Raw genomic sequence first — 57,671 nt, forward strand, 5'->3', positions numbered from 1 at the left:
GATCTTGCGATTACGGTCAATGACCAATTAGCCAGCACCACCAATCTTGCCCTAGCAATAACGGCTTACTCTTCCGTAGGAAATTCAGTCGCCACAGCGACCTCAACGCAAACGGTGACCGTTAATCCTGTTGCGGATGTTCCTATATTAGATGCGCAAGCGGTCTCTGGAGATGTAAATACCGCAATAGCTCTTGATATAAATGCAGCACTTTCATTGGGGAATACCACAGACTCGTTGTCAGTAACGATTGGCAATGTTCCTGATGGCGCGATTCTAAGTTCAGGTGGAACTGCTTTAGTAGCTAATACCGATGGTACTTATACCGTCAGTGCGAGCCAATTGCAGGATCTTGCCATAATGGTAAGTGGGAACTTAACTGTCTCAACCAACCTTGAATTAGCAATAAAAGCTTACTCCACCGTAGAGGAGTCAGTAGCTACAGCGACGGCAACTCAATTAGTTACTATTAATCCTGTTACTACAATTGATCCAGGATCACTCTCCTCTGCAAATGATGGTACAACTGCTGCAGGAACAGGTGGTTCAACTACGACAGTAGTAGACGGTTCGACTTTGACAGGAACAGATGGTTCAACTACGACAGTAGTAGACGGTTCGACTTTGACAGGAACAGATGGTTCAACTACGACAGTAGTAGACGGTTCGACTTTGACAGGAACAGATGGTTCAACTACGACAGTAGTAGACGGTTCGACTTTGACAGGAACAGATGGTTCAACTACGACAGTAGTAGACGGTTCGACTTTGACAGGAACAGATGGTTCAACTGCGACAGTAGTAGATAGTTCACTAGCTTATGCAGATGCTGGGTCGGGTCATGATGCGGTGTTGGTTGATCGCATTATTGAAACTGTAGATCCTACAAGCTATACATATGCAATTGATCCGGCATTGCAAGGTACTTTAACGGGGAGTTCTCTTGATTCCGCTGCATCTGTTCCCACAATTGACTTAACTCCACAAGATAGTATTTTAGATGTAAGCGCACAAAGTGTCTTAAGTGTAGTTGCTTCTGATAGCAGTTCAACTGTGGCAGCACTAGATAGTTCAACTGTGGCAGCACTAGATAGTTCAACTGTGGCAGCACTAGATAGTTCAACTGTGACAGCACTAGATAGTTCAACTGTGGCAGTAGCAGATAGTTCAACTGCGACAGTAGCAGATAGTTCAACTGCGACAGTAGCAGATAGTTTAACTGTGACTGCAGTGGATAGTACAACAACCTCAGCGATTAGTTCAATTGCGACTGCCGATAGTTCAATTGCAACAGTAGATAGTTCAACTGCAATAGTTTCAGGCCAAACAGATGCGACTCTATCATTACAAGCAACATTTACAGATCTAGGTATAGGTGGCGTAGAAGTAAATCAGACACTGATCTAAGAAACTATAGTTTGTGTTGAAACTTTAGCTTAAATCAGCAGTAACAGTTAGAAGGCCTAATCGGCCTTCTGTTTCTAAACATAGGTTTAAATATCTTTTGTTGTTAATGCTAAGCCCTGCTTATAGCTTCTACAAGCAAGCGCTTCTTCACCAAGCATTTCATGTAACTGTCCTTGAGTTTCATAAGCTAAAGAGGTAGGCTCTATTTCGTTTGATTTTTCGAGATAATATTTGGCTTTTCCCCACAATTTTCGTTTCATGCAGATTTGACCCAAGCATAAATAAAGTGCCGCTGAATGAGCATTTTTTTTCAGTAATCCTTCAGCAAAAGCCAGTTGTTTTTCATCTATTGGTAATAGGCCATAGAGGCCAATCAATTGGGGGCTAAGGTCTTTGCGTAGTGCACGACGTAATAGGTCGCTTGCAGTAGTATAATCCGCATTTTTTAATAAGAAACGCACATATTCGGCTATGATATTTGGCTCATTAGCTAAAGCTTTGGGTAATGAATTAAAGAAAATATTCACTGCCTCGTGTTGATTCTGCTTAACAAGATCAATAAGCCGCTGTAAATAGGCATTGTACTGTAATAAATCAAATTCTTGTGAATTAACAACCTGATATTTTTTTAAGTCAGGCAAAATGTGAATGAGCTGAGCCCAGTCTTTTACTTCTTGATAAAGTTGCATTATGAGCTTTAAAACATAAGGATGATGAGGGGCTATATCATGTAAATGTTTTAGTGTTGCCAGAGCTTGCTCCCATTGATGATTTGCTAGTTGCAATTCTGCTTGAGTTAATTCAACGGCAATTTTAGCCTCAGGCATCGATTGTTGTGCCTCACGCAGATAATCATCGCGTAATTGATTGTCTCCCATTTTTTGGGCGGCTCGAGCTGCCGTTAAATAATTCAGCAAAGGCGTATCCGTATTCGGTAAGGCTTGAATCAAATGATTTTTTGCTTTTAACCAATATCCTTCACTGTATTCAATTAATCCTTTTCGGGTAATTGCTTGCGCTTTTTGAGCGAGACGTTTCGAATGCCATTGGGTTAATGTGCTTGGGGTATGAGAAATTTTCTGACATAAGCGCAAAACAAGATACATGGCAATGAACAATATAATGATACCAAAGACAGCTACCCAGGCCGTAGTTTCAATGGTCCATTGGTTGATAGCAATTAATACATAGCCTGGGTCTTTATTGAGTTGAATTCCTAACGCTACGGAGCCTAGCAAGATCAAGAAAGCCAAGAGAATACGCATCATTTTTGATTTCCTCCTTGTTCGTCATTTAAAGACTGAGTCCCTGGAGTTTTTTTCGTTTCAATCAATTCATTGAGCATGGGGAGCGCAGAACCCATGGCTGGTTTTTTACGAGTTATATTTTTTTGTTGTAACTCGGTCAGTTTTTTGATTAAAGCGGCAGTGCTTGGTATGTTTTCATTAAAATTCATTTTAAGACTACTAATCGCTTGTTTTAGAGCCAGTTGATAAACAAAAGGCTCATTATTAAGAACAGCCCATTGTGCTTCCTGGAAATTGAGGCGTAGCTTCTCTTTAAGTAAGGCTTCAAATAAAGGAGACATCAGCGGTTCAATCCCTTGATCATGTCGTCGAATTACAACAAGTTTTTCCAGCACATTCATACTGCTTTGTAATCGAACTTTCCAGCTGGAAGAGTCATTTGATGAGGGTATTGTATTTTCTTTCGGTGGTGTATTTCCACTCATCGGTAAAGGGATGCTCAAATCATTAATGCTGTTTTGAGCTGCATCCAATTGACTAAGCAATCCAGCAATATCTACAGAGGGTAGCGTTTGTATCTGTGCTATATCTTTGGCTATTGCTTGTCGGATATTCAAAATTTTAGGGTCGTTTAACTGCTTTAAGAGCTGATCTGCCTGCTCCAACAATGCTATTGTTGAATCGGTTTCGTTGCTCCAATGTGCATTGATCTGAGCTAACTCAAGATAATAACGCGTCTTGAGGAGAAGCCAATCCTGATTTTGATAAAACTTTTGATTTACTGCATTTTGGATTTGTTTGCTTAAGTTTTCAAATTTGACTTGTAATTGTGTTTGTATCTCTTCAGTTGTGTTGGTTCTTGCATTCATTTGTTCTTGGACTTGCTCTTGACTTTGCTCCAATTGTTGTAGCTGGGTAGAAAAAATATTTTGCGCTTTACTTAATTGATTTTGCAATTGATTGTTCTTGGAAAGAGTATAGGCGGCAACACCTAACGCTCCTAAGGCAAATATAAAGGTGATGGTAGATATTAGGTATTTGTTTTTACACCCAGTAGAATTACTTTTAGGTTTTGTCTCTTCATTTTGCGCAGTACTGAGTGTTTTTTTTACTTTTTGTACTTGTTCTTCGTTGCCGATTGCCATAAGTTAATCCTTGTTCACGTAATCAAACAATGTATTCATCACCCGATTAGGGTTACAAACTCTGATATTTTTTATATTCATCGATGAAGCAAGTTGAGCCAGGCGCTCGCTGATCATGAGCCATTTTTTATTACGGAGCCACTCCTGGGCCTCTTTGTCAAACAGTTTCAAAAGGTTATGCAGAGACTGTTCGCTTGTTAACAGTATAATGTCCACTAAATCATTGCGCCATATCGACTCAATCATATTCCCGCTAATTTTAGGGAGCTCCCTTTTATACACCTTAAGAATAATCAGGTTAGCCCCTCTTTGTATTAATTGCTCCTCAATAAGTGGCCTGCCTCCTTCTCCCTTAAATAGTAGCACGTTTTGTTTGGCTGGTTGTTGTAATGTTTTTAATGCTAATAAATGTTCGCTATCAGGTCTATCGGGGATTGCGTTGACCTGTATGCCAAATTTTTGTAGTGCTGCAGCACTACCTTGGCCGATTGCAATGACTTGAATTGAAGATGGCCATTTAATATGTTGCCTATTTATTTGGGTAAAACAATAATGAACGGCATTAGCGCTAATGAAAATGGCTTGGTTTACTTTTTTTAAATCAGGTAATAAATTGATCCAATTATTATTGGTTGCTTTGATCTCTAGAGTTGGTAGTTCAATTACGAAGCCTCCTGCGTCGCGAATGCTTTGACTCAGTGGCTGTGCCTGGTCTTGTGGGCGAGTATTTAAAATGCGTAAACCGTGGAGGGAGCTGTTCATTTTGGTACTGATGCCAGAATGTTTGCGGCCCCTTGAGCTTGCAACGATTGGGCGCAAAGTTCAGCCAAGTGTGTTGCCTGCTCCAATGGGCCAATTTGCTCGCTCTTAATAATTTGCGAGCCATCAAGAGTTAGAACTTTCGCTTGCAAGGAAAGTTGATTGTTTTTTACTGGGACACAAAAAACTGCCAAAGGGACATGACAATTACCACCCAAGAGGGCATTGACCTTTCGCTCTGCATGCACACAAATAGAAGAAACTGGATCATTAAGTTCGGCAAGTAGTGCTCGCATTTCGTGATCGTCACTTCTGCATTCGATTGCTAAAGCACCTTGACCACACGCAGGCAGCATGATTTGAGCAGATAATTGTTCTGTTATTATATTGGTAAATCCCATACGCTCAAGACCTGCAGCAGCAAGAATAATTGCTTGAAATTCTCCTGCTTTCAGTTTCTCAAGTCGAGTATTGATATTTCCTCGTAAGGGCTTAACACGTAAATCCGGCCTGTACGCCAATAATTGTGATTGCCGTCTAAGACTTGAAGTCCCAACAATAGATTGTGGGGGCAGTGTCTGTAAATCGGTATGCTGGTAACTGACAAAGACATCAAAAGGATTATCTCTTTTACAAATTGCAGCCAAACCCAGGCCTTCAGGGAACTCTGCGGGCATGTCTTTTGAAGAGTGGACTGCAAAATCGGCCCTTTTGTCCATCAATGCTTCTTCGAGCTCTTTGACAAATAAACCCTTGCCGCCGACAGCAAGAAGTTTGTCCTTGAGGAATTTATCTCCGGATGTGCTCATGGGTAATAATTCAATCTGCAGATTCGGCCATTTCTCTAACAATAAATCCCGAACATGATTGGCTTGCCACAGAGCCAAAGGGCTTTGGCGAGTTGCTATGCGTAGAGTTCTTGAATACATTTGATACTGCATTTTGAAGAGTATGCAGTATCATACTATGTTCATTAAACAGATGCACGTACAGAAAGAGCGATAAAAATGTAAGTCCACCCATTTACAATCATATCAATAGCAATGAACATTCCTATAACCCATAAGCCACTAACTGGCCATTGCATGATGATTAATACACCAAGAATAATGGCAATAATTCCTGCAAATAATAACCAACCCCATCCTTTACTGTCTTTTAAAGAAAAGGCAAGAATTATTCGGGTGATGCCAATAACAATCAGTACACCAGCTAAGAGTGCAGTAATTAAAGTAGATGCTAAAAAGGGATCATACAGAACAACACCAGCCCCAATTAGGTATAAAACTGCAATTATTGTTTGCCAGAATATACCTTTCCAGTCTCGATGTTTGAAAATATCAATAAAATGGGATATCGCGGAAATAATTAATAAGGCAGCAAAAAAATACATGCTAACTAAGGTCAAGCCGATGACCATGCTCAAGCCGATACAACCCAGAAAAACAAGTAATATTCCTAACCCCAAAAGCCAACCCCAATTTCGCCTTAAAGTACTTGGGGTGTAAAGTTCATTTGTATTTGCCATATCCTTTCCTTATTGTTATACATCCATAATCAATCAATACCATTGAAATATAACCTAATTTTCAAAGAGTTGTCGAATGGAGTTGTTATTGGCTCCAAACTTGATTTTTCTGCTCGTGGCTTGGGTGAGTCTCAGCGCAAACCTCGGATTTTGAATTTGCACGAGCACCCAATTTATTGGGTTGCGAAAGGAGATTATTTATAGTTATCGTAACAGGCATAAGGTTGTTGTTTGTAATAGGCCCAATAACGATCTCCATAAGACCAATGCCAATATTCATTACGATAATTAACAAAACCTACAGTTTCTAAGACATGACACATGATTTTTCGATTTTGTTTTGCTTCGTCAGTAATAATTTCTGAGGCAGTTAATGAGAGAGAGCCGTCTAAATCCTCCATCCAATCTTTAGGATGAATTCCCATTTCAATGGCCTCGCCTTGATCATTGATTAAATAAACATCAATTGCAGCGCCGGTCGAATGAGGTGGAATATTGGGTGAACCATCCAGGTTGATCACGGGGGAGACCAGTCGGGTTGTTTCAGTAAAAATCTGCTCTGATGACCATTCGGGATGTTTATTCTTAACTTTTCCATAACGGGTATCAAAAAGAAATTTTTGTAATGCCAGACTACGGTAGCTTTCATACAAGCAAAAACGTAATCCTTTAGGTAACAAGGATTGGGCTTGGTTTAATTTTTCATAAACCGTTTTTCGCATTTTTGTGTAATCAGTATTATTCGGTATTTCTGGAGATGGACCATAGATAATTTCAGGATGATTCACTAAGTCAATTATTGGGTCGTGATTTTCAATCACCGGAATGGCAACTATTTTAGGATCGGCAATGAGCAAAATAGAATCTTGTATGGTGTTGTCTGACATTTCAAATCCTTATAGCTTATTTTTTTCCATAGCGGCGAATGCCTCTACTGCATTGAGCCTGATTTCTTCATCGGTTAGATCTTTGGTGTGTGTGGCGATCATCCACGAGTAGCCAAAAGGATCTTTAATTAGTCCGGCGCGATCGCCCCAAAACATGTCAGCTACAGGCATTGTTATTTGACCTCCAGCAGCTACAGCTTGTTGAAAGAACGAGTCTACGTCAGAAACATAGACAAAAAGTGTGATTGGTGATTTTCCAAGGGTTTCAGCACTTTTGGAACAACTTTCGCCCTCCATTTCATCACCCATCATGATAATGGAGTTACCAATTTGAATGTGAGCATGCATAATGCCTTCCCCATCCAAGGAAGGGAAAATATGGAGCGCTTTAGCATTAAATGCTTGTTTATAAAATTCAATTGCTTTCGCACAATCTTTGAAAGTAAAGGCTGGGGTTAAGGTATGAAAGCCTTCAGGAATTGCTTGGACCATGTTTTTGCTCCTTAGTTTTTTTAACAATCCATTATAGTTTGAAGATTGTTTCCTAGATACAAGATGCTTTTCCACTTATTTGATTTTAATCTTGCTGGAAAAAAAAATCACTTCTAGGTATTATCCTAAATTATTATCATGAGGTGTATGGGCATGAGGTTGCAGTTTTTAATATCATTGTTTTGTTTTTCATTTGTGGCATATGCAAGTGATGAATCGCAGCAACGAGAAATTCAATTAAGAATTCAACCTGTAGGAAAGGTCACTATACAAGGTCAGGCCCAGACAGATAATAAAGCAATTAGTAATGTAGAGACAAAAGAACCAGGACAAGAAACATACCAACAATATTGTATTGTTTGTCATCGAGACGGTCTCGCGGGAGCACCAAAATTCAGAAATGAACAGGATTGGAAACCGCGATTAACCAAGAGGGAATTAAATGATTTACTTGCTTCTTCAATAAAAGGTCTGAATGCTATGCCTGCAAAAGGAACGTGTATTAAATGCAGTGATGATGATCTTAAGGCTGCTATATCTTATATGTTGCCCAAATCATGAGAAAACTAACTTATAGAAAAATTCAAAACTTTAATGCAATACTGACATTGTTTGTATTATTTGCTTCGTTTTACTTTCAATACATTGTTGGCCTTATTCCTTGTCCCTTATGCCTCATGCAGCGCGTCTGTGTTTTTTTGTTGTTGGCCATCATGGGGTTAAGCTTACGAACTTTAAAAAAGGCGCATATTATCAGTTTGTTGCAGATCATTATTTCGTGTGCCGGCTTATTTTTTGCTTTACGTCAATTATGGTTACAGTCTTTACCGGCGGGCGAGGCACCGGCATGTATGCCTGGCCTCGACGTGTTAATCCGTTATTTTCCCTGGCAAACTGTGGTAAAAACTTTATTTTTGGGGAGCGGCGATTGTGCTGAGATAAGCTGGCGGATGTTGGGAATCTCAATGCCAGGATGGTGTGCTCTATATTTTTCATTCATGGCCCTAATGGGATGTTTCTTGTTTTGGCATACCCGACGAAGTGCGCTTCACGAAGATAATTTATAATCTTGATGCTTTGTAGCTTGGGAGTAGCGAAGCGGAACCCGGGATTGGGATGTTCGTTTAAGTGGTTTATGTCTTAAAACCCGTATTCGCTAAGTGCACTCACACCCAGGCTAAATGAGTATTTTGTTAAATTGTTTTTGAAGTATTGAATTGCAGATTTTTGCTCACAGTAGCTGGAGCGCATTCTGGCGTTATTGAGGATAAATAAGACGTGGGTTGATTTGTTTCCGGATGTGCGAAGCGAATCATCTGATTTTTAAAGTGAACAATACGAGCGGCTGATTCTGGTGATTGAGATAAATTAATTTTTTGCAATAACTCCAGCAATACTTGCCGTGGTTGGTGACAGACGATCAGCATATCACAACCTGCGTTAAGGGCTTCTTCTGTTCGGGTCATTAAATTGCCTATATCGGCACCGGTCATGCTCAAGCAATCGCTTAGAACCAAACCTGTAAAATCTAATTCATGGCGTAATATTTCTTGCAGCCAAATGGTTGAAAAGCCAGCAGGCTTATTTCCATCAACGTACTTATAAGTTACATGCGCCGGCATGACCGCGCTAAGTAGTCCTTTGTTGATTAGCTCGATAAATGGTTTTAAATCTTTGGTTTTCAACTCATCCATCGAGGAAAGAGAAATCGGCATTGTACTATGTGAATCGCCAGTGACCGAACCGTGTCCTGGAAAATGTTTGGCAACGGCTGGCATACCGGCTGCATTCATCCCTTCAATAAAAGCACCGGCTAAAGTGACAATCACCTCAGGATTATGGTGAAAAGCACGATCTAAACGAGCAATAATAAGACTTTTATCATGTAGGTCAAGGACTGGCGCAAGGCTTAAATCTACACCACAAGCCAATAGGTCTTTGGCCATAATTTCGCCGTATTGTCTGGCAAGTTTGATGCCGACTTCCGGGTTAAGATCATAGGTATCGCCATAAACGCGAGGAGCCGGCAAAGCACGAAATCCATGGCGCATAAAGCGTTGCACAAAACCACCTTCGTGATCAGTCGCTATAAAAATGTTAGGATTGATTTCGCGGATTTCACAAATTAAATGTTCTAACTGCTGTGGGCTCAAAAAGTTACGAGTGAAAAGAATCACGGAACCTACCAGAGGATGCTTAATGATTTCCCGTTCAATGTCTGAAAGTTCAGTACTTTCTAAATCGATCATGAATAAATTAGAATTTGAACTGGGCATATACATATATCCTTTTTCGAATTTGGATTAATAGGGCCATGCATCCATAGATTTTGCGCATGATATCATAGATTAGACTTCTTTCGAAACTCTACTTGAGTGACAAATTGCTTTGTTGATTCGGTGTGCTGATTCATATGCATGCGCGTGTGCATTCTGATACGTCACTCCATTTTTCATCGGCTTTTGCTCACTACAGTGTATTGCGAAATGCGCCTATTGATTAATTATTAACAGGGTTAATGCTGGTAATCTGAGTTTGACTTAGCTATTATCGGCATTTTTGAATTATTTCTAACCGATGAAAACCTTTTCTTGCGATGTGTTGCATAAACACTCATCTACTCAAGCGCGAGTGACGCGTGTCACTACGGCTCACGGTGAATTTATTACCCCAGTTTTTATGCCGGTTGGGACGCGTGCTGGTGTAAATAATATGACTCCCGCTGAATTGCATGACGCACACAGTCAAATCATTTTGGGTGGTAATACCTATCATATGCTATGTGCCCCGGGCATGGAGGTCATCGAAAAAGCAGGTGGGATGCATCCTTTTATGGGATGGCATGGACCGATGTTAACGGATAGTGGTGGCTTTCAGGTTTTTAGTTTATCCAAAAATAAAGAAATTTGTACGATTGATGAGGATGGCGCGCATTTTCGATTACCAGGAAGTCAGCGGTTAATTCATATGACACCGGAAATGTCCTTAGAAACCCAAAAGATTATTGGTGCGGATATTATTATGGCCTTTGATCAGTGCACGCCGGATAGTTGTACTAAGGATGAGGTCAGCCATATCATGACACGTACACATCGTTGGTTAAAACAATCAATACACTATCATCAACAATATCCCAACTCACGCTATGGTTATGTGCAAGCTCTTTTTGGTATTATTCAAGGAGGGACTTTTAAAGATTTACGCCGTGAAAGTGCGGATTTTGTATCTTCCATGGATACCGATGGGATTGCAATTGGTGGTGAAACCATTGGTTTTGATATGAAAACCACGGTGGAAGTTATTCGTTGGGTGCGCGATTATTTACCAGAAAATAAGCCACGATATACTATGGGTGTTGGAATGTCTCCTCAGGACCTTTTGGATGTAGTCGCTGAAGGAATAGATATGTTCGATTGTGTCGCTCCGACCCGTAATGCGCGACATGGGTCTTTATATTGTGGTGAATTGATTCGAGAAGGTAATTGGTTGCGTTTTGTCAGTGAGTATGAGAATGAACGAATTCAAATAAAAAAATCATGCTTTGCTGATGATATGTCGCCGATTATGGCCCGCTGTACATGTTACACTTGTCGTAACTATTCACGCTCTTATCTGCATCAGTTAACAAAACAAAAAGCAAATTTATTTACAGCATTGGCAAGCATTCATAATGTTCATGTAATGCATGATGTTTGTGATAAAATGCGTGAGTTGATAATTAACGAACGTGTGAATTAAAAGGCACTCATGCATTTACGTCATATTACGAATAATATCCTGTAAAAAGCATCGTCTTTTTACATATATTAAGATTTATCAATTAATTTAAAAAATGACAGGAGATATTAATGGTTGTAATTAGCACATCTAAAGGTGATATTCATCTACAGTTAGATACAGAAAATACTCCAGCTACTGCAGAAAATTTTCTTAATTATGTGCGCAGCGGTTTTTATAATAATACAATATTTCATCGTGTTATCGCAGGCTTTATGATTCAAGGTGGTGGACTTGACTCCGAGATGAAACAAAAAGCAACTCGCGAGCCTATTAAAAATGAAGCTAAGAACGCGAAGCCCAATAAACGAGGTTCTATTGCAATGGCAAGAACTATGGATCCTCATTCTGCAACAGCGCAATTTTTTATTAATGTTGCTGATAATGCATTTTTGAACTATAGCGGTGACCATATGCAAGGATATGGATATTGTGTATTTGGTGAGGTAGTTGAAGGCATGGATGTTGTAGACGCGATTGCTAAAGTAAAAACTGGGCAACGCATGGGGCACGCTGATGTACCCGATGAAGAAGTAAGCATTATCGAAATTAAAGAAGTCTAAGAGTGATTTGCAGCCTGGGTGAAGCGAAGCGGAACCCGGGTTAAGCTAGTGGTTTTTACCGTTTTTCGCTTCGCCCAAACTACATTTCTACAATTTTCTTTGCCCTACGGTTTTCGCTTCCGTTTTTTGATACTTTCTGAATAGTCAAATATTGGTATTTCAATGTGGAAAAAAATGGCTACCAGTCGTGCAGTAAAAATACTGATGAGTGTAATAATCACATTGAGATTTTCTGAAATCTCGAAATAGTGAAGGGTGGTGAATAGTACTGCACCAGCCAAAGCAATTACTGCATAAAGTTCTTTTCTTAATACCAAAGGAATGTCGTTGCATAGAATATCTCGTAACATACCACCACAAATACCGGTAATCATGCCACTAATGATGGCAATGCTGGGTGATAAACCATGGTTGAGTACTTTTTGAGTACCAATAATCACAAATGTAGACAATCCCAAAGCGTCGAGGATTAAAAATATTTTCATGATTCGAATCAATGAATGTGCAATAAATATAGTTAGGAATGCACATACTGATGTGTATAGTAAATATTCAGGATGAATAACCCAAGTTAGAGGGTACGTGTTAAATAGGACATCTCGTACAGCGCCACCACCTAATGCCGCAATGCTTGCAATCAACATAACACCAAAGAAATCCATTTTTTTACGACCAGCCGCTAAGGCGCCAGTGATTGCTTCAACACAAATACCAATGATGAAAAGACAATGGAGTAACATATAAACTCAGTGTGTTTTTAAAATGCAATGATATCACTATTGGGCCAAATGGAGAAATATATAGAAAGGAGTTCTTGTTCATGCGCATTATCAATGCAAATTTTGATTTTGGGTGCTCTATCAAGGCCACCAAAGAGTTGGTAAGTCAGGCTTGAATGGTCATTAATGGTTAAATCAACTTTATCTTTAAACATGAATTGTACACGACGTTCATTAGCTCGTTCTGGTCCTCATATAAAGAGCCATTTTATGATGTTCGGTGTGAATGACCAAAGTGTTTCAGCGAAGCCAAAGCTAAGTCAATAATTTTTTTAGACTGTTCGTCGTCTGCACTAATTAGGCTGACGTCATTGATTAGTTCAATTAAGAAATTGGGTATTTCTTGTTCTGGAAGTATATCGTTATAAAGACAGGAGGCTTTAGTTAAAATATAGTGAAGTAAATTTTTACTAATGGATACTTTTTCTTGGGCAACTCCTTGATCATTATGAAAGTCGCCAAATAACAACCACCCTGGTGAAACATGAAGTTTCATTGCGATTTCTACCAGTTTAACAGGATCAGGAATGGCTTCGCCACGAAGATACTTACGGCATATTTGTAACGAATAGCCGGTAATTTCCGACAACTTATGGATGCAAACTCCCGAAGTAGATCGTAGTGAATTAAATCCTGCTGCGATCATGGCATCACGGAGGCGATCAGCGAACTGTTTTGCCAGGTTTATTTTTTCCATGGTATATAGAACTCTAATTTATGAATAAATAAATTATAATCAATAGACACAAAACATGCAAAAATTTGCAAAATACGAAACTTTTAGTTTCTAATCGAAACCAATGGTTGACATGAAGAGCAAACGAAGTATAATGCTAAAGAAACCTACGGAAAGGTTCTATCAGCCCAATAAAGAACAGTGATGTACGATGGAACAAATATCACAGCACAGTCCAACGAGAAAAGGTGGTATGACTCATAGCAGTTAACCTCGCAATATTATGGCTTGAATGGCTCCCCTCCATTTGAGCCTATCTTTAAGAGATTCTGTGAATTGAGCTGAATTGGAACATATCTATAAATTTATAAGGTTGCCAGACATATAAAGATAAAAATGTAACTAGGAAAAAGCAATTGCACATTTTTAACGCGTTCACGATGGATTCATTTGTTTTTTCTAGGTAAATGATTGCTTTGTAATATCACCTTATTATATACTTCATCCCAATGTGTATGCAGGTCGTTTTATAGGCACGTAGCTCAGTGGTAGAGCACCACCTTGACATGGTGGTGGTCGGTGGTTCGATCCCACTCGTGCCTACCATGCAACTAAATCGTATTCCAGGAGCGCCCGCTTTCATTTGGGATGATGCTTAAGATTGACTCCTTTTAAATTGAGATTTAAGCCCTGCCATGCAGGGTTTTTTTTTGAAAAGAAGTGCTTACGGATAAAATTATGCCAAACATTAAATTGCCTGATGGAAGTATAAAACATTTTGAAGCGCCTTTAACTGTTTATGATGTAGCTCATAGTATAAGTCCAGGCTTAGCTAAAGCTGCTATAGCAGGCCGTATCAATGAGCGCTTAGTCGATACTTCTTTCCTTATTGAGAATGATTGTGCATTAGTCATCCTTACAGAAAAACAAGATGAAAGCCTTGAAGTGATTCGTCACTCTACAGCACACTTATTAGCACAAGCAGTTAAAAGTCTTTTTCCAACAGCACAGGTCACTATAGGCCCTGTTATCGAAGATGGCTTTTACTATGATTTCGCCTTCCAAAGACCTTTTACTCCAGAGGATTTAGAGTCAATTGAAGCGAAAATGATGGAGTTAGCTAAAGCGAATTACCCGGTGACACGTAGAGAACTACCCCGTGATGAAGCAATTAAATATTTCAAGGGTATTGGCGAAGAATACAAAGCCAAGATTATTGCTGATATTCCTAAAGATGAAGTATTGTCTTTATATAAGCAAGGCGATTTTGAAGACCTTTGTCGTGGTCCTCATGTTCCTTCCACAGGATTTTTGAAGGCATTTAAGCTGACTAAATTAGCGGGTGCTTACTGGCGCGGCGATTCCAATAACGAAATGTTACAACGAATTTATGGTACTGCCTGGGCTGACAAGAAATCCTTAACCGACTATTTATTCCGTCTTGAGGAAGCTGAAAAACGCGACCATCGTAAATTAGGTAAAAGCTTGGAGTTATTCCACTTCCAGGATATTGCTCCTGGAATGGTATTTTGGCATCCCAAAGGTTGGACAATTTATCAAGAGCTTGAGCGCTATATGCGTCATCGTTTGGTTGATTTTGGTTATCAAGAAATTAAGACGCCTCAATTGGTTGATAGGGTTCTTTGGGAAAAATCAGGTCATTGGGCTAACTTTAGAGATGAAATGTTTGTTACTGAAACTGAAAATCGTCACTACGCAGTTAAGCCAATGAATTGTCCATGCCATGTGCAAGTATTCAATCAAGGTTTAAAAAGTTATAGAGATTTGCCATTAAGATTGTCGGAATTTGGTAATTGTCATCGTTGTGAACCCTCTGGTGCATTACATGGCTTGATGCGTGTCCGTAATATGGTTCAAGACGATGCTCATATCTTTTGTACTGAAGATCAAATCCAATCAGAAGTTGCGATGATGCTCGAGTTGGTTCAGTCTGTATATGCTGACTTTGGTTTTAAAGAAATAAAATATCGATTGGCATTACGTCCTGAAAAACGAGTTGGAAGTGATGATGTATGGGATAAAGCTGAGGCGGCTTTAAAACAAGCAATGAAAGATCGCAATATAGAATGGGTTGATGCTCCAGGCGAGGGTGCTTTCTATGGACCTAAAATTGAGTGTTCCTTGGCTGATTGTTTAGGTAGAATTTGGCAGTGTGGAACCATACAAGTTGATTTTTCGATGCCGGGTCGTTTGGATGCTTCGTATGTTGCTGAAGATGGTAGCAAGCAAATTCCTGTGATGTTGCATCGTGCAATTTTGGGTTCTTTTGAGCGTTTCATGGGGATTTTGATAGAGCATTATGCAGGAAAGTTTCCTTTATGGTTGTCCCCAGTACAAGCAATCGTGCTCACAATTAGTGAAAAACAGAATGATTATGCCCAAAAGGTAACTCAAATTTTACAAAAAAGAGGTATTCGGGCCAACTATGACTTGAGAAATGAGAAAATTGGCTTTAAAATTCGTGAACATACTTTACAAAAAGTACCTTATCTCCTAGTGATAGGGGATAAAGAAGTTGAATCAAACCAAGTTGCAGTGCGCTCACGTGAGGGAACAGACTTGGGTGTGATGACAATAGATACAATTTGTGATACCTTGGCGCAAGAAATTGCTCGAAAAGGGTCAATACCTAATTAACAAGCAGGGGGGATTAAACCATTAGTGCACCAACTAAGCGTGAAAATGATCGCGCACGAATTAATGAACAGATCAATGTACCTGAGGTACGCTTAATTGATGTCGATGGTAACCAGGCAGGAATTGTCTCAACACGTGAAGCCCTGCGTGCAGCGGAAGAAGGTGGATTGGATCTGGTAGAAATATCGCCTACAGCCAAACCTCCAGTATGCCGTATCATGGATTATGGCAAGTTTCTCTTTGAACTGAGTAAAAAACAAGCTGAAGCAAAGAAAAAGCAAAAGCAAATTCAGGTCAAAGAATTGAAATTCCGTCCTACGACGGAAGATGGGGATTATCAGGTCAAGCTACGCAACCTGATCCGTTTCCTAAATCATGGTGATAAAGTTAAAATTACGCTGCGTTTTCGTGGTCGTGAAATGGCTCATCAAGAACTGGGTATGAAGATTCTTGAGCGTTTACAGCAAGATACAGCTGAATTTGCTGTTGTAGAACAGCATGCAAAGCGCGAAGGAAGACAATTACTGATGGTTTTATCACCCAAAAAAACCAAGTAGCTGAAAACAAATGCGGAGTACATTGTTATGCCGAAGTTAAAGTCACATCGCGGAGCGTCTAAACGCTTCCGTAAGACAGCAAGTGGCGCGATTAAACGTCGCGGCGCTTATAGAAATCATATCCTCACCAAAAAGTCTACTAAGGCAAAGCGTCATTTGCGTGTAGAGGCTGGTACTTTAAAGCCATGCGATGCACGTTTGGCTGAACGCATGTTGCACGGTAGTTAAGGGGGGAATGAAGAATGCCAAGAGTTAAACGTGGTGTGACAGCGAAAGCGCGTCACAAGAAAGTTTTAGACCAAGCAAAAGGTTATTACGGAGCTCGTAGCCGAACCTACCGCATGGCAAAACAAGCAGTAATCAAAGCGGGTCAATATGCTTATCGCGATCGACGTCAGAAAAAACGTCAATTTCGTGCACTGTGGATCACGCGTATTAATGCACAAGCTCGTGAGTGCGGATTATCATACAGCCGTTTAATTGATGGATTGAAAAAAGCATCAATTGATCTGGATAGAAAGGTATTGGCTGATCTAGCTGTTCATGACAAAATAGCTTTTGCTGCAATTGCTGAACAAGCTAAAGCTGCATTAGCAAAATAATCTTTATAAAGTATCGATAATTATTGCAGCCTGGTTCTGCTACACAGCGCCTAGGCTACAAATTAGTTAAGAACACTAGATAAAAGATGAAATTTATTCTAAGGAGGCTGCGGCCTCCTTTTTACTTGTGGGTATAATTATGCAGGATATCATCACCATACAAGAGCTGGCTTCTGAAGCAATTAAGAATGCACAAGATGTATCTGGATTAGAATCAATTCGCGTTGATTTTCTTGGCAAGAAAGGTAAGCTGACTGAAATTTTAAAAGGACTTGCTCACTTATCCGCCGAAGACAAACCTAAAGTAGGTCAATTAGTAAATCAGGCAAAACGTGAAATCAGTACATTGATTGAAACAAAAATGCTTGAACTCAAGGAAAAGCAATTACTAGAAAAACTCTCAGCAGAACGTATTGATGTGACCCTTCCAGGGCGTAAGAAAGAGAGTGGTTCATTGCATCCAGTAACACAAGTGAAACATCGAATTAATGAGTTTTTTAGCCGGATGGGTTTTGATATTGTTGATGGCCCGGAAATAGAAACGGAATTTTATAATTTCGAAGCGTTGAATATTCCTGGTCATCATCCAGCACGTGCAATGCACGATACCTTTTATTTTGGTGATGGTCGTTTATTGAGAACGCATACCTCGCCAGTACAAATTCGTGCTATGGAACATCACAAACCTCCTTTTCGTTTAATTGCTCCGGGGCGTGTCTATCGTTGTGATTCTGATTTAACTCATACACCTATGTTCCATCAGGTCGAGGGGTTATTGATTGACAAGCAGGCCACTTTAGCCAGTTTAAAAGGCTTGCTCCAAGATTTGTTCGCAGATTTCTTCGGTCGTAAATTGGCATTGCGATTTAGGCCCTCTTATTTCCCGTTCACCGAGCCATCGGCAGAAGTTGATATTGAATGTACCCAATGCAGTGGTAAAGGATGCCGTTCTTGTAAGTTTACTGGATGGCTTGAGGTCCTAGGCTGTGGCATGGTGCATCCTAATGTACTCAAGGCTGTGAATATTTCCCCCGATGAATATCAAGGTTGGGCATTTGGCATGGGGCTCGATAGATTGGCCATGTTATATTATGGAATAGATGACTTACGGATGATGTTTGAAAATGATCTTACATTCTTAAGTCAATTTTAAGATATTTTACACTATTGATCCGTTGTTTTCAGTATTGTGGTTCGACATCCGAGCAAAGCTCTGCGAATCTAATAAAAAGTTTAATCAGGTGGTAAGGACTATAAATGAAATTAAGTAAATTATGGTTACGTGAATGGGTAAATTACTCATTAACTGAACAAGAATTAGCAAGTCAACTGACTATGGCTGGCCTGGAAGTAGATGCGGTGAGTCCAGTAGCAGGAGAATTTACTCATGTAATCGTTGCTGAAGTTCTTAGTACCAAACCTCATCCCAATGCAGATAAATTAACTGTTTGTGAAGTCAATGCAAACATGGATAAACCTTTGCAAATTGTTTGCGGTGCTTCCAATGTAAGAGCCGGATTAAAAGTAGCATTAGCTATGATTGGCGCCCGTCTGCCGGGAGGTTTTAATATCAAAGAATCCAAATTACGTGGTGAACTATCCCAAGGAATGCTCTGTTCTGTCAGTGAGTTAGGTATGGCTGAGCAATCTGAGGGCATTATGGAGTTAGAAACTGATGCGCCTGTGGGGATGGATTTGCGTGAATATTTGACTCTGGATGATCATATTTTTGATATTGATTTAACTCCCAACCGAGCTGATTGTTTTAGCGTTTTAGGCATCGCTCGTGAGGTGGCGGTGTTAAACAAATTGCCTTTATTAGAAAGATCAATTCCTGAACTGACGCCTAGTATCGATGATCTGCTACCAATACAGCTAAAAAGTCCTGAGGCTTGCCCGCGATACTGTGGTCGAGTAATTCGTAATATAAATCCTAAGGCAACCACCCCTTTATGGATGAGTGAGCGCTTACGTCGCAGCGGTATTCGCACTGTGCATCCGATTGTTGACGTTATGAATTATGTAATGATTGAATTAGGTCAGCCTATGCATGCTTTTGATTTAGCAACAATCAAGGGTGGAATTAATGTACGCTTTAGCAATAATCAAGAGCAGCTAACATTGCTTGATGGTCAAGAATTAACATTAAATGAAAAAGTATTGGTTATTGCAGACATAGAGAAACCTTTGGCAATGGCTGGTATCATGGGTGGAGAAGCAAGTTCGGTACAAGCGCATACCCAAAACGTATTTTTAGAAAGTGCCTATTTTAATCCGATTGTTATTGCTGGAGTAGCAAGAAAATTTGGCTTGTTCAGTGATTCCTCTCAACGTTATGAACGAGGCGTCGATCCATGCTTGCAAATGAAAGCTTTAGAACGAGCTACGGGATTAATTTTAGAAATTGCAGGTGGAGAAGTAGGGCCAGTTATCGAAGCGGATGATAAAAAATTTTTACCAGAAACGGTGCGATTTACTTTTGATACCGATAAAGTGAAAAAACTAACTGGACTTAATATTTCACTGCAAGAAATGAAAACATTATTAGAAGGGCTTGGTGTCGTACTAGGAAATGAGCACAATAATTTTCTTGATGTCACTATTCCTTCTCACCGTTTTGATATCCAACATGATGTCGATTTGGTTGAAGAAATCATCCGTCTTTATGGATATGACAATTTACATGCACAACCTACTTCAACATTAGCGCAGGCAGGAAAAACATGTGGTAATGAAGAAATAGCAGCGAAGCTAGCGCACTGGTTCAGTAACCGAGGGTATCATGAAACGATAAGTTACAGTTTTGTGGATCCTGAATTACAACGCGAACTTTATCCACACAAAGAATTTATGCAGTTGCTTAATCCAATTTCTTCGGAATTATCACAAATGCGTGCCGGGATGTGGCCAGGATTGATTGCATCAATGATTTATAATGTTCACCGTCAACAAAATGCAGTTAAATTTTTCGAAATCGGCGTGGTTTTTGATGTGAACAAGGAACAACTTGTTGAGCGTCCTTGTATTGCTGGTTTATTGATGGGAGAACAAGGAAGTGTCAATTGGAGTGAGCCTACTCGTGTTTTTGATTTTTTTGATTTAAAAGGTGATCTCCAATCTTTATTTGCTTCTCTTAAATTAAAACAAGTCGAATTCGTAGCTGCCGTGCATGATGCGTTACATCCAGGGCAATCAGCTCAGATCAATATCAATGGGGTATCCGCCGGGTGGATAGGTATATTACACCCACGTTTGGCAGATGCTTTAGATTTGCAAGAGGACGTTTTACTATTTGAAATCAACTTAGCGGCATTAAATGGGCATGAAGCGCCACGCTATAAAACCATTTCAAAATACCCGCAAATTCGTCGCGATTTGTCATTCTTAGTCGATGCGGACATCAGCGTAATGAAGATTGAATCAGTTGTTCGAGAGACCATAAAAGAAAATTGGTTAAAATCTTTTGATGTATTTGATGTGTACACAGGGGAAGGAATTCCTCAAGGAAAGAAAAGCCTTGCTGTTGCTATGACGCTACAAGATGAAAATCGAACTTTAGTCGATGCAGAGATAAATTCTTTAATTAGTGCTATAATCAACATGTTAGAAAATAAATTTTCAATCATATTGAGGGAATAATCGTGAATGCACTGAGCAAAGCAATAATGGCAGAAACCCTGTGTGATGAATTAAAACTGTCCAAACCTGCATCAAAGGAAATGGTCGAGAATTTTTTTGAAGAATTGCGGCATGCCCTGGAGCACGGACATCACGTAAAACTATCTGGATTTGGTAATTTTACATTAAGGGATAAGCCACAAAGGCCGGGTAGGAACCCCAAAACTGGAGAGGAAATTCCAGTCGTAGCCAGGAGAGTTGTAACCTTTAAACCCGGTTTGAAGTTAAAAACAAAAATTGAATCTATAGGAAAGTAGTCCATTGGCTTATTACAATAAACATGTTCTTATATGCACCAATCAAAAGGCTGCAGGCAAACAATGCTGCGCCAATACCGGTGGTGAGCCGTATTTTGACTATATGAAATCACGACTTTTGGAACTGGAGATGCATGGTCCAGGTAAAGTTCGTGTAAGTAAATCAGGTTGTCTCGGGCGTTGCAGTTCTGGGCCATGTATCGTAATTTACCCTGAAGGCGTGTGGTACACTTATGCGTCTTTTGCTGATATTGATGAAATCATTGAAAGGCATTTAATTTCTGGCAATATTGCCGAGCAGTTATTAATTGACAGGGAATGAGCAATATACCCAAGTATTACTTGGATGTAGAAGCGAAACCCAAAATGAAAATTATGAAATTTTTGGATTTCTCAGGTTTTGCATCATCTAACTGCCATTAACTTAATGGCAGTGACGTTTTAATTCGCCCAGACTTACACAATAGAACAAAAAATTATTATGATTCTTGTTTGAAATTTGTTATATTTATGCGGATTTAATTAATTGTTTATAAATTTTTATCCTTTTTTACTTGTAGGATGTTTCTGTTTTGGTTAAAATCGCCCGTCCATGATAGAAGATTACCAATTTAGGCGGTTCGGAGTTCATTTAATGAAGACATTTAGTGCCAAAGGCCATGAAGTCAAGCGTGACTGGTTAGTGGTTGATGCCAGCGACAAAGTTTTGGGTCGCTTAGCAAGTGAGATTGCTCGTCGTTTACGTGGCAAGCATAAAGCTGAGTATACACCCCATGTTGATACTGGCGATTACATCGTAGTTACTAATGCGGAAAAGGTTATTGTGACCGGCCGTAAATTTACCAACAAGATGTACTATCGTCATACCGGATATCCTGGTGGAATAAAATCAGATAGTTTTGAAAAATTACAGGCTAGAAATCCTGTTAGAATTATCGAACTTGCTGTTAAAGGCATGTTACCAAAAAATCCTTTAGGTAGAGAGATGTATCGTAAGCTAAAAGTATATGCTGGCAACGAGCATCCACATACTGCACAGCAACCCAAGCAACTTGATATTGAGGAATAAGTATTATGGCTGAAGTGAAGCAATACTACGGCACAGGTCGTAGAAAAAGTTCAACAGCTCGTGTGTTTTTACGTCCAGGTAAAGGCGAGATCAAAGTAAATGGCCGTTCTTTACAGGAATATTTCTGCCGTGAAACTTCTTGCATGGTTGTAATGCAGCCACTAGAAACCGTTGATCTTGTTGATAAATTTGATGCATACATTACAGTATCTGGCGGTGGAGTTTCTGGCCAGGCAGGTGCTGTACGTTTAGGTATCGCAAGAGCATTAGTTGCTTACGATGAAGCAGGATTAGCAGAAGATGCTGAGCCTAGTCCAAGTTCTGTTCGTAGAAGATTACGTGCACGTGGTTTATTAACTCGTGATTCACGTCGTGTTGAAAGAAAGAAAGTGGGCTTGCACAAAGCACGTCGTGCAACTCAATACTCAAAACGTTAATCGTTTATTGGTTAAAGAACCCCGCTTTTGCGGGGTTTTTTATTTTACGTGTTTGGAGTAAGTGCGGTTTGTCTCCTGCGTGCAGTGCAGCAGAACCTGGGGTCGTAAGGTAGTATGGATTCGCTGGGTTCTGCTGCGCTGTACCGAGGCTAAAACATTACATAAGCAAATGATATGGTGAATGAGAATACTGATCCTGAGCGTGAACAGGATAAAAACGATCTTATAGATGAAGATCGCCGCCAATTTTTGTTAACTACAACATGTGTATTAGGAAGTATAGGTGCTTTATGTGCTTTAACTCCCTTTGTTGCTTCTTGGTTACCTAGTGCTAAAGTTCAAGCTGAAAGTGCGCCTGTGCACGTTGATTTAAGTAAAATGGAGCCAGGAGAGCAAGCTGTTGTTGAATGGCGCGGTAAACCAGTATGGATAATTAGACGAACCAAAGAAATGTTGCAGCGCTTGACTATGGATTCTTCAAGGTTACGTGATCCTAACTCCGTGACGAGACAGCAGCCATCCTATGCAAAAAACGAGTTTCGTTCAATTAATCCAGAATACCTGGTTCTTATAGGTATCTGTACGCATCTAGGGTGCTCTCCAAAATACAAACCCAATCTTGGTGATTTAGGACCTGACTGGCCAGGTGGTTTTTTCTGCCCTTGCCATGGTTCTGCTTTTGATCTTTCTGGAAGGGTTTTTAAAGATGTCCCGGCGCCAATTAATATGGAAGTTCCCCCATATTATTTTATCGATCAACATACTCTTGTTATTGGCGAGGACAAAGCATAAATTCTATGCTCACATGAGCTGTAACCTGGGTGCAGCGAAGTTGAACCCAGGATTGAAAACAATAGGGTTTTCCCGGGTTTTACTTCGCTGCACCCAGGCTAAAACGCACGAATGGTAACAGAAAAGGCTGGATTAAATGAATAGACTCCTCAAATGGCTCGATGAGCGTTTTCCTTTGATGAGCACCTGGAAAAATTATTTCAGTGCCTATTATCTTCCTAAAAACTTAAATTTTTTTTACTTTTTTGGTTCGCTCGCCCTTGTCATTTTAATCAATCAATTGATTACTGGTTTGTGGCTTACCATGTTTTATACCCCCAGTGCTGAGCAGGCTTTTGCTTCTATAGAATACATAATGCGCGATGTTAATTTTGGTTGGTTACTGCGTTATATGCATTCAACTGGTGCATCTGCTTTTTTTATTGTCATTTATTTACATATGTTCCGCGGCTTACTTTATGGCTCATATCAAAATCCACGTGAGTTGATTTGGCTTTTGGGGATGTGTTTATATATCTTACTTTTGGCGGGCGCTTTTTTCGGTTATTTATTGCCTTGGGGACAAATGTCCTATTGGGGAGCAGAAGTAATCACTTCATTGTTAAGTGCTATTCCATATATTGGTGAAAACCTGGTTATTTGGCTCAGAGGGGATTACTCGGTGGGAAATGCTACGCTACAACGTTTCTTTGCATTACATGTAATTGCCATTCCATTCCTACTCCTTTTCTTGGTGTTCTTGCATGTAGTTGCCTTACACCGGGTTGGCTCTAATAATCCTGAAGGAATTGAAATTAAAAATCACCTAGATGCACAAGGCAAACCTTTAGATGGAATTCCCTTTCACCCGTATTACCTTGTTAAGGACCTAGTCATGGTGCTTGCTTTTCTTGGTTTATTTTTTTCGGTTGTCTTTTTCGCCCCTGAAATGGGAGGATATTTTTTAGAACATAATAATTTTGTACCCGCAAATCCGTTAGTTACACCAGACCATATTGCTCCCATGTGGTATATGTCGCCATTTTATGCCATGTTGCGGGCAGTACCGGATAAATTATTAGGAATTATCTGTATGGGATCTGCTTTATTACTTCTGTTCCTTTTACCATGGCTTGATCGTAGTCCGGTTCGCTCAATGCGCTATAAAGGAAACTACTCAAGGATGATGTTGATTTTCGGTGTAGCTGCTTTTTTGTTATTGGGGTATTTAGGAACAATTCCTGTAACCCCCATACGCTTGTTTTTAGCGCGTGTCAGTACACTATTTTATTTTGCTTATTTTGTATTAATGCCTTTTTATACTCGTTTTGAAGCACCACGCCCAGTGCCTTCTCGCCTGGGAGGGTAATGATGCGGATGCAAGGAGTTATTTTTTATTTGGCTGTATGGTTTGGATGCGTCGTTTTAAATCCAGTCGGATGGACGTATCCGGTAACGATCGATGTCCAAGACCAAGCCAGCTTACAAAGAGGCGCTAGGCTATTTATGAATTATTGTTCTGGCTGTCACTCTTTAAAATATTTGCGCTATAATCATATGGCCAAGGGGTTAGGGTTAATCGGATTTGATGGTCAAATAAATCAAGATTTATTAAAAAATAATCTGATTTTTACGCAAGCAACGATTAACGATCCAATTCGTATCGCCTTACCTCCAGAAGATGCAAAACAATGGTTTGGAATAGTACCTCCAGATCTATCTTTAATTGCTCGAGAAAAAGGGACGAAATGGCTCTATAGTTATCTAAGTGCTTTTTATAAGGATGACTCTCGACCATTTGGTACAAATAATCATCTTGTTCCTGATGTGGCTATGCCAAATATTTTAGAGACATTGAATCATGATTTATCCGGAGAACAATTTGATTCTAATTTACAGGATTTGGTGACTTTTCTTGCCTATGTTGGTGAACCAGTAAAGTTATTGCGTCACTATTTAGGATTTTTCGTAGTTGGTTTTTTATTGATTTTATTTCTCGCCGCATGGGGTTTAAAAACAATTTATTGGCGAAAAATCGGCGTAAAGTAACCCAAAAAGGCAAAAATGTGGTAAAGTGCGAGTTTTTGTGTGTGTACTTATCTTTGTTATAGGTTGAATTAAATAGGAGTTGCTCATGGCAATTGTTGCGAAGCGCACTATAATGTCTTTATTTTCCGATACAGACGATGTTTACAGCCATCAGGTTCGGATCGTCCTGGCTGAAAAAGGGGTGAATGTAGAAATTCTTGCTGCCAAGCAGGCTGAGCCCAGCGCTGATCTATTATCAGTTAACCCATATGGAACGGTTCCTACTTTAATCGATAGAGAACTTGTGCTTTATGAGCCACGTATTATTATGGAATATTTAGATGAGCGATTTCCTCATCCACCATTATTGCCTGTTTATCCTGTAGCTCGTGCTGAGACACGAAAAATGATGCATAGGATAGAACATGATTGGTATTATCTAATGAACCGTATTTTAAGAGATGATAATGCGGATCAGGCCAGAGCAAATTTATTTGAAAGTTTAACCGCACTTGATCCTGTATTTGCGGATAAGTCTTATTTTTTAAGTGATGAGTTTTCTTTGTTGGATTGTGCATTAGCACCTTTATTGTGGCGTTTGCCCCGATTGGGAATTGAAATTGCACCGGAATTTAAAGGAATAATTGCTTACATGCAGCGCTTGTTTAAACGTGAATCGTTTCAAACAAGTTTGACTGATGCTGAGCGACAACTAAGAGCGGCATAATTATATGACTATGACATCAAACAAACCTTATTTAATTCGCGCTGCCTACGATTGGATAGTGGATAACGAATTAACACCTTATATCATGGTTAATGCTGAATATTCGGGTGTACAAGTTCCAAGAGAACATGTGAATCATGATCGTATCGTGTTAAATATTTCTCCAGCAGCAACTCGCGGCCTCTTGTTGGAAAACGATCGAATTATCTTTACCGCACGTTTTTCGGGAAAAACCGAACAAATTTTTGTTCCACCAGGCGCAGTATTAGAAATCTATGCAAAAGAAAATGGTAGAGGCATTGCCTTTGCAGTCGAAGATGAAGAAGAACCGCCTCCAGCATCTACTGGAGCTTCTGGCGCTGAATCGGATGGCTCAACCGTTTCTAAAAGCAAACCTTCATTAAAACTAGTTAAGTAAATGGACGTAGCCTAGGCTTTTTAGCCTGGGTGAGGTGTAGCGACCAGGGTTAAGCGGTTTTATTAACATTCAGCGAATCCCTGTTTCTGCTGTACTTCTCCCAGGCTAGAATACTACACTAGACTACTAAGAAAGTGTTCGAAATAGTAGATTTGGAGCACAAGATGATCATGCCAGCAAATGCCCTTTATCGTTGTGAGCAAGTAAGAGCGTGTGAACAACAAGCTACCTCTTTATATCAATTGGATGAAAATACACTCATGTCCCGCGCTGGCGCAGAGGCATTTTTTCTTATTGCAAAACTTTATCCCCATGTACGTCATATTGCTATATATTGTGGTGCTGGCAACAATGCTGGTGATGGATATGTAGTTGCCAGATTAGCACATGAGCAAGGTATATTAGTTACGATTTATCAATGTAAGGCAGTAGCCGATCTTCCTTTTGCTGCACAGCATGCGGCGTTAATGGCTATAAATGCAGGAGTTGAATGTCAAGCTGCAGATGAACCATTAGATAGCGAAGTAGAATTAATTATTGATGCTCTTTTAGGGATCGGTTTGAAAGGACCAGTGCATGGGGTTATTGCGTCGGCAATTAATCAGATCAATGCAAGTGGTCTACCTGTTGTGGCATTGGATATTCCCTCAGGTCTTAATGCAGATACCGGAAAAGTAGAGAATTTTTGTGTCAAGGCCAACACTACTTTAACATTTATTGCTCAGAAATCAGGCATGTATACAGCCGATGGGCCGGATTATTGTGGTGAGATTTATAGTTGTACTTTACAACTTGATTCGTGTGTGAATCAATTGATTCCAACTGCTCGTCTTTTAAGTTCAGATACCTTACCTTTACCCCTTGCTAAACGAAAGAAAAATTCGCATAAGGGTAATTATGGCCATGTTTTAGTAATTGGTGGCGGACCTGGAATGCCAGGCGCAATGAGTCTGGCTGCAAAAGCAGCAATGAGAACCGGGGCCGGAGCAGTAACTGTTGCAACCTGGCCGGAGCATGCCAAGGGTGCCTTAACATTAATTCCCGAAGCGATGGTAAGTGGTGTTGAAACTGCCCAAGATTTAAAACTACTCTTGGCTCAGGCCACAGTGTGTATTATTGGTCCAGGCTTAGGGGAAAGTGAATGGGCTACTAACCTTTTTTTAACTGCAATTACATCACAATTACCTATGGTAATTGATGCATCCGCGTTAAGATTGTTAGCCGAGAACCCACAACTGGATGATAATTGGATATTAACACCACATCCAGGCGAAGCGGCTTGCTTGCTTTCTTGTTCTACTGATTTGATTCAGAAAGATAGATACCAGGCAGCGGCAAACATCCAGAAACAATATGGTGGGATTGTTGTATTAAAAGGTGCTGGTACAGTGATTCAAACAGAGAAAGATACATCTGTTTGTCCTCGAGGTAATCCTGCCATGGCGAGTGCTGGTATGGGCGATGTATTAAGCGGTATTATTGCTGGTCTTTGTGCTCAAGGGTACTCTTTATCTGAAGCTGCACAATGCGGTGTGTGGATCCATGCAGTCGCCGGAGATCGAGTAGCAAAAAAATTGGGTGGAGCTGGTTTATTGGCCAGTGATTTATTTGATGTTTTACCTCATGTATTGAATTATCCTGAATGATGACAAATAGTGAATTAGATGCTGTTATAACACTGGATTTACCTGATGAAAAGGCGAGTGAACAGTTTGCCTTTCATCTTGCTTCTTGTCTTTTTCCTTCTTTAATCATGACCTTTAGTGGTGATCTTGGAGCAGGTAAAACAACTATTATCCGCGCCATGTTGAGACATATGGGCGTCCAATCTACAATTAAAAGCCCTACTTTTTCTTTAGTTGAAAGTTATCTTTGTAATAATCTAACCATACATCATTTTGATCTGTATCGAATACATCATGAAGAAGAGTTGGAATATCTTGGATTTCGAGATTATTTTACCCAAGAGAGCATCTGTTGTATTGAATGGGCTGAAAATGCAGGAGGAGCATTGCCACAAGTCGATATTCGTTTTAAGTTAGCTATTAAGGGGGCTGGACGTGAAATGCAAATTATGGCATTCAGCACAGCCGGTAAGAGAATTTTAGCGCGTCTTGCAGGTGAAGTATGATATTTCGCTTATGGTGTTTTGTGGTGATGTGTCTCTGCTCTATAACAACATTTAGTGCTCAACTGAAATCAGTTGTTTTGAAACAACAAAGTAATCAAACTTCATTTTTTCTAACAATTAATGGTCCATTCACCCACAAAGTATTTTCTTTAAGTAATCCTGAGCGAGTTGTATTGGACTTAAAAGAGACCCAATTGGCTGTAGACTTAAACCAATTAGGGTTAATTAATGGATTAGTCAGACAAGTTCGTAGCGGGAATTCTGAGCCCAGAACCTTGAGGCTTGTTTTTGAAGTTAATCAAAAGGTTCAACTAAGATCTTCTCCGTGGAAACCTAATGGAGCCTTTGGAGGTATACGCGTTGATTTATTGCATAATGGTAATCTTGTTGCACCAATTGCTGCAAGCACTCCTCAAAAAACATTGCCGGTAGCAGCGAAAACATACACAACACAGAAAATACAACAGGCAAAATTACCTGTAAAAATTGAAACAAAGCAGCCAATACGTCCTATTTTAGCAACCCGACAGCCAATTAAGGTAAGTGGTAGGCCTTCTAAACTGCGTGATGTTATTGTTGTTTTGGATGCTGGTCATGGAGGTAAGGATCCAGGAGCTAGAGGTCCACGCCACAGCAGAGAAAAAGACGTCGTATTAGCAATTACTTTGAAACTGAAACAATTAATTGACAGGCAGCCAGGTATGCGCGCTGTGCTAACCCGTTCTGGAGATTATTATGTGGGTCTGCGGCAGCGCCTGGACATTGCCAGAAAATATAATGGCGATGTATTTGTTGCGATTCATGCGGATGCATTTAATAATCCTCATTCAAATGGCGCCTCGGTATTTGCTTTATCGCAAAGAGGGGCTACAAGCGAAGCAGCACGTTGGCTTGCAGAAAAAGAGAACTATTCAGAACTAGGAGGGGTGAATCTAGGAGATTTGGATGACCAAAATGGTGTGGTGCGCTCCGTTCTCATTGACTTATCACAAACTGCAACAATTAATTCCGGATTGCAAATGGGTGGGCGTGTTTTAAGTCAGCTCGGTAATTTCACTAATTTGCATAATAATAAGGTGGAGCAGGCTGGGTTTGTCGTTTTGAAATCTGCGGATATTCCCTCGATTCTAGTAGAAACAGGATTTATTTCAAATCCTATTGAGGAACGTAATTTAACTAATCCTGCATATCAAACTCGTTTGAGCCAGGCAATTTTTCAAGGCATTAAAGGATATTTCTGGGAAAATCCTCCTCACGGCTCACGTATTGAAGCAATGACGACAAATAATGTTCACTTGGTTCGCGCAGGAGAGACGTTACCTGCTATCGCTGCGCGTTATCATGTTTCAGTTGCGGCCCTACAATCTACGAATCGTTTGCGCGGAATCACTCGACTTAAACCGGGGCAGAAACTGGTGATCCCTCCAGCATGGGCATAAGAATTCAACAATTACCGCCGCTCATAGCAAATCAAATTGCTGCGGGAGAAGTAATAGAGCGACCTGCGTCAGTAGTAAAAGAGTTACTGGAAAATTCTTTTGATGCAGGCGCGGATGCTATTACCATCGAAATAGGCTATGGTGGTCTCAATCAAATCAAGATCAGCGATAATGGCATGGGGATTGTGGCAGAAGACTTGCCTTTGGCAATTGCTGCACATGCGACCAGCAAAATCAGTACCCTTGATGACTTATATTCAATTGATAGTATGGGATTTCGCGGCGAAGCATTAGCCAGTATTGCTTCTATAGCAAAAGTCACAATCAGTTCTAGACCTGAACACCAAGAGACAGCAGCAATGCTACGAATACATGGTGTCGAACGGTCAATTACCCCCTGTGCTCGTAGTGTAGGAACTACGGTAGATGTTGTTGACCTGTTTTTTAATGCTCCTGTAAGAAAACGATTTTTGAAAAGCGAAAGATTGGAGTTTCAAGCGATAGAAAACACAGTAAAACGCTTTGCTCTAAGTGCCCCAGGTATTGCGCTTACGCTAAAACATAATGGCAAGCAGGTTTTAGCTCTTCCGGCCGCAACCAATGAACACACTCGTTTAACACGTATTACCCGTATATTTGGCAGTGCTTTTGTTAAAGAGTCAATTTATCTTGATGTGGAACATGGTTCTATGAAGCTCTGCGGTTGGATAAGTAACTCCAATTTTCAGCGCAGCCAGAATGATCGATTGTGGGTTTATATTAATCAGCGCATGGTAAAAGACAAGCTAATACACCAGGCACTAAAGCAAGCATATGATGGTCTATTATATCCCGGTCGATTTCCTGCATGTGTGTTATATCTAATGATGAATCATGCAGAAGTCGATGTAAATGTGCATCCCACCAAGCACGAAGTCCGTTTTCAGCAGCCACGTCTAGTATTTGATTTCTTTACATCACAATTGACTGCGGCATTGAAGTCTAAAAAAGAGACTAGCGAAGAAGTGGTCTATGTATTAAGCGAACAGCAGCATCAAAATCAAGTTCAAACGATTTATGAACCTTATCCCAAATTGGCGGTGCCAAGTAAAAGCATTTACAATTTTGAAACAGAGTTATCTTGGGTCATTTTAAATAACAAATACATATTAGTATTTATAAATCAACAACCTTATGTTGTTGATATTGTGACCTTGTATCAATGTCGAATGAAGGAACAAATACATGACTTGCGCTTCCCTTTGGCAAGTAGACCTTTATTGGTACCGATTCGTTATTCTTTTCCACAAAAACACCAAAGTAGGTCTATGGAGTTAGTCCAGAATCTCAAAGCGTTAGGAATTAACCTTGATTGGGCTGGAGATAATGAAGTACTTATTTGTAGCATACCACTGTGCATGCCCTATTTAGATTTACGGTTATTTTTAGACTCTATTGCTGAGGGGGATGTTCAGCAGCAGCAATTGCTTGAGTTAATGAATCAGTCACAAACATTTGATCCCAGACTCTTGAGCCTTGAAGAAAAAATGGATTTAAATGAGTTGTTACTTAAAATATATAAAGAAGATAGTAAAAGACAGGGATTGTTGAAAGCATTAACAAATGAAGAGTGTAAAAAATTAGTAGATGCCTAGTTTAGGGCGTAATTGAATTAAAGAAATCGCCCCCTCTTCTCAAAAGGATTTTTTCAATCCCCCCATCAGAGAGAAGGTGCTCATTAGGGGGAGAGTATGATTAGAGGCATGATACAATTAAGAATCCTCACTCTCTCCCACGAGTGGGCGAGGGGATTTCTTCGTATTTAATAATAGGCTAACGCGTATTTTTTAATTGAGATAATGAATGGGTAAATTAGTTTTTTGTTTGATGGGACCGACTGCTTCAGGGAAAACGGCTTTAGCTTGTGAATTAGTTACGCGATATCCTTTTGAACTTATTAGTGTTGATTCTGCGATGATCTATCGGGATATGAATATCGGAACCGCCAAGCCAACAGCGCAAGAGCTACGAATTGCACCACATCATTTAATTGATATTAAAAATCCCATTGAGTCTTATTCTGCTGCTCAATTTTGTGCTGATGCTTTATCTTTATGTGAAGAGATTGATAAGAGAGGCAAAATCCCTTTACTTGTAGGGGGGACTATGATGTATTTTAATGCCTTACAAAAGGGCCTATCAACTTTACCAGAAGCCAATCTGATGATACGCCAGCAACTGGAAGATGAGGCCGCTCTATATGGTTGGCCTGTTCTCCATCAAAAATTAGTAGGCATTGATCCTGAATCGGCTGCGCGAATCCATGCACATGATGCACAACGAATTCAACGAGCACTGGAAGTATATTATCTGACAGGCAAAACCTTGTCTGCCTTTCTTGAGCAGGATAAGGAAAAACCAGACCATCATTTTATGAATTTTATTCTCTTTCCAGAGCAAAGGGCGTGGCTTCATGAACGTATTGCACAACGCTTTGATCATATGTTAGCTGAAGGTTTTATTGAGGAAGTAAGGCAGTTAAAGCAAAAATGGCATTTAACCATGAATTTACCTGCAATGCGTTGCGTAGGGTATCGGCAAGCACTTGAATTTCTTCAAGGCGATTATGAGTATTCCATAATGCGTGATAAAGGTATTGCTGCTACTCGGCAATTGGCGAAACGTCAATTAACTTGGCTTCGGCATTGGGGGGAGGCTTTTTATTATGATCCACAAAATGAGGCTTTTCGCGATGAGATTATAGCGAAAATCGGGGAAATATTAGATAATCTTACCAAATAAGAGTTAAAGGAACATTATGTTAAAAGCTAAAAAAGAACCAGCAAGTACCAAAAAAAATTATGTGGTGCATCGCAATGAATTACCTTTGAGCTGTCCGACAAAAGATATGATATTATGGAACGCTCATCCAAAGGTTTATTTGCCAATTGAAAAAACTGGCGTAGAAGTTTGCCCTTATTGTGGTTCGCGGTTTGTTTTACAGAATGATTAAATCCATTTGTATTGTACGATTATCTGCACTAGGCGATGTTTTAATGGCGGTGCCACTCATTAGAACCTTGCAAGCCAGCCTACCGCAAGCAAAGTTGACTTGGATTATCTCCAAACCTGCTTTTGATTTGGTAGAGGGAATGGATGGAGTAGAGTTTATTTTAATTGATAAACCGAACAATATTGCAGATTATTGGCGCTTTAAAAAACAAATGAAGGGGCGTAGCTTTGATGTATTATTAGCCCCGCAAGCGAGTCTAAGGACGAATTTACTCTATCCTTTTATCAAAGCGAAACGAAAAATAGGTTACGATGAGCATCGAGCGAATGATGCTCATGGCTTATTTGTTAATGAACGAATAACACCAGGTTTGGAGCACACTTTAGATGGGTTCTTGAAGTTTGCTCAGGCTTTAGGAATAAAGGAGCGTGTTATTCGTTGGGATTTACCTATTACTGCTGAAGATTATGAATGGGCAGAACAGCATTTACCAAAGCAAGGCCCAATTTTGGTGATTAATCCCGCGGCAAGTAAACCGGAGCGGAGTTGGCCCGTGGCTCGTTATATTGAGGTGTTGCGAAGGGCTAGGGAAAAATGGAATGTACAGGTAATCATAACAGGTGGGCCCATTGATTTTGATAAACACTTGGCTGATCAAATTACCCAAGTTATTCCTGCAATTAATCTCGTTGGCAAAACAAAACCCAAGCAATTATTGGCACTCATCAGTAAAGCCACGGTTGTTCTTTGTCCTGACACAGGGCCTTCACATATGTCTACTGCGGTAAATACACCAGTTATTGCATTACATGCGGTGACTAACCCACTTATTTCGGGGCCTTATCTTTTTCAGCATTTGGTTGTGAATCGTTATCCTGAGGCAGCAGAAAAAATTTTAGGGAGTAAGCGCATCGAGGATGTTTGGGGGCAACATGTACATGGTGATGAACCCATGAAGTTGATTCCAGTCGATGAGGTGATGGATAAGCTATCAACTATTTTAGATGATTATAAATCAACAGACTAATCGAGCTGAACTTCTTGGCGTCTGTATACTGCGCAGCAATACGTATCCATAGGCCAGATGAGTTTAAGCCGAAGGATCTCCCTGCTTTGAACATTTATTTTGATTATAATGTCATAACAGGTTCTGAAGACCCCTCATTGTGTTTAGAATGGAATATTCTTGTGAGTGATTCTAACGTGGTTTAATCCGGACTTTGGGTTAGCACTTAGAGGAACAGTTTGCACTATTCAAAATAGATTCATCCTTTCTGTTCCCAAATAAAAGAAGTTCTTCCTTTTCTTCTTCTTCAGTTGACGCCCCCTTGGGCATGCAATAATTCCAAAAGGAGGGGGCCGAGGTTTTTACCGGTTTAATATGGGGTGGCTCTTGCTCACAAAGGGAGTCTTTTGAATATTCGGATTTGTATGTGTTCATTTTGGCATGAGAGGATTCTCGAGGAGAACTTGCTTCCTGATATTGCTTTTTCTCCAATTGTAAATGCTCCAGTGGTTGTTGTTTAAAGCGATAAACATTCATTAAAATCATACACGCTTGAAAGATCATTAAAGCAACACCGATGACGGGATTAAGGGTTAATCCTATCGCAACTAATAATCCTCCTGAAACCAGGATTGAGCCAAGATTGTAAATCAGGCTCATCACCAGATTTTGATTTATATTGGACACGGTTTGTTTGGAGACAGCAAAAGCCGAGGCGATAGATAATAATGCGCCATTATGAATCACAATACCTGCTGCTTGCTGGGTTAAGATGTCACTACCATCAGAAACTACCGCGATACCTAGGTCGCTGGCTGTAATTGCAGGAGTATCATTCCCTGCATCTCCTATCATGGCTACCTTACGTCCTTTTTGTTTTAAGGCATTAATATAAGATGTTTTTGAGTGATGATTTTCTTTTCTTTGGAGAGAGCTTGCAATGCAGTTGGCGTAAACTGTTTTAATGCCAAGCGCTTGAGCATAACGATGAGCTGTTTCTTCATCTGCGCCAGTACATAAACATATTTCTTTTCCCATTGCTTTTAAGGCTCTAATAGTGCAGTACGCATCGTCACGCAGTGGATCTGTTATGACCAGAAATCCAATGGCTATGTTATTACGTGCTACATAGACTATTTGATCACCTGCTTGTAAGTTGGGTTGCTTGAACTTGAGTGGGATTTTCATTCCTTTTTCTTGCATTACCGTCATACTGCCAATGACATAGTCCTTATTTATTATTTTCCCAGAAATTCCAGAGTGATGAGAGTGATCCAGGAAATCTGCTTCAACGTCTTCAATGTTGAATTGATTCGCATAAGAATAAATAGCTTTCCCTATAGGATGACTTGATTGCTTTTCAAGGGCAGCACAATAGGAAAGAAATTCTGTTTTTGAAAGGTTACTTTCCTCAAACAGATACAATTCTTTTACACTAGGGACTCCAGTGGTTAGGGTGCCATTTAAATCAAAAATGACAGTGTCTATTTGTTCGGCTTGCTGTAGTGTTTTAGCACTTTTAAATTGTACCCCATGCTCTGCAGCCTTATGCATCCCGGTTTTTACTGCTAGAGGTGTAATTAAGCCTAAAGTACAGGGACATGCACTTACTAAAACCGATACAGCACATTGAATTGCAACGGCTGCAGGAAAAAAGATCCCAATAATTACGCCAGAAGCGACTGCCAGAGCAATCACGGCTGGGATAAAATAAGTGAGCAATTGTCCTGTTTTTATTTCAATAGGTGCTTTTTCTAGTGCTGATATTTCTATTGCTTTATCAAGTCGAGCCAAGTAGGATTCGCTTTTAGTTTTCGTAACCCGTATTGCTAAGGGCTTCTCATTGTCGGCTAGCCGCATGCCGGCGAGCACTTCAGTTTGCGGAGGAAAATATTGTGGTAGGATGGCTCCCGTGTCAATCGTCTTGTAAATAAGGCTTTCATCCTCGCAAATACCATCAAGAGGAATGGTTTCTCCCGGATATACAATAATTACATCATCTACATTAATCTTATCCAGTTTAATTTCATCAAAACCTTGACCCGTTTTTTTTCTCACGGTTTTGGGGGCTCTGTCCTGGAATTTTGCTGTACCAATTTTTTCTTTAATGGTGTCTTCTATGGCAATTCCTATATGTCTAAAGCCGTAAATAAGTAAACCGGCTTCAAACATCATGGGAAGCCAGGGTACAAATAGCGAGGCAATCGAAACGACCAAGATGGAGGCTGTGCTGAGCGCAAATAAGCTATCCATAGTTAACGTCTTAGCCTTGGTTAGTTTGAGCCAGGCATCGTAATAGGAGTTTGCGCCTAAAATTAAGGTTAATAAGGTACTAAAAGCAGCAAGTGAACTCATTACCGCCAATGGGAGCCCACTCGTAGCGAGGCAAAGGATGAGTACGGCAAGCCCTGATACACACCCAACTCCACCAAGAAACCAATGCGATGTAAAAAAGCTTTTGGCTTTCTCCAATTTATTGGTTTGCTGATTTTCTTCTTGAACCTCTTCGCTCGGTTCTTCTTTTATCGGTTGATATCCATATTCCCTACAACTAAATAGTTCATCGATATAGCCTTTTACTTCGGCCCATACTTCATATTGGTCATCATTCTCTTGATCTACCACTAGATTGATTATTGCTTTTTTAGGATCTGCTGTGGTGACATCTACATGGAACTCATTTATTCTATTCCCGAGTTTTTCTCTTAAGTAGCTCTCAAGAGTTTTACTACAACTGATACAGGTCATTCCGTCGATATAAAAAGTATAGGGTTCAATTTTGGACATATTGGCTCGTTGATTAAGGTTAATATATTAAGATTTGATATTTCATATAGGCGAGATACATTGTGATTTTCTGAACTTAATTATGTACAGGTGTTACACGCATCGGTCTTATTCATTGAAAAAAAAGACGTTTTTGCTTGAGTTTAGAAAATATCAAGCCTTAAGTTTTCTTAAAAACTAGAGGTTTCAATGTGAATGAAATCATATCATATGCATCATTTTTTGCACCATGTTTTTTAAAAATGATTTAATGGAAGCATTATTTATAAAAATGCAGTCTGGAAATTATGGTGAACTTTAGTGATGGAGTAATTAGGCACACCAGGATTTGTGGTCGGGATGAAAGGAGCTTCTCTCACCCCGGAATTTAACTATGGTTATTGTGCTGCACTAAAATCAGTTGAGGGGGCTCCAGTACGAACACTTTGTAATAACAAGATGCTGTTCGTCATTAATAGGCGTTCATGGATTTGACGATCTAAATAAAGCTGATAATTGATCTCAGCAAGCAATATAGCAATTTCTTTTTCTACAACAGCCGGTGGAGCGTTGTTCAGACTATTAATCCATGGGGTATTGTTCGATTCAGTACCACCTGTACCAGTAGTCCCGCCAGCTCCAGCTGTACCAGTACCAGCTGTACCAGTACTGCTAGTACTGCCAGCACTGGTAGTATTATATAATCTCCAGGTTGCCATATTAAATTCATTTAGTGCCTGGCTCGTTGGATTCCCGCCCTGCTGATTCGGCGAAGTTTGAGGCATTCTTTTTGACATGATGAAATAAAGGTTACTTATTCCCACAGAGTTTTGCGCTGCATAGGTGCGTAGGCTGGCAAGATATTTAGCAAGAGTTTGCGTCGCCTGCATTTGTGGGGTTGAGGGGGTGCCGGTAATCGATTTAAGAAGGGTTCTACCGTATAAGGTGTCATAATCTTTCCATTTGGGCAATGCAATGGGAATTACACTTCCGGTAACGTAACGAATGAAATTCGCTGCAAGTTGTTCTTGATTTTGTGCTGTTAAGCCATTTTTTGCTACATCACTTGTTACCTGAGTCCCGCCAAGGTCTTGAGTTGAATACATTAATGGCCCTGTTAAAGCATTACTATTAAGATGGTTTAAGAATTGTTGGAGGTAATTAGGGCTGAAAAAAGTAGTCGCATCGGGAATTTCTCCCACCACGTTCGTAGGAACTAAAGTTTCATAGAGGAAGGAGCATTTTCCATCAAAGGTTTGTGCATTCTTATAATCCATACAGTACGTATAATCAGGCGTTCCCAAAATATTTAATACCGCTTGGCTTACTGGATCTTGTTGATAGGTCTTTTGGTCTATTAACTCGGTGACACTAACTTGTCCGGAAGATGATGTTGTATTGTAATTGGGAAAAGTATTATTAGCCAAAGGATTCAGGATAGATGCACTAGGGTTAAGGTTTGATGTGGCAGTACTTTCACTGGGCAGAAATTGAGCATAGGGGTTGCCTGCATTTCCCGTATTTGTTCCCCCACCACTTCCTCCTGCATTGCCACTCGAAGTAAACGTGTTCACTGGAATAGATCCTAATAAAGTATAAAACTGATAGGCTTGAGCAAGTTGGGAGGTTGTCAGATTGATGAGTGAATAGCTTATTGAGTAGTTTTGATTGCCCTGTGAAGGCTCTTGCGTTACATTATAACCTAAATAATCACCAAGATTTTTGAAGTACTCTACTAGTTTTTGCATATTAGTAGCTGTTTGTTGTTGAGTATATGAATCGGTTGTACTATCTGCTACGGCAGGAAACCCCGTAAAATAAAGCAGGTTAAGCAATACAAGTTTAGACACTAATTTCATTTATTCTTCCCCTTCAAGTGCACGTAATACAAGTTTTAGACGGTACTGACAAAAAACTCGCGACAACAATCTTAAACGTTCAAATACGATGTTTCTTTTGAGAAAAACCCCGGCGGGATCATGGCTTCCGGTGCTCGTCTCTTCGGCATGAATCAAAACACGTGAAGCACTGCCCGGATGCACAGTATCGATTGCTTGCAACAGACGCAGCCCGCGACCTGATTTGATATTTCCTACAATACGAATAAATTTATCTTCCTCTGATAATAGACTCATATCTATTTTTTCTAGGTCATCAAGTTCTTTGCCCAATTGCTCCATGGCTCGTTCAAACTCTGGATTTCCATCCAAAGTCCAATCTTCTACGCTTTCCATAAAGGTAATCACCCTGTAAATCATAGGATCAATATATTCAAACCAATATCGAGCGGACGCTTCATGACTAAGATCAGGCATATTTTTACTCTTTCTTTACTGTATTTTCAGTGGATGGACGAAATCATCACTTACTACTATAGTATATTATGAAAGATAAAAGAAAGAAGTAAAAAATATGAAAAAGCAGTCTAGAATTGGTAATCTGCTCAGAAGAATCATTAATGTTCGTAGGTGGTTTGATTGGGATCGAATGAGGGCCTTTACTTTATATTTGGTAAACGGTTTTAAGCGTTTATTTGTGCCACAGAAAAAAGTTGAAGGTGAGTCATTCAACGATGCCGTTAAACTCCTGAATCTGACTGATGAGAGTTTACTTATCAAACAAAAATCTTTATTTCGATTGAGTATTGTTATGCTATTAGCCGCTCTTTTGATTATGGGATATGCTGCATTTCAGCTTTTTTATGGTTCGATAAAAGCGTTTCTTGTAAGCCTCGTTGTTACTTTGATTGCATTGGTTTTAGCCTTTCGTTACCACTTTTGGTACTATCAAATAAAAAATCGTAAATTAGGATGTACCTTTAATGAATGGTATAGAAAAGGGTTGTTGGGAGAAAGAAATGAATAAGTTGTTAGTAACGCTAATTCTCCTTGTGTGTCCTGGTCTAGTTTTAGCGGATGGCTCTTTGAGTTTTGCCCCCCCTGCTAGCGATTATTCTGTTGTATTTCTTGGTAATTTATTTGGTGTTGTTGATGGCATTTTAAGTGGTACTGGCAGCCAAATCATGGGAAGTATGTTTGCAGTATTTAATGCTGCAGTTTTGGCATTGGGAGGGTGTGTTATTATGTATACCCTAATAGTGTCTACCATGAATACTGCTCACGAAGGGCAGATGCTCGGCCAAAAATGGTCTTCTATTTGGATTCCTATACGTTGTGTTCTAGGTTTGGCCCTATTAATTCCCAAGACATCTGGCTATTGCTTAATGCAAATTTTTGTCATGTGGATCGTTGTGCAAGGAGTTGGAGCAGCAGATAAAGTATGGGATGCTGCGTTAAGTTATTTGAATCGGGGTGGTGTTATTATTCAGGCTCAACAGATAAACCCCACTGCCTCATTGACTGAGAATTCGAGCACCTCAGGATTGGCAGGTATCGCTACGGGTGCGGTAAATATGCTTGCCGGCCAAGTATGTATGCTGGGCTTACAGAGGCAACTGGAAAATACTCGACAAAATCTTCTTGATGCTCAATCCAAAAAATCAGGAGCATGTTACTCTGCTGAACAGGGCGGCTCAATGCAGAAATTTTGCACGACCGTAGTCCCTGATTTTTTAAGTACGGTCAATGCAGTCGCTGTGCAAAATGCTGCTCCAACGAATCCTTCTTGGAGTGTGAGCATGCCTAATTTTGACTCTAGCTCACCTTATAGTTTTTTAAATGGGATTTGTGGCTCCATCTCATGGAATAATATTAGTAGCCTGAACTCTGCTTTTGGTAGTAAACAATTTTCAGCAAAACCAACAGCAGGCAACAATGTGAAAGTCGGAAATAACACGTTGACTCCGGGAGAAATCGCAGCCACGCAATTGTCGCGAGGAATTGCCGTCCAACAAATGTATATGGATTTGACCTCAGTAGCGCGAGCTATGGTGAGTAATGATCCCCAGCTGTCCGCAACTATGAATACGAATACCACCCCTTATTCTGATGTTGCAATGCAGCAGTTTGGTGTCCCTTATAAAGAAAATGGAACAGTTTGTACCAGCTATAACAGCAATACGGCCTCTAAAGATAAATGTGTGATTTGGGGGCCTGTGCAAGGTTCATCAGTTGGCGGAGTCTTGTTTAATGGTGCCGAAATAATCAATGCGATTAATGATTACAACGGTATTATGATGCCTACGGTGAATCTGGCCCGTCTTATTTCTCAATCATCAGATGAGAATAAATCTACTGAGTTTATCAATAAGGCAACGACGCAGGGTTGGATAATGGCCGGTGCGTACTTCTTTAACCTTGTACAAATTCAGGGAACCTCATCATTAGAAAATGCAGGACAAGTTGATTCAAAGACAGGACTCGATGCAAGTTCTTTTGACCCTACAGCGATGGCGAGCCCGTTTGTTGTAGGCAGCGATGGAAAGTCCATTAGCTGTGGTCCAGGAAATGTGCAAGACAAGGATTTTACTGCATTATGTAGCTGGTTGGGTGAAAACAGTGATGGATTACAAAAAATACAACAGGTTCAGGCTTTAATAACTAGCACATCCCCACCTAAAAAACCTTCGTTATCGTCCAACATGACCGCAGTGGGAAGTACCCCCTCATCTACGGTTTATGGGTATATAAACAATGCATTAATGATGCAAACTCCTGGCCAACCTGGCGTCCAGCCACTTACTTTTGCTAATTCAATCAATTTCGCGATTAATACAGATTTGTATCGTTTGCAGCGGCAAAATTTTTCTTGTGGTGAAGTCAAGCCGTTCTTTTCAATTTGCTTGGGACAAATTCTTGGAAATATATTTTATAACATTATTTTAGTGACTATATACAATTTGTTTCTGGATATATTTGGCCAGATCATCAATCAGGTGGTATTAGCATTCTTAATGATTCCATTGCAGGGAATGGCAAATATCTTTCAACAGGGAGTGAAGATTCTTGCTGAACCAGGAGTAAATCCGATTGTTGCATTGGCGAATATGGGAAATTATTACATTAATTTTGCCGGTAATTTATGGATGATGTTGTTAAATATGGCAATCTCCAGTGCAATTATTCCGGTATTTGGTATCTTTATTTTTGCCATGATGTCTTTAGCAATGCCGCTGGTAATTGCTTGGGTGGGCGTAATGGTCAGTGTAGGTTTTACTACAGCGTATTACATCCCATTGTTGCCCTATGTGATTTTTACTTTTGGTGCTTTAGGCTGGTTGATTGCAGTTATAGAAGCGATGGTTGCTGCACCGATTGTCGCATTGGGTGTGATTCATCCCGAAGGACACGATGCTTTTGGTAAAGGCGAGGCAGCAATTATGATTTTGCTGAATGTCTTCCTAAGGCCTTCTATGATGATTATTGGTTATATTACTGCTATTGCACTTTCCTATGTGGGCGTATGGATTTTAAATGCAGGATACGATCAGGCAGTGTCATTCATGCAACAGCAACATACGGATAACTCTGTTCTTGTTGAAGGGCTTCTGGGTTCTTCTCCATCTTCTTCAGGTAGTGGAATTGGGGGCGTGAGTTACACAGATTGGGCTGGGATTTATGCATTCTTTTTCTCGATATTGACTTATACCACCTTATATCTGACGATTATACAAAAGTCATTTACCCTGATAACCTATTTACCAGATAAGGTGTTACGATGGATAGGGGGTACTCCTGAGGGCATAGGTGCAGAAGCTGCACAATGGGGTGAAGAAGTTAAAGGCAAGACCCAAGAAGCAGGTAAAGAAACCCAGACAGCCCAAGGTCAAATTGATAAAACTTTGGGCGGATATGGCGTGAAAGGTGTTACTATGGCGAAGGGCCTTCTGGGCAAAGGTGGTGGTGGCGGCGGTGTTTCTGCAGAAGGTAATGCTACTCCGAGTAGTCCTGAGGGTGAGGGGGATGGAGGCGGAAAAGATAAAAAGTCTAAACCGCAGGGTTCCGATATGCCAATAGCCAAATAATGATTGATAAGATAAGCATCTTTTCTTCAGGCATGAAAATTAGATGTTTATTTTACACAATAAATATTATCCAGCGTGTTATATGGCTCAAGAGAAACTTAAGGTTTTGCAACAAGCAAAAATGGATGAAGAACGATTCATGCGAGAACTGTTTGCTTTTTTGCAAAATAGACGTGCATCAATCCTGGAACAGTAATTTGACCTGAAAACCCCATTAATAACAGAGCTTGCGAAGGATTCTGGCTATTAAGATCTTCCTACGGCTTTAAATGTTGCAAAAAATGCATGTGGCCAGACGCCACTAATGCAAGCGCTGCAAGATATCCATAGTGCTATTTTGTAGCTTTATGATGTGCAATCGAAAGATCAGAAATTCCACGGATAAACTCCGACATTTCAACCGGTTCTTGACCTATCTTTAATGAGCTACGGACAAAATTCGCTGCCTCTAATATACTGTCCAGATTGTATTTTTTTAGTTGAATCGAATGTAAGTAAGCAACAAAAAATTCTGTTTTCAAATTACCAATTCCTTTGCCCATACCCGCAAGCGATGCATCAATAAAGCGAACTCCGGTGCTCATGGCTGCCAGAGCATTAGCTTGAGCGAGACCAAGATTGTCATGGGCATGAAAACCAAATTGAAAAGGATAATTGTTAATATACTTCTCATAAATTTCTTTGGTACGTGTAGGGAGTAAACTGCCATTTGAATCAGCAAAATAAATGATATCAGGTTCATATTCGCTTATTTGTTTGATGGAATCATCAAGTTCATTTTCTTTGTAATATGAAATACACATTAAATTAACTGAAATCTCCATATTTGCTTTTTTTGCTATTTTTATTTTAGGTAAGGCAGATGCAAGTTCATTTTTAGCAATGCAGACTCTTAATAAATCAACGCCACATTCTTTTAGTTCCATGAGGTCAGTTTGAGTTAGGTTGTTTGGAAAAACCATGACCGCCATTTTTGCTTTTTGAATCAAGGAACGACAAAAAAGCAGATAATCTTTTGCGCACCATCCTGCTCTACCCACTTGGAGAGGGGATAGAGTGCCATTGCGATAGCCGATTTCAATATACTCAATACCTGAATTATCAAGAGGACTAAGGATTCTTTCTAATTGAATATCTTCAAAATTAAAATTAGTTCTATGCCCTCCATCCCTCAATGAGGCGTCTAACAGTACTATAGGATCAAGCATATAATTCCTATGTGTTGGTAAAAAACCTTCTCTTAAAATTATAGCTAAAATAAAACTTGATGTATAAGTCAGTAAATTCAATTGTTCACGAACTCAATCATTTAGGCCTTTAATGGTGAAGGTCTCCCATTTTTAGCATTGTTTTTTATTGGTAGGGGCATGTCACTTACTGGTGCTCTCGAACCATGTTCGGATGACGTGTATTATTGGGGATCACGAAGATTATATATGAGGACGTATTATTCGGTATTAGAGTTCTTGTGAATACTTACAAGTACTACAAAAAAAATGTTCCAGATATTGGAGGTTACTGCAAAATCGAATCCTGAAAAAATTCTTCAGTGAGCTTATTGCTGGTATTCTTTAGCACCGGCAATAATTAATTTGTAAACTCGTTCGCTGATAATTCCTTGCTCGAATTTTGCTTTTGCATCCCAGGTCATAAGTTGTCCCTTTTGCCGTACCAGTTTACGCGTAGCAGAAGTTACATCGTTAGGGTCGCTTTCAAGTAAAATATCACGGACTTCTTCGTCAAATACTAGATATTCTCTTAATGCCACCCTTTTTTCGTCTACGGTAGGGACAAGTTTTTGCCAAATACACAATCTAATTGTTTCCAGGATATCAATAGTTCTTCCTAACCGTTCTTCACCGGAAAATGAGGTTACAAGACGACGCATGGTTTCGGCAACGCCTGATGTATGTAAGGTTGTATATACGGGGTGTCCAGTAAGTGCTGCTTCTAATGCGGCGCTAATTGTTTCCGCATCCCGACACTCACCCACCATGATTAAGCGAGGTTTACGTCGTAATGCGTTTCTTACTCCATCTGCAAAGCTCGGCAAATGCCGAGGAATTTCTGATTGACTAACTACCGCAGAAATAGTTTCGATTTCATCATAAACAAATTCTATTGGAGATTCATAGGTGAGTACTTTACGGTTTGAATCTTCTGTTTCGATCAAATCACGAATTATAGAGGCTAATAAAGTTGATTTACCAGAACCGGTTGCTCCGGTAATAAATACAATGCCTTCTTGAGGCGCGATGGCTTGAAGTATATTATCTGGCAGATTCATAGTTTCAAGCCTAGGAGGGGTTGTAGGGATAGTTCTTAACGTGATTTGGATTGCATCATGGCCTTCTACAAGACATGCTGTTCCATTGACCCGATAGCGGTATCGAACACCCCGATTAGGGCGAAATTCATAGTGGGTATCGATATCCTTACCTGAAAGAAGCTGTGTTGTGGCGTTGGGGCCATATATGGCATTAATTAAATCACCCAGTTCGGTATTGGATAAACGACGATTAGTAATTCGTAATAGTTTTCCATAAACCTCTGCATAAATAGGTTCGCCTGTTTGGATTGTTATGTCGGAAGCATTGAGACGTTCAGTGTGCTCCAACATTTTATCCATGAACAGCGGGGTAAAACGCGTTGGTTCATCAGGCATTAAATAAGAATTGTTATTCATACTTCGTATCAGTGAATTCTATTGTTATCGTTAATCGGCGCAATGGTCGGCTGCCAGGATTTATCCGTTATTATAATTTTAGAACGACTTGCCAATTTTTCCATGTTTTTGAATTGTTCTAAAGCATTTTCATCCTTAGAAACTGCGGCTCGCCATTGTTCACTGTTCACATTTAGAGCCGGTAAAGCAGTAATTCTTAATACGCGATCATCAATATGAATCTCTGAGGCATCACCTGTGATTCCCAAGTCTGTATGAGAGACGTAAGGAGGAGTTACCATATTCATTGCCAATAATTTTCTATAAAGAATCATTCCGCTAAAGTCTTCTTTGATGCGAGCTATATTTTCTTCAAGAATCGTATTTGCTTGATCAATACCATTTTTCCAGCCTTTGGCTGTATAGATACACCATATTTTTTTCTCTACTTTGGTTTTAGGTAACAGTGTATAGTGAGGGTATTCTGGTTTGACATAATCGAGCCATAAATATTGTCGCCAAGTTGGAGGGGTGGTGACAAAATGTGCCTGTTTTGCAACTCTATAAGTACGGTCAGAAATGCGAATGGTTTGCGCATCAGCAAGATTGAGGGTATTTCTACCTTCCAAGAGCACTGGAGGTAAGATATTGTGTTCCAGAATCAAGGAATTAAAATCATAAATAGCATCAAGTCTGCGTGATTGCTTTATCAAATGTTCATCAATAACTTTTGCTCGCCAGGCTAAACCTGCTTGCGCGCCGAGGCTTAAAGCAGTTTCTTTCAAAGCCATTTGGCGAATCTTACCGTTTTGCTTTTTATTCCTTTGCTTTACATTCACATTGGCCATAGCTTGTAGCCCTTCTAATGAGCCGGTATCACCCATATTTTTCGAGGAGTGGCATGCAAGCAACAAAGCAGATAATACAATAACTATTAAGCTAGGAATAAATTTTGGCATATCGTAATTCAACAACCTGACTGTTAGGATAAACATGAATATCAGCTTTTCTACCTGCTTGATAATCTATATCACGCAGGATTTCAGCTAAACTTTGATCTTTAATATTAAGACTGATTAAAACTGGAATTGAAGGGGCTTTTCCTAAAACACGTAACCTGAAATGGGCTGATTTGGCAATACGGGCAGTTAACTCTTCAATGGGTCCTGACCAATCCACACTTGCTCTAGCTTGTAAGTTATATGCATTAGGTATCGTCAGCGTGTTGTCTTTATGTGCTGGTAGAATTACTTTTTCGACGCGCGCCATTTCATGCATGGAATCGCTTACAGATACAGCTGCTTCTGCTAATTTAATTGTAGCATCATCGCTAGGATTGTTTACAGGTGGTTTTTTAAAGAGTACTCCACCATGTTTACAACCCACAAGTAGGACTGAGGCAATAAATAGCATGAGAAGCTTATTGTTCATTCAATCTTCTTTAATGTCTGGAAATATTCGTTTGATTGAAACAGGAGCTAGGCTGCTTGTCAAGCCTATATATGAGGAATTGTATGAATTTAAATGGAAATAATTTTGCAAAATTCTTGCTAGTAGCTTAGATGCAGCGAAGCAAAAACCGGTCTTTTATAGAGAACCTTCAGGTTTCATTTCGCTGCACAGAGATGGCAAATATGAAGATTAATTTAATTTTTCAAATAAAGCATATACAACTTGTCCCGCTTGTTTCAGTTTTATTTGACGCCACTGTGTTTCATCCAAGTTGATAACAGTAGGAGACTCTAAATAAACAAGACCTCCGCGTTTAAGAATCTTGCTTTGTGTTATATCTGAAATACATTGAGGGAGATAATTTTGCGCAAAAGGGGGATCCAGGAAAATGATATCAAACTCTTCCTGCTTGTGCTGAAGATAGTGCAGTGTATCTGTTTGCATTAATTTGAGTTTTGGACTGTTAAACTCAGTGATTATTTTCTGTAAATTGATAAACGCTTTGGGAGATTGCTCAAGAAAAACAACTCGCGCCGCTCCTCTCGAAAATGCTTCCAAACCCAAGGCACCGCTGCCTGCAAACGCATCCAGGCAGCGCGCATCTCTGATGTCATGCATGAGCCAATTAAATAAAGTCTCGCGCACCCGATCTGGGGTGGGGCGTAGCCCCTCTACATCTGGGAAATGTAATTTTTTTCCTCGATATAACCCACCTATAATGCGAATAACCTGTTTCACGATTTACCTACCGTAAGCAGTAATAATTTATCGGGATTAACTTGTTGCTGGAATGCTTGTCTTACTTGCTCACTGGTTACCGCATTAATGCGAGCAGTATAAGTGTCGAGAAAGTTTTCTGGTAAATGATAAAAAGTCATCCGCAATAAAATATTTGCAATACTGCGATTGCCTGATAAAGAAAGAGGGAAACTTCCAGTAAGGTATTGTTTTGCAGCATTCAATTCTTCATCTGTTGGACCCTTATTAATGTAAGTTCGCAAAACATCTTGAATGATATCTAATGCGTTTTTGGTTTGTTTATTCTTCGTCGATAGACTGATGAGAAAAGGGCCTTTTCCTGACATAGGAACAAATTGACTATCTATTCCGTAAGTCAAGCCTCGTTTTTCTCTAACCTCTATAGCGAGCCGGGATACTAGCGCACCACCACCTAAAATATAATTGCCTACAATGAGAGGGAAATAGTTTGGAACATGATGATCAATACCAATCTGACCAAGCCGTATCACAGTTTGGGAGGAGGGAAAAGGAATATTTATTGTCTCTGCCTGAGTTAATTGGGCGGCTTGGGGAATGGGGGGAGCTGAATGTCCTTCGGGAAGTTCCCGCGTCAGTTGATTGGCAAGTTGATGTGCCGTTTCACTATTAATTGCCCCTACCATAACTAGAATAGCGTTTTTTGCGACATAATAACGTTTGTTAAATTCAATAATTTGGCTCCTATTGATGGCATTAACCGTTTTGGCTGTGCCATTGACGGGATGCGCATAGGGGTGTTGCTGATATAAAGCTTGGAAAAAATGCAGGTTGGCTACTTCTTCAGGTGATTCTTGACGCTGTTCAATAGCCATCAACAGTTGTTTTTTTTCTCTTGCAAACGCCTGTTCTGGAAAATCGGGGTGATTAATGATTTGAGCAAAGGTGTTCACTGCTTTGGGCAATGCTTTTGGGTCAACTAGAGTTCTCAGATTAAATATCACCATATCTCTGTTGATCTCGGCCCCATATTGAGCCCCCACATCTGCCAGTGACTCAGCTATTTTGTTTGCATCTTGACCTGCATTGCCTTGGTTCATTACACGGCTTGTTAAGGCGCTTAATCCAAATTGGTTTTCATCATACGCTGACCCAGCCGCAAACGCTAAACTGATATCAAGCATGGGCACTTCCATGGCAGAGTAAAAAACAACCTGAACGCCATTTTTAGTAAGCCATTTTTCTGTTTTGAACGTATTTGCTGCTGTTGTATGCGGCAGTGCAATCAGCAATGCCGCAATACAGGCGCTAAAAATTCTCATGCTGTCACCTTTTGTGTTTGAGGTTCTAATATTGCCGTTGTCATGTTCTTTTCTTGAAAATAACGTTGGGCGGTTTGTTGTACTTGTTGTGGCGTAATCGCATTGATCGCTTTGGTATACTCATCTGCTTTTTGCCAGCCGATCCCAATAGTTTGTAAAAGACCCAATTCTGAAGCTTGTCCGAAAATTGAATCCTTTTCAAAAGTTTTTTGCGCAATAATTTGATTTTTAATTCGTTGCAATTCTATCTCGCTAACTGGATGGTTTTTCAAATCATCTAATTCGCTAAGAAGTCCATCTTGCAAATCATTTAGGGTATGGTTTTGGCTGGGCGAGCCATATATGATAAATTGTGTTTGATATCTTGTATATGGGTTATAATAGGTATCTGCACCTGTGGCAATGTGTTTGCCGCGAATCAGATTTTTAGAAAAACGAGCGCTTTCACCTGCATCCAAAATTCCCGCAATAATTTCCAACGCATAAGGCTCGTACGATTCTTTTGTCGTGCTTACACTAGGAGCTGAATAACCTATCATCAACAAAGGTAATTTTGCCGGGGCTTGAATCCGAACAATCTTTTGACCCAACGAAGGAGGTTCTTTTTGCAGTCTCCGCTCAGGAATTGGATATTTTGGTAAGTCGCCAAAGTATTTTTCTGCCAAAATACGAACCTTTTCGGAATTAACATCGCCTACTACAACTAACGTTGCATTATTCGGGGCATAATATTTTTTATACCATTCTTGAAGATCTTCAACCTTCATATTTTTTAAATCACTCATCCAACCAATCACTGGATGATGATAAGGAGCGTTTAGATGAGCAGTTGCCAGAAAACGTTCAAAGGCAAGTGCTTGAGGATTATCATCCGTACGAAGACGCCGTTCTTCCTGGATTACTTTAATTTCTTTAGCAAATTCATTGGAATCAAAAAGTAAATGATGCATTCGATCTGCTTCTAACTCGAAACTACTGGCAAGTTTTGAAGCATCTGTTTTTTCAAAAAAAGCAGTGTAATCATTATTGGTAAATGCATTCGCTTGGCCACCAATTGATGCTATAGTTTTAGAGAAGACGCCTAAAGGAAATTTTTTAGTACCTTTAAACATCATATGTTCCATCGCATGAGATACACCTGTGATTCCACCTGGTTCATCAGCGGATCCTACGTTATACCAAATCATGGATACGGCGATAGGCGCTCGGTGGTCTTCTTTAACCAATATTTTTAAACCATTATTCAAGGTAAACTCTTGAACTTGGCTAAAGCTCTGGCAAGATAGTAACATAAATAGAGAAAAGAGTATTTTGCGCACAACTTAACCTCAAAGTGAAAAAGATGATAGAATTCCATATTTTACAGGATTTGTACAGTAAATGATTAAATGGTTTAAAAAAAGTCATAATTCGACTCCTGCAGTGTCCGAGCGCTCGCAGGGTGAAACTGATTCGTTGCGTCAAACTCCTATAGAGGTAACGGAGCAGGTGCAAGAGCCGATAAAGGAAGGGATTTTTGCACGTTTCAGGAAAGGATTAAGTAAAACCCGTCACCAGCTTGGCGACGGGATTGGCCGACTTTTGTTAGGTAAAAAGGAAATTAGCCAAGACTTATTGGATGAGTTGGAAACTCTTTTAGTCAGTGCTGATTTAGGTGTGGAGACAACACAAGCTGTTTTAACTCAGTTAACCGATAGCTTGGCTCGGAAACAATTATCTGATGGTAATGCCGTTTATGAGTCACTGAAGTCCCATTTGCAATCCATTTTAAATCAAAACAATCAGCCCTTAACTACAGAAACTGCAGATCATTCTCCTTTTGTTATCTTAATGGTCGGTGTGAATGGCGCAGGTAAAACAACTACCATCGGGAAACTGGCCAAGCAATTTCAGCAGCAAGGCAAAAAAGTTATGCTGGCTGCGGGAGATACTTTTAGAGCCGCTGCAGTGGAGCAATTGCATGTTTGGGGGGAGCGAAATGATATTCCCGTGATTGCCCAACATACAGGAGCAGATAGTGCTTCGGTGATTTTCGATGCTCTGCAAGCGGCAAAAGCACGTAAAATAGATGTCTTAATCGCGGATACGGCGGGTAGGTTGCATACGCAAGGGAATTTAATGGACGAATTGAAAAAGGTAAAGCGTGTATTGCAGAAACTATGTCCCGAAGCTCCTCATGAAACAATGTTGGTATTGGACGCAAGCATAGGACAGAATGCTTTAGTTCAAGCACGACAATTTAATGAAGCGATTGGATTGACCGGAATTACCATGACGAAGTTAGATGGCACGGCTAAAGGTGGAATTTTGTTTGCTATTGCTAATGAACTAGGAATACCCTTTCGTTACATAGGGATTGGTGAAGGGATAGAGGATTTACGACCCTTTGATGCAGCGCAATTTGTTGGTGCACTATTTAATGATCACATTTGACCAAGTGACTAAACGTTATCCAGGTGGATTTGAAGCGTTAAGCCAGGTAAATTTTTCTTTGCAAAAAGGCGAGATGGCTTTTCTTACCGGGCATTCGGGGGCGGGAAAAAGTACGTTACTTAAATTGATAGCTCTTTTAGAGTGGCCTACTTCTGGTCAACTAACTGTGAATGGTTTGCGTTTGAACCAGTTAAAAAAACGCGATGTTGCTGCACATCGCAGTCAATTGGGTATAACCTTCCAATCACCCTATTTACTTAATGATCGCACCGTATTTGATAATGTTGCTTTGCCTTTGCAAATTCAAGGCATGGCGTATCCCATGATTGCCAAAAGAGTACATGCAGCTTTGGATATGGTGGGGCTATTAAGCAAAGAAAAAATGCTTCCTATTCATTTATCCGGTGGTGAACAGCAACGCGTGGGAATTGCGCGTGCTGTAGTTCATAAGCCTGCCTTGTTATTGGCTGATGAGCCTACCGGAAATCTTGATCCCAAACTGTCAGCAGAAATCATGACTATTTTTGAGCAATTTAACCAAGTGGGTGTTAGCATACTCATTGCCACACATGATTTGCCATTGATTGCAGGAATGAAGCATCGTATTGTCATGCTTAAAGGAGGACGAATGTGTTAAAACGAGCCCAAGCAATCCTCGCTTATCACCTGCAAGCTGCGATTCTCAGTTTAAATTCATTATGCCGCAAACCCTTGGCTACCATGATGACCTCTCTTGTGATTGCTATTGCTTTAGCTTTACCGGCTCTTTTTTGGGTTTTTTCTGACAATCTATCCAGATTAACCGCAAGTTGGCAGCGCGGAGGGCATATTTCGCTTTATTTAACGCCCGGATTATCAGAAGCAGAACAGCAATCGGTATTGCAAAAAGTCCGTGGAACAGATGGCGTGGCCCAAGTTTCCTTAAAAACTTCTGCAGAGGGTTTGTCTGAGTTAATTCAGCAAGAGGGAATGCAGGATATTATGCGTTATCTTCCTGAAAATCCTTTACCTGCCGTTGTGGATGTTGTCCCTGCTTTGATTATCGACTCGCCCGCAAAATTAGATTTATTAGCACGGCAATTACAAACCATAGCGCAAGTAGAAAATGCAAAGGTTGATATGGAGTGGATTAGTCGTTTGCATGCACTTTTAGGTTTTGCAGCGAAGTTTGCAGATGCATTATTGGCCTTACTCGCAATGGCGGTCATTATGATTGTGGGTACTACACTCCGCTTGGCCCTCCATAATCGACAAGAAGAAATCCAGGTTTTGAAGTTAATTGGAGCAAAAGATCCGTTTATTCTCAGGCCTTTTTTATATTCAGGGGTTTGGTATGGCGCCTTAGGCGCTGTTTTTGCCGTCTTTATGGTTAATATCTTTATTTTTAGCCTAGGAGCCGCGGTAAATCAGTTGGCCGTTGCTTATCAAATGCACTATCCGTTAACTGGACTATCAATGCGACAGATCTTGCTACTTGTTTTATTTGCAATTATACTAGGATGGATGGGGGCGCGTTTATCTGTAAAACGGCAATTGGCTTCCATTGAACCTCAATTATGAGTTGTTCTTTCATTTTATATCTTGTTTTTACAGAGAAATTTTTAAAGGAAGAAGCATGAGTCAATATTTGCAACTTGCCGAAATGAATTTACCTGTGGGCAGTCTTGATTCCTACATTCACAGGGTCAATCAAATTCCTATGTTATCCTTAGAGGAAGAAATCGCTTATGCCGAGCGTTTTCATACTGAAGGGGATCTTGAGGCTGCACGACTTTTGGTTCTTGCTCATTTACGTTATGTTGTTCGCGTCGCTCGTGGTTATTTAGGGTATGGTTTACCTCTGAACGATTTAATTCAAGAAGGCAATATCGGTTTGATGAAGGCGGTAAAACGCTTTGATCCCAAGATGGGTGTACGTCTTGTTTCCTTTGCAGTGCACTGGATAAAAGCAGAAATACATGAGTTTGTTTTACGCAACTGGCGTATTGTTAAAATTGCAACAACCAAGGCACAGCGTAAATTATTTTTTAACCTTCGCCAAATGAAAAATCGTTTAGGCTGGATGAGTAATGAAGAGGTTAATGCTGTAGCAAATGATTTGGGTGTAAGCCGCGAAGACGTATTAGTTATGGAACAACGTCTGAACGCGATGGATACACCTTATGATGCTCCAGATGCGGACGAACATGATGAATTTTATACAGCACCAGAGCGATATTTATTTAATGCGAATGATGATCCTTCTGTATTGTTGGAAAAGGAAAATGCAGGCGATCATGGGCGTGAACGACTGATGCTTGCCCTGGACCAGTTAGACGAACGCAGTCAGGACATTTTACAGCAACGTTGGTTAGCTGAAGAAAAGCTAACATTACACGATTTGGCTAAGAAATATGGCGTGTCTGCTGAACGTGTCCGGCAGCTTGAAAAAAATGCCATGAAAAAACTGCGGCAATATATAGAAAGTGAGTAATTCCTTAATTCCGGGGGCTCTATGCGTTCGGGATTGACCTATCTTCGCGAACGCATACAGTATATGTAGCCTTTGTGAAGGGATGCGGGCCCCGGGATTCCTATAATAGAGTTCTTGTGTTCCGCTTGCCTTACCTATATTTTGTTTTATTCCAAAAAATTACAAACCAACGGGCCAACTCGTTCATCCAATAAGACACTTACATGATTTGCATCGGGAAGTAAGCAGAGCTTGGAATTTGGATATTTTTCACAAAACACAATTGATTCTTTAGTGCTAATCGTATTATCTAACTCTCCATGAATGCATAAAAAAGAGATGCCAGGGGATTGAGCAATGAAATGGTGTAGCCGTATTAATTTAATATCAAATTGTGCTTGTTGCTTCATAACCTGGCGAAGCTGCAGATAACCATGGCCACTTAGTTTAAATTTTTTTGCAATGCGATTAACAGGGCTGCGCATTTGTGTTGGTGATGCAATTAAAATTGCACGTTCAGGTTTATGATTTAATTGCCATTCAGGAAGTTGACCGGCTACATTGAGAGTATTGAGTAACATCGAGCCACCAAAAGAATGTCCAATAACTGCATAGAAAGGTCCGTGCTGATTGATGGCATCCTTCAAAATAGCAACCGCATCAGTCCAGGGTAGTTGTAATCCTTTTGCTTCTCCATGTGCGGGAAAATCAAGAGCATATACTTCATAACCTTGCTGATATAGCGCCTCGATTATGCGAGCCATATAGGCTGCACGTGATATCCACCCATGAGTAATCAGTATTTTTTTCCCTTTTGAGTTTTTTTGGGGTACAAAACGATGCAGTACATGGTGCCGTGGGAATTCCTGGTGAATTACTTCCGTACGTCTACCCTCAATAAACTCACAAGCTAGTTTGGCAAAATCTCTATATTGCTTTTCCAGAGGAAGAAAGATAGGAGTAATAAACGCTTGATAACACAATTGTGCATGTAAAATATCTCGTACATGGATTAATGATGAAGTTATCATAATTAGATCCCCTTCTGAGTTTACTTTAATTGTAGCACCTAAAATAAAACATTTTATCAAAAGAGTATTTTATCGTTTCGTCTTTAATTGGTTTATACCTGTCAAACGGTTTACGGTAAGAAAAGGTGAGCGGAACAATGCAAAAACTGTTATGTGCAGAATTCGAACTTAATACATTTCATAACTTTATCTCTTTAGCTCAATTTTATAAACTAGAACTCCTAAAAGTTAATTCGGGATTATTTCAGGGGACTTGAGATGCATACTTCAAATTATATTTATCATGATGATGAGCAGGAACTCCATGGATTTGTTGCTTATGACAAATCCTTTGTGGGGCCGCGTCCTGCTGTACTGGTTGTTCATGATTGGTCCGGTCGTAATGAATTTGCCTGTGATAAGGCAAAATTACTTGCAGAGATGGGCTATGTCGGTTTTGCTGTAGATATGTATGGTCAAGGAACGCTTGGTTCTACAATAGAGGAAAAACAGGCATTAATGACTCCTTTAGTTTCTGATCAGGCCCTACTACGACGCCGTGTTCAAGCTGGATTGACGGCTGTAAGTTCTATGTCTGAGGTTGATAGTAAGCAGGTTGCAATTATTGGGTTTTGTTTTGGCGGTATGTGTGCTCTTGAGTTGGCTCGTTCTGGAGCCGACATCAAAGGTGTAGTAAGTTTTCATGGTTTGCTGCACAAACCTGGAACTCTGAACTCTGAACCGATTAAAGCTAAAATTTTGGCTTTGCATGGCTATGATGATCCTATGGTTCAACCCGATATTGCCCAGGCATTTTGTAAAGAGATGACTGATGCGAATGTAGATTGGCAAATGCATATGTACGGACATGTACAGCATGCTTTTACTAACCCATTGGCACATGATACGCAATTGGGAACCATTTACAATGCAGCTGCGGCTCAACGTTCATGGCAAGCAATGATCAATTTCTTGCAAGAAATTTTAGGGAAATAGTTTCTGTTCCGCTCGAATGAAATTGAGGGACAGGGTGATGTTAGGATGATAAATCCGGAACTCCAATTTGTTCAGATCATGCTAAGTTCTATCGGGAATATTTTAAGGTGTGTTGATAATTCATCGTAGCCGACGTTCCGCGACTTCATCGCGAAAGGCGGTGGGAAGATGAATTGTCAACATCCCTTAGTTGGTAGCGAAATAAATTTTAAAACTATTCTCATTGGACTCGATTATTGGACAATAAAGAATTATAATCTCGAAAAATAATCTTGCTTCTGTTTCTGTGTTTTTTCCATAAGTCTTTTACTATTGACGTTAAATATAATATATTGGATGAATGTAAGTTCTTACTCGCTTCTTTTAAGAATAAGCAATAAAACAAACCAAATTGTGGAAAATCAACTAATTAGTAGAAGCTACTCCCAATTTGAGTTTTTCATCCGGTCATAACACTATGAAATTGCATCACTTTTTTGAGCAATCAGTTGATAATTATTCAGACAATATTGCTTTGATTTGCGATAATGCGTTTATTTCCTATCAAGAGTTAGAAAATCGTGCTAATCAATTAGCTCATTATCTTCATGAGAACAAAGTCTCCAAGGGTAGCATTGTAGGCATTCTATTAGAGCGATCTATAGAATGCTATATTGCTATATTGGCGACGTTAAAAACAGGCGCAGCTTATGTGCCTATTGAGGTAGATTATCCTGACGAACGAATTAATTATATTTTCTCCGATCTACCTTTTGATGCGGTTTTAACTTCGTCTATGCAATTGGCCCAGAAAAATCTGGCATGGCCAACTTTTTATGCAGTTGATAAATTGGCCGAAGAAATTTCCAGGCGTCCAGCGCAGCGATTAACTCTTCAAGAAGAGTTAACTGCTGATGACTTGTGTTACATCATTTACACTTCAGGTTCTACAGGAAAACCAAAAGGGGTAGAAATTACCCAACGCAGTATTTGCCATTATGTGCAAGTTGCGAGCAAACTTTATAATATAAAAAGTGATGATAAGGTATACCAAGGCTTTTCTTTGGCATTTGATGCCTCTTTAGAAGAGTTTTGGATGGCTTTTGCCAATGGCGCCGCACTTGTTGCATGTACAGCAAAAGAAGTGCGATCGGGTCTAGGTCTAATCCCCTTTTTACAACAACACCGAGTTAGTGTTTTTTCAACAGTACCTACTTTATTGTCTACTTTAGAAGGCCAATTACCTGATCTACGTATTTTAATCTTGGGTGGAGAATCTTGCCCATCCAGTTTGGTTAAGCGTTGGAGCAGAGAGGGGCTGCGGATTATTAATACTTATGGTCCCACTGAAGCAACGATTATTGCAACTTATGCAGAATGTCATCCTGAACAGGAAGTTACCATTGGTAAACCCTTGCCTGGTTATGAAGTGCTCATCGTTGATGAACAATTACGAGAAGTCGCTGAAGGAGAGGAGGGCGAGTTGTGCATTGCTGGAGTTGCCCTAGCTCGTGGTTATGTTAATCGTCCCGAAGATACAGCAAAAAAATTTGTTGTAAATCCATCAAATAAAAATCAACGCTTATATCGAACAGGGGATTTAGTTTCAAGAGCGCCTAGCGGTGATCTCCTTTTTGCAGGGCGAATCGATGATCAAATCAAATTGCGTGGATTTCGTATTGAATTAAATGAAATTGAAACCATAATCATGCAATATGCAGGAATTAAACAAGCCGTGGTTTCTTTGCAAACCCTGGAGCAACCTACACTCGTTGCATATCTGATTCTTGATCTAAAAAATGCATTTGATATAAATGAATTTAAAACCTTTTTAAGGTCACGCTTACCTGATTACATGCTTCCGTCTCTAATTGAGATTTTAGAAACGTTTCCAGTTTTAGCCAGCGGTAAAGTGAATCGCAAAGA

At 40.0% G+C, this 57,671-nt stretch carries 58 protein-coding genes and 1 tRNA gene (1 of these 59 running past the window's edge); 37 read left to right on the plus strand and 22 right to left on the minus strand.

Annotated elements, in window-relative coordinates; genetic code table 11:
• Window positions 1-1,407: beta strand repeat-containing protein (locus BW930_RS17165; RefSeq protein WP_175607552.1), on the plus strand; the 1,407-nt coding region annotated here is incomplete at its 5' end.
• An 86-nt stretch (window positions 1,408-1,493) separates the two neighbouring features.
• On the opposite strand, the gene BW930_RS11640 is transcribed toward BW930_RS17165, so the two are convergent.
• From BW930_RS11640 to BW930_RS11670, 7 genes are all read right to left on the minus strand, one after another.
• Window positions 1,494-2,675: a heme biosynthesis HemY N-terminal domain-containing protein gene (locus BW930_RS11640; protein ID WP_058468796.1), complete on the minus strand. Its 1,182-nt coding sequence runs from the start codon at window positions 2,673-2,675 to the stop codon at window positions 1,494-1,496.
• Entirely contained in the window at window positions 2,672-3,799 is a 1,128-nt protein-coding gene (locus tag BW930_RS11645) for a uroporphyrinogen-III C-methyltransferase (RefSeq protein WP_058468795.1), read from the minus strand. The genes BW930_RS11640 and BW930_RS11645 overlap by 4 nt, the downstream gene beginning before the upstream one ends.
• Before the next feature lie 3 nt (window positions 3,800-3,802).
• Window positions 3,803-4,561, minus strand: a complete 759-nt coding sequence (locus tag BW930_RS11650) for a uroporphyrinogen-III synthase (RefSeq protein ID WP_058468794.1) — start codon at window positions 4,559-4,561, stop codon at window positions 3,803-3,805.
• A complete protein-coding gene (hemC, locus tag BW930_RS11655; RefSeq protein WP_058468810.1) occupies window positions 4,558-5,487 on the minus strand; it encodes a hydroxymethylbilane synthase in 930 nt (309 codons plus the stop codon). The genes BW930_RS11650 and hemC overlap by 4 nt, the downstream gene beginning before the upstream one ends.
• A 44-nt stretch (window positions 5,488-5,531) precedes the next feature.
• Window positions 5,532-6,086 (minus strand): HdeD family acid-resistance protein, encoded by a 555-nt coding sequence (locus BW930_RS11660; protein ID WP_058468793.1) that lies wholly within the window; start codon window positions 6,084-6,086, stop codon window positions 5,532-5,534.
• A gap of 194 nt (window positions 6,087-6,280) precedes the next feature.
• Window positions 6,281-6,973: a M15 family metallopeptidase gene (locus BW930_RS11665; RefSeq protein ID WP_058468792.1), complete on the minus strand. Its 693-nt coding sequence runs from the start codon at window positions 6,971-6,973 to the stop codon at window positions 6,281-6,283.
• Between the two features lie 9 nt (window positions 6,974-6,982).
• Window positions 6,983-7,465 carry a VOC family protein gene (locus BW930_RS11670; protein WP_058468791.1) on the minus strand — a complete coding sequence of 161 codons (483 nt, stop codon included), beginning with the start codon at window positions 7,463-7,465 and terminating at the stop codon, window positions 6,983-6,985.
• A 153-nt stretch (window positions 7,466-7,618) separates the two neighbouring features.
• Between BW930_RS11670 and BW930_RS11675 the strand changes: the two genes are divergently transcribed.
• A complete protein-coding gene (locus BW930_RS11675) occupies window positions 7,619-8,026 on the plus strand; it encodes a c-type cytochrome (protein ID WP_058468809.1) in 408 nt (135 codons plus the stop codon).
• Complete coding sequence (locus BW930_RS11680; protein ID WP_058468790.1) at window positions 8,023-8,532, plus strand: disulfide bond formation protein B; 510 nt, start codon at window positions 8,023-8,025, stop codon at window positions 8,530-8,532. Before BW930_RS11675 ends, BW930_RS11680 begins: the two co-directional genes overlap by 4 nt.
• Window positions 8,533-8,658: 126 nt before the next feature.
• On the opposite strand, the gene nagZ is transcribed toward BW930_RS11680, so the two are convergent.
• A complete protein-coding gene (gene nagZ, locus BW930_RS11685) occupies window positions 8,659-9,741 on the minus strand; it encodes a beta-N-acetylhexosaminidase (protein ID WP_058468789.1) in 1,083 nt (360 codons plus the stop codon).
• A 301-nt stretch (window positions 9,742-10,042) separates the two neighbouring features.
• Here nagZ and tgt point away from each other — a divergent pair, with 301 nt between their 5' ends.
• Together tgt and BW930_RS11695 are read left to right on the plus strand one after the other, a co-directional pair.
• Window positions 10,043-11,203: a tRNA guanosine(34) transglycosylase Tgt gene (gene tgt, locus BW930_RS11690; RefSeq protein ID WP_058468788.1), complete on the plus strand. Its 1,161-nt coding sequence runs from the start codon at window positions 10,043-10,045 to the stop codon at window positions 11,201-11,203.
• Window positions 11,204-11,313: 110 nt separating this feature from the next.
• On the plus strand, window positions 11,314-11,805 hold the full coding sequence (locus BW930_RS11695) for a peptidylprolyl isomerase (RefSeq protein ID WP_058468787.1): 492 nt from the start codon (window positions 11,314-11,316) through the stop codon (window positions 11,803-11,805).
• 104 nt (window positions 11,806-11,909) lie between these two features.
• On the opposite strand, the gene BW930_RS11700 is transcribed toward BW930_RS11695, so the two are convergent.
• The 3 genes from BW930_RS11700 to BW930_RS11705 are packed head-to-tail and all read right to left on the minus strand — an operon-like array spanning window position 11,910 to window position 13,281.
• Window positions 11,910-12,545, minus strand: a complete 636-nt coding sequence (locus BW930_RS11700) for a trimeric intracellular cation channel family protein (RefSeq protein WP_058468786.1) — start codon at window positions 12,543-12,545, stop codon at window positions 11,910-11,912.
• A gap of 17 nt (window positions 12,546-12,562) precedes the next feature.
• Window positions 12,563-12,739: a hypothetical protein gene (locus tag BW930_RS17170; RefSeq protein ID WP_154668519.1), complete on the minus strand. Its 177-nt coding sequence runs from the start codon at window positions 12,737-12,739 to the stop codon at window positions 12,563-12,565.
• Window positions 12,740-12,792: 53 nt separating this feature from the next.
• Window positions 12,793-13,281, minus strand: a complete 489-nt coding sequence (locus BW930_RS11705) for a helix-turn-helix domain-containing protein (protein ID WP_058468785.1) — start codon at window positions 13,279-13,281, stop codon at window positions 12,793-12,795.
• 510 nt (window positions 13,282-13,791) lie between these two features.
• Between BW930_RS11705 and BW930_RS11710 the strand changes: the two genes are divergently transcribed.
• The 23 genes from BW930_RS11710 (at window position 13,792) to BW930_RS11820 (ending at window position 34,051) form a co-directional block, all read left to right on the plus strand.
• A tRNA-Val gene (locus BW930_RS11710) sits at window positions 13,792-13,866 on the plus strand.
• Between the two features lie 132 nt (window positions 13,867-13,998).
• Complete coding sequence (thrS, locus tag BW930_RS11715; RefSeq protein WP_058468784.1) at window positions 13,999-15,918, plus strand: threonine--tRNA ligase; 1,920 nt, start codon at window positions 13,999-14,001, stop codon at window positions 15,916-15,918.
• Window positions 15,919-15,938: 20 nt separating this feature from the next.
• A complete protein-coding gene (infC, locus tag BW930_RS11720) occupies window positions 15,939-16,475 on the plus strand; it encodes a translation initiation factor IF-3 (RefSeq protein ID WP_040523000.1) in 537 nt (178 codons plus the stop codon).
• 27 nt (window positions 16,476-16,502) lie between these two features.
• Window positions 16,503-16,703, plus strand: coding sequence for a 50S ribosomal protein L35 (rpmI, locus tag BW930_RS11725; RefSeq protein WP_019234612.1), 201 nt, complete (start codon window positions 16,503-16,505; stop codon window positions 16,701-16,703).
• A 14-nt stretch (window positions 16,704-16,717) separates the two neighbouring features.
• Window positions 16,718-17,077, plus strand: coding sequence for a 50S ribosomal protein L20 (gene rplT / locus BW930_RS11730; RefSeq protein ID WP_058468783.1), 360 nt, complete (start codon window positions 16,718-16,720; stop codon window positions 17,075-17,077).
• A gap of 139 nt (window positions 17,078-17,216) precedes the next feature.
• A complete protein-coding gene (gene pheS / locus BW930_RS11735; RefSeq protein ID WP_058468782.1) occupies window positions 17,217-18,230 on the plus strand; it encodes a phenylalanine--tRNA ligase subunit alpha in 1,014 nt (337 codons plus the stop codon).
• A 104-nt stretch (window positions 18,231-18,334) separates the two neighbouring features.
• The gene (gene pheT / locus BW930_RS11740; RefSeq protein WP_058468781.1) at window positions 18,335-20,716 is read left to right on the plus strand and encodes a phenylalanine--tRNA ligase subunit beta; all 2,382 of its coding nucleotides are present in this window, start codon (window positions 18,335-18,337) and stop codon (window positions 20,714-20,716) included.
• Between the two features lie 2 nt (window positions 20,717-20,718).
• Window positions 20,719-21,012 carry an integration host factor subunit alpha gene (locus BW930_RS11745; protein WP_019234608.1) on the plus strand — a complete coding sequence of 98 codons (294 nt, stop codon included), beginning with the start codon at window positions 20,719-20,721 and terminating at the stop codon, window positions 21,010-21,012.
• A gap of 4 nt (window positions 21,013-21,016) precedes the next feature.
• On the plus strand, window positions 21,017-21,334 hold the full coding sequence (locus BW930_RS11750; protein ID WP_058468780.1) for a (2Fe-2S) ferredoxin domain-containing protein: 318 nt from the start codon (window positions 21,017-21,019) through the stop codon (window positions 21,332-21,334).
• Window positions 21,335-21,646: 312 nt separating this feature from the next.
• Complete coding sequence (gene rplM / locus BW930_RS11755) at window positions 21,647-22,081, plus strand: 50S ribosomal protein L13 (protein WP_058468779.1); 435 nt, start codon at window positions 21,647-21,649, stop codon at window positions 22,079-22,081.
• Between the two features lie 5 nt (window positions 22,082-22,086).
• Window positions 22,087-22,518, plus strand: a complete 432-nt coding sequence (gene rpsI / locus BW930_RS11760) for a 30S ribosomal protein S9 (RefSeq protein WP_058468778.1) — start codon at window positions 22,087-22,089, stop codon at window positions 22,516-22,518.
• 174 nt (window positions 22,519-22,692) lie between these two features.
• Window positions 22,693-23,310, plus strand: a complete 618-nt coding sequence (gene petA, locus BW930_RS11765) for a ubiquinol-cytochrome c reductase iron-sulfur subunit (RefSeq protein WP_058468777.1) — start codon at window positions 22,693-22,695, stop codon at window positions 23,308-23,310.
• 136 nt (window positions 23,311-23,446) lie between these two features.
• The gene (locus BW930_RS11770; RefSeq protein WP_058468776.1) at window positions 23,447-24,658 is read left to right on the plus strand and encodes a cytochrome b; all 1,212 of its coding nucleotides are present in this window, start codon (window positions 23,447-23,449) and stop codon (window positions 24,656-24,658) included.
• A 2-nt stretch (window positions 24,659-24,660) separates the two neighbouring features.
• Window positions 24,661-25,338, plus strand: coding sequence for a cytochrome c1 (locus BW930_RS11775; protein WP_115266134.1), 678 nt, complete (start codon window positions 24,661-24,663; stop codon window positions 25,336-25,338).
• 85 nt (window positions 25,339-25,423) lie between these two features.
• Window positions 25,424-26,044 carry a stringent starvation protein SspA gene (gene sspA / locus BW930_RS11780; protein ID WP_058468774.1) on the plus strand — a complete coding sequence of 207 codons (621 nt, stop codon included), beginning with the start codon at window positions 25,424-25,426 and terminating at the stop codon, window positions 26,042-26,044.
• 4 nt (window positions 26,045-26,048) lie between these two features.
• On the plus strand, window positions 26,049-26,462 hold the full coding sequence (locus tag BW930_RS11785; RefSeq protein WP_058468773.1) for a ClpXP protease specificity-enhancing factor: 414 nt from the start codon (window positions 26,049-26,051) through the stop codon (window positions 26,460-26,462).
• A 170-nt stretch (window positions 26,463-26,632) separates the two neighbouring features.
• On the plus strand, window positions 26,633-28,108 hold the full coding sequence (locus BW930_RS11790; protein WP_058468808.1) for a bifunctional ADP-dependent NAD(P)H-hydrate dehydratase/NAD(P)H-hydrate epimerase: 1,476 nt from the start codon (window positions 26,633-26,635) through the stop codon (window positions 28,106-28,108).
• Complete coding sequence (tsaE, locus tag BW930_RS11795) at window positions 28,108-28,593, plus strand: tRNA (adenosine(37)-N6)-threonylcarbamoyltransferase complex ATPase subunit type 1 TsaE (RefSeq protein ID WP_058468807.1); 486 nt, start codon at window positions 28,108-28,110, stop codon at window positions 28,591-28,593. The genes BW930_RS11790 and tsaE overlap by 1 nt, the downstream gene beginning before the upstream one ends.
• Window positions 28,590-30,032, plus strand: coding sequence for an N-acetylmuramoyl-L-alanine amidase family protein (locus tag BW930_RS11800; RefSeq protein ID WP_058468772.1), 1,443 nt, complete (start codon window positions 28,590-28,592; stop codon window positions 30,030-30,032). Before tsaE ends, BW930_RS11800 begins: the two co-directional genes overlap by 4 nt.
• Complete coding sequence (gene mutL / locus BW930_RS11805; RefSeq protein WP_058468771.1) at window positions 30,023-31,666, plus strand: DNA mismatch repair endonuclease MutL; 1,644 nt, start codon at window positions 30,023-30,025, stop codon at window positions 31,664-31,666. The genes BW930_RS11800 and mutL overlap by 10 nt, the downstream gene beginning before the upstream one ends.
• Window positions 31,667-31,874: 208 nt before the next feature.
• Window positions 31,875-32,813: a tRNA (adenosine(37)-N6)-dimethylallyltransferase MiaA gene (miaA, locus tag BW930_RS11810; protein WP_058468770.1), complete on the plus strand. Its 939-nt coding sequence runs from the start codon at window positions 31,875-31,877 to the stop codon at window positions 32,811-32,813.
• A gap of 16 nt (window positions 32,814-32,829) precedes the next feature.
• A complete protein-coding gene (locus BW930_RS11815) occupies window positions 32,830-33,024 on the plus strand; it encodes a zinc-finger domain-containing protein (protein ID WP_058468769.1) in 195 nt (64 codons plus the stop codon).
• Window positions 33,017-34,051 (plus strand): glycosyltransferase family 9 protein, encoded by a 1,035-nt coding sequence (locus BW930_RS11820; protein ID WP_058468768.1) that lies wholly within the window; start codon window positions 33,017-33,019, stop codon window positions 34,049-34,051. Before BW930_RS11815 ends, BW930_RS11820 begins: the two co-directional genes overlap by 8 nt.
• A 198-nt stretch (window positions 34,052-34,249) precedes the next feature.
• Here BW930_RS11820 and BW930_RS11825 read toward each other — a convergent pair whose 3' ends face one another.
• From BW930_RS11825 to icmW, 3 genes are all read right to left on the minus strand, one after another.
• Complete coding sequence (locus tag BW930_RS11825; RefSeq protein ID WP_058468767.1) at window positions 34,250-36,817, minus strand: heavy metal translocating P-type ATPase; 2,568 nt, start codon at window positions 36,815-36,817, stop codon at window positions 34,250-34,252.
• Window positions 36,818-37,194: 377 nt separating this feature from the next.
• Complete coding sequence (gene icmX / locus BW930_RS11830) at window positions 37,195-38,655, minus strand: type IVB secretion system protein IcmX (RefSeq protein ID WP_058468766.1); 1,461 nt, start codon at window positions 38,653-38,655, stop codon at window positions 37,195-37,197.
• Window positions 38,656-39,111, minus strand: a complete 456-nt coding sequence (gene icmW, locus BW930_RS11835; RefSeq protein ID WP_058468765.1) for a type IVB secretion system protein IcmW — start codon at window positions 39,109-39,111, stop codon at window positions 38,656-38,658.
• Window positions 39,112-39,208: 97 nt separating this feature from the next.
• Here icmW and icmV point away from each other — a divergent pair, with 97 nt between their 5' ends.
• The 3 genes from icmV to BW930_RS17175 are packed head-to-tail and all read left to right on the plus strand — an operon-like array spanning window position 39,209 to window position 42,915.
• A complete protein-coding gene (gene icmV, locus BW930_RS11840; protein WP_058468764.1) occupies window positions 39,209-39,661 on the plus strand; it encodes a type IVB secretion system protein IcmV in 453 nt (150 codons plus the stop codon).
• Window positions 39,654-42,719 carry a type IVB secretion system protein DotA gene (gene dotA, locus BW930_RS11845; protein WP_058468763.1) on the plus strand — a complete coding sequence of 1,022 codons (3,066 nt, stop codon included), beginning with the start codon at window positions 39,654-39,656 and terminating at the stop codon, window positions 42,717-42,719. The genes icmV and dotA overlap by 8 nt, the downstream gene beginning before the upstream one ends.
• 43 nt (window positions 42,720-42,762) lie before the next feature.
• Entirely contained in the window at window positions 42,763-42,915 is a 153-nt protein-coding gene (locus BW930_RS17175; protein ID WP_154668520.1) for a hypothetical protein, read from the plus strand.
• A gap of 136 nt (window positions 42,916-43,051) precedes the next feature.
• Here BW930_RS17175 and BW930_RS11850 read toward each other — a convergent pair whose 3' ends face one another.
• The 7 genes from BW930_RS11850 to BW930_RS11880 all read right to left on the minus strand — a co-directional run bounded on the left by BW930_RS11850 (window position 43,052) and on the right by BW930_RS11880 (window position 50,194).
• On the minus strand, window positions 43,052-43,927 hold the full coding sequence (locus tag BW930_RS11850) for a beta/alpha barrel domain-containing protein (protein WP_058468762.1): 876 nt from the start codon (window positions 43,925-43,927) through the stop codon (window positions 43,052-43,054).
• Between the two features lie 347 nt (window positions 43,928-44,274).
• Window positions 44,275-45,405, minus strand: coding sequence for a Dot/Icm type IV secretion system ATPase DotB (gene dotB, locus BW930_RS11855; protein ID WP_058468761.1), 1,131 nt, complete (start codon window positions 45,403-45,405; stop codon window positions 44,275-44,277).
• A gap of 8 nt (window positions 45,406-45,413) precedes the next feature.
• Window positions 45,414-46,343, minus strand: a complete 930-nt coding sequence (locus BW930_RS11860; protein WP_058468760.1) for a type IV secretion system DotC family protein — start codon at window positions 46,341-46,343, stop codon at window positions 45,414-45,416.
• Window positions 46,324-46,815, minus strand: a complete 492-nt coding sequence (gene dotD / locus BW930_RS11865; protein WP_058468759.1) for a type IVB secretion system lipoprotein DotD — start codon at window positions 46,813-46,815, stop codon at window positions 46,324-46,326. Before dotD ends, BW930_RS11860 begins: the two co-directional genes overlap by 20 nt.
• Before the next feature lie 210 nt (window positions 46,816-47,025).
• On the minus strand, window positions 47,026-47,574 hold the full coding sequence (gene rsmD, locus BW930_RS11870) for a 16S rRNA (guanine(966)-N(2))-methyltransferase RsmD (RefSeq protein WP_058468758.1): 549 nt from the start codon (window positions 47,572-47,574) through the stop codon (window positions 47,026-47,028).
• A complete protein-coding gene (locus BW930_RS11875) occupies window positions 47,571-48,875 on the minus strand; it encodes a M16 family metallopeptidase (RefSeq protein ID WP_058468757.1) in 1,305 nt (434 codons plus the stop codon). Before BW930_RS11875 ends, rsmD begins: the two co-directional genes overlap by 4 nt.
• Window positions 48,872-50,194 carry a M16 family metallopeptidase gene (locus BW930_RS11880; protein ID WP_058468756.1) on the minus strand — a complete coding sequence of 441 codons (1,323 nt, stop codon included), beginning with the start codon at window positions 50,192-50,194 and terminating at the stop codon, window positions 48,872-48,874. Before BW930_RS11880 ends, BW930_RS11875 begins: the two co-directional genes overlap by 4 nt.
• 61 nt (window positions 50,195-50,255) lie before the next feature.
• On the opposite strand from BW930_RS11880, the gene ftsY reads away from it, so the two are divergent.
• Genes ftsY through rpoH form a run of 4 tightly spaced genes read left to right on the plus strand, consistent with a single transcriptional unit; the run spans window position 50,256 to window position 53,781 of the window.
• Window positions 50,256-51,308 (plus strand): signal recognition particle-docking protein FtsY, encoded by a 1,053-nt coding sequence (ftsY, locus tag BW930_RS11885; protein WP_058468755.1) that lies wholly within the window; start codon window positions 50,256-50,258, stop codon window positions 51,306-51,308.
• Window positions 51,295-51,945 (plus strand): cell division ATP-binding protein FtsE, encoded by a 651-nt coding sequence (gene ftsE, locus BW930_RS11890; protein WP_058468754.1) that lies wholly within the window; start codon window positions 51,295-51,297, stop codon window positions 51,943-51,945. Before ftsY ends, ftsE begins: the two co-directional genes overlap by 14 nt.
• On the plus strand, window positions 51,939-52,868 hold the full coding sequence (gene ftsX / locus BW930_RS11895) for a permease-like cell division protein FtsX (protein ID WP_058468753.1): 930 nt from the start codon (window positions 51,939-51,941) through the stop codon (window positions 52,866-52,868). The genes ftsE and ftsX overlap by 7 nt, the downstream gene beginning before the upstream one ends.
• Window positions 52,869-52,923: 55 nt before the next feature.
• Window positions 52,924-53,781 (plus strand): RNA polymerase sigma factor RpoH, encoded by an 858-nt coding sequence (gene rpoH / locus BW930_RS11900; protein WP_058468752.1) that lies wholly within the window; start codon window positions 52,924-52,926, stop codon window positions 53,779-53,781.
• A gap of 146 nt (window positions 53,782-53,927) precedes the next feature.
• On the opposite strand, the gene BW930_RS11905 is transcribed toward rpoH, so the two are convergent.
• A complete protein-coding gene (locus tag BW930_RS11905) occupies window positions 53,928-54,791 on the minus strand; it encodes an alpha/beta hydrolase (RefSeq protein ID WP_058468751.1) in 864 nt (287 codons plus the stop codon).
• A 258-nt stretch (window positions 54,792-55,049) separates the two neighbouring features.
• On the opposite strand from BW930_RS11905, the gene BW930_RS11910 reads away from it, so the two are divergent.
• On the plus strand, window positions 55,050-55,766 hold the full coding sequence (locus BW930_RS11910; RefSeq protein WP_058468750.1) for a dienelactone hydrolase family protein: 717 nt from the start codon (window positions 55,050-55,052) through the stop codon (window positions 55,764-55,766).
• A gap of 457 nt (window positions 55,767-56,223) precedes the next feature.
• Window positions 56,224-57,671 carry the 5' end (the start) of a Pls/PosA family non-ribosomal peptide synthetase gene (locus BW930_RS11915; protein ID WP_058468749.1) on the plus strand. It continues 2,527 nt past the right edge of the window, so the window shows 1,448 of its 3,975 coding nt (coding positions 1-1,448); its start codon is at window positions 56,224-56,226; its stop codon lies beyond the right edge, outside the window.

Origin of the sequence: Fluoribacter gormanii (genome assembly GCF_900156395.1) — a bacterium.
Lineage (GTDB): Bacteria > Pseudomonadota > Gammaproteobacteria > Legionellales > Legionellaceae > Legionella > Legionella gormanii.

Bases quoted from the DNA above. Each gene is read 5' to 3' on its own strand.
- BW930_RS11640 (WP_058468796.1), bottom strand. From the start codon at position 2,675: ATGATGCGTATTCTCTTGGCTTTCTTGATCTTGCTAGGCTCCGTAGCG.
- BW930_RS11645 (WP_058468795.1), bottom strand. From the start codon at position 3,799: ATGGCAATCGGCAACGAAGAACAAGTACAAAAAGTAAAAAAAACACTC.
- BW930_RS11650 (WP_058468794.1), bottom strand. From the start codon at position 4,561: ATGAACAGCTCCCTCCACGGTTTACGCATTTTAAATACTCGCCCACAA.
- hemC (WP_058468810.1), bottom strand. From the start codon at position 5,487: ATGTATTCAAGAACTCTACGCATAGCAACTCGCCAAAGCCCTTTGGCT.
- BW930_RS11660 (WP_058468793.1), bottom strand. From the start codon at position 6,086: ATGGCAAATACAAATGAACTTTACACCCCAAGTACTTTAAGGCGAAAT.
- BW930_RS11665 (WP_058468792.1), bottom strand. From the start codon at position 6,973: ATGTCAGACAACACCATACAAGATTCTATTTTGCTCATTGCCGATCCT.
- BW930_RS11670 (WP_058468791.1), bottom strand. From the start codon at position 7,465: ATGGTCCAAGCAATTCCTGAAGGCTTTCATACCTTAACCCCAGCCTTT.
- BW930_RS11675 (WP_058468809.1), top strand. From the start codon at position 7,619: ATGAGGTTGCAGTTTTTAATATCATTGTTTTGTTTTTCATTTGTGGCA.
- BW930_RS11680 (WP_058468790.1), top strand. From the start codon at position 8,023: ATGAGAAAACTAACTTATAGAAAAATTCAAAACTTTAATGCAATACTG.
- nagZ (WP_058468789.1), bottom strand. From the start codon at position 9,741: ATGCCCAGTTCAAATTCTAATTTATTCATGATCGATTTAGAAAGTACT.
- tgt (WP_058468788.1), top strand. From the start codon at position 10,043: ATGAAAACCTTTTCTTGCGATGTGTTGCATAAACACTCATCTACTCAA.
- BW930_RS11695 (WP_058468787.1), top strand. From the start codon at position 11,314: ATGGTTGTAATTAGCACATCTAAAGGTGATATTCATCTACAGTTAGAT.
- BW930_RS11700 (WP_058468786.1), bottom strand. From the start codon at position 12,545: ATGTTACTCCATTGTCTTTTCATCATTGGTATTTGTGTTGAAGCAATC.
- BW930_RS17170 (WP_154668519.1), bottom strand. From the start codon at position 12,739: ATGTTTAAAGATAAAGTTGATTTAACCATTAATGACCATTCAAGCCTG.
- BW930_RS11705 (WP_058468785.1), bottom strand. From the start codon at position 13,281: ATGGAAAAAATAAACCTGGCAAAACAGTTCGCTGATCGCCTCCGTGAT.
- thrS (WP_058468784.1), top strand. From the start codon at position 13,999: ATGCCAAACATTAAATTGCCTGATGGAAGTATAAAACATTTTGAAGCG.
- rpmI (WP_019234612.1), top strand. From the start codon at position 16,503: ATGCCGAAGTTAAAGTCACATCGCGGAGCGTCTAAACGCTTCCGTAAG.
- rplT (WP_058468783.1), top strand. From the start codon at position 16,718: ATGCCAAGAGTTAAACGTGGTGTGACAGCGAAAGCGCGTCACAAGAAA.
- pheS (WP_058468782.1), top strand. From the start codon at position 17,217: ATGCAGGATATCATCACCATACAAGAGCTGGCTTCTGAAGCAATTAAG.
- pheT (WP_058468781.1), top strand. From the start codon at position 18,335: ATGAAATTAAGTAAATTATGGTTACGTGAATGGGTAAATTACTCATTA.
- rplM (WP_058468779.1), top strand. From the start codon at position 21,647: ATGAAGACATTTAGTGCCAAAGGCCATGAAGTCAAGCGTGACTGGTTA.
- rpsI (WP_058468778.1), top strand. From the start codon at position 22,087: ATGGCTGAAGTGAAGCAATACTACGGCACAGGTCGTAGAAAAAGTTCA.
- petA (WP_058468777.1), top strand. From the start codon at position 22,693: ATGGTGAATGAGAATACTGATCCTGAGCGTGAACAGGATAAAAACGAT.
- BW930_RS11770 (WP_058468776.1), top strand. From the start codon at position 23,447: ATGAATAGACTCCTCAAATGGCTCGATGAGCGTTTTCCTTTGATGAGC.
- BW930_RS11775 (WP_115266134.1), top strand. From the start codon at position 24,661: ATGCGGATGCAAGGAGTTATTTTTTATTTGGCTGTATGGTTTGGATGC.
- sspA (WP_058468774.1), top strand. From the start codon at position 25,424: ATGGCAATTGTTGCGAAGCGCACTATAATGTCTTTATTTTCCGATACA.
- BW930_RS11785 (WP_058468773.1), top strand. From the start codon at position 26,049: ATGACTATGACATCAAACAAACCTTATTTAATTCGCGCTGCCTACGAT.
- BW930_RS11790 (WP_058468808.1), top strand. From the start codon at position 26,633: ATGCCAGCAAATGCCCTTTATCGTTGTGAGCAAGTAAGAGCGTGTGAA.
- tsaE (WP_058468807.1), top strand. From the start codon at position 28,108: ATGACAAATAGTGAATTAGATGCTGTTATAACACTGGATTTACCTGAT.
- BW930_RS11800 (WP_058468772.1), top strand. From the start codon at position 28,590: ATGATATTTCGCTTATGGTGTTTTGTGGTGATGTGTCTCTGCTCTATA.
- mutL (WP_058468771.1), top strand. From the start codon at position 30,023: ATGGGCATAAGAATTCAACAATTACCGCCGCTCATAGCAAATCAAATT.
- miaA (WP_058468770.1), top strand. From the start codon at position 31,875: ATGGGTAAATTAGTTTTTTGTTTGATGGGACCGACTGCTTCAGGGAAA.
- BW930_RS11815 (WP_058468769.1), top strand. From the start codon at position 32,830: ATGTTAAAAGCTAAAAAAGAACCAGCAAGTACCAAAAAAAATTATGTG.
- BW930_RS11820 (WP_058468768.1), top strand. From the start codon at position 33,017: ATGATTAAATCCATTTGTATTGTACGATTATCTGCACTAGGCGATGTT.
- BW930_RS11825 (WP_058468767.1), bottom strand. From the start codon at position 36,817: ATGTCCAAAATTGAACCCTATACTTTTTATATCGACGGAATGACCTGT.
- icmX (WP_058468766.1), bottom strand. From the start codon at position 38,655: ATGAAATTAGTGTCTAAACTTGTATTGCTTAACCTGCTTTATTTTACG.
- icmW (WP_058468765.1), bottom strand. From the start codon at position 39,111: ATGCCTGATCTTAGTCATGAAGCGTCCGCTCGATATTGGTTTGAATAT.
- icmV (WP_058468764.1), top strand. From the start codon at position 39,209: ATGAAAAAGCAGTCTAGAATTGGTAATCTGCTCAGAAGAATCATTAAT.
- dotA (WP_058468763.1), top strand. From the start codon at position 39,654: ATGAATAAGTTGTTAGTAACGCTAATTCTCCTTGTGTGTCCTGGTCTA.
- BW930_RS17175 (WP_154668520.1), top strand. From the start codon at position 42,763: ATGTTTATTTTACACAATAAATATTATCCAGCGTGTTATATGGCTCAA.
- BW930_RS11850 (WP_058468762.1), bottom strand. From the start codon at position 43,927: ATGCTTGATCCTATAGTACTGTTAGACGCCTCATTGAGGGATGGAGGG.
- dotB (WP_058468761.1), bottom strand. From the start codon at position 45,405: ATGAATAACAATTCTTATTTAATGCCTGATGAACCAACGCGTTTTACC.
- BW930_RS11860 (WP_058468760.1), bottom strand. From the start codon at position 46,343: ATGCCAAAATTTATTCCTAGCTTAATAGTTATTGTATTATCTGCTTTG.
- dotD (WP_058468759.1), bottom strand. From the start codon at position 46,815: ATGAACAATAAGCTTCTCATGCTATTTATTGCCTCAGTCCTACTTGTG.
- BW930_RS11875 (WP_058468757.1), bottom strand. From the start codon at position 48,875: ATGAGAATTTTTAGCGCCTGTATTGCGGCATTGCTGATTGCACTGCCG.
- ftsY (WP_058468755.1), top strand. From the start codon at position 50,256: ATGATTAAATGGTTTAAAAAAAGTCATAATTCGACTCCTGCAGTGTCC.
- ftsE (WP_058468754.1), top strand. From the start codon at position 51,295: ATGATCACATTTGACCAAGTGACTAAACGTTATCCAGGTGGATTTGAA.
- rpoH (WP_058468752.1), top strand. From the start codon at position 52,924: ATGAGTCAATATTTGCAACTTGCCGAAATGAATTTACCTGTGGGCAGT.
- BW930_RS11905 (WP_058468751.1), bottom strand. From the start codon at position 54,791: ATGATAACTTCATCATTAATCCATGTACGAGATATTTTACATGCACAA.
- BW930_RS11910 (WP_058468750.1), top strand. From the start codon at position 55,050: ATGCATACTTCAAATTATATTTATCATGATGATGAGCAGGAACTCCAT.